Genomic DNA, 53,367 nt, shown 5'->3' with positions numbered 1-53,367 from the left:
GGAACACCGCCTCCAGCCGGAAGGCGGGCTCCTTCCAGTGGCGCTCGATCGTGGCCACCCAGGGGCCGAATCCCCATGGCTGGCCCAGCGGCGGATCCACCTCCCCCCGATGGCGGCGGCGCAGGGCCGCCAGCACAGTGCGCAGATCGAGGCGATGGCTCACCAGGTGACGCAGCAGGGGATTGGTGACCTGAGCGAAGAAGGCCCGGGTCTCCTCCAGCAGGCGGGCATCGCTGGGGCCGCCGTCCGGATCCTGGGGCCGCATTGACTGGGAGAGGATGCTGATGGCCAGGTCAAGGCTGCGACGGTCACCGTCCTCCAGCAGAGTGAGCCGTCGCTCCAGCTTCAGCCGGGAGATCGCCGGAGAGCGGGCCTCGAACAGGCCGCCGAGGGGCGGCAGGCTGGCCATCAGGGTGGTGTACCGGGGGGTCATTTCACGACGCCCTCCAGCAGGGCCCGGAAGCGGGGCTGCAGATGCTCCAGGATGGACTCGGCCACGGCTCTGTCGGTGAGATCCAGCACCACGTCACGATCCTCCAGCCGCAGACGCATCCCCGCCCCGCCGTCGCGGGCCACGCCGAAACTGATCCCATCCCGCAGCATGGAGCGGGAAATCAGCTGAACGAAGTGGGTGAGCACTCCCTTCTCGAGTTCCTCGGGGTTCTGGCTGAGTTCGGTCAGGCCGGCCACATGGCGGGGCAGCAGCACCTCCATCTGCTCGGAGCGGTCCGCCTCCGGCCGCACCCGGCCCACCACCTCCAGGATCATCTTTTCCAGAATCTCCTGTTTCTGCTGCTCCTCCCCCACCAGCTGCCGCACCTCACCGCGGAAGCGCTCCATCAGGCGGGTCTTCATGGCCAGCACCGCATCCCGCAGAGCCAGCTCCAGGGCGTGACGGCCGGAGGTCTGCAGATTCTCGGCCTCCTGACGGGCCTCCGCCAGGATCTGGTCAGCCTGCTGCCGCGCCTGGTCCACGGTGCGCTGGGCTTCCTGCCGCGCCTCGGCCACCATCTGGTCGGCCTGGCTGCGGCCCGCCTCCACCCCCTGATCGCGCAGCCGGGCGATCAGCTGCTCCACCCCGGCGGCCACCTGAGCGGGGGTCTCCTGGCGACTGGATCCTGATCTGGGCATGGGATGACTCCTGCAGCGGTGGGGCCGGGGGAACGAGATGAAACGAACGGCGCTAGGTGGCCGGGATGCCGCCGGCGGCCACCAGGGCGAACACGAAGGCGAACACCGCGAAGCCCTCCACGATCGCCGCCGGCGCGAGGGAGAGGCCGAAGATCTCAGGCTTCGACTTCGAGCCCGCGATCGCCGAGGCACAACACAGACCCTGGTAAATGGCGGACACCAGGAACGCAACCCCGGCCAGCACGCCGATGCCGAAGAGGCCTCCGGCATTCTCCGGGCTGACCGGGCGGTTGAGAATGAACATCACCACAATGCCGTAGATCGACATCGAGGAGGGCAGGGCCGATAGACCGACGAAACGTCCATAGCCACTGTTCACCTCCATCATGGCGCCGATGGCGGCCTGGCCGGCGATGGTGCAGCCGATGGCCGCTCCCATGGCCCCGAGGGCGACCGGTGCGTAGATGCCGATCCAACCAAGCACCAGGGGGGAGAGGTGGTCGTTCAAGAAACAGGCTCCTTTTTGACGAAAGGTTGAAAGGGATACCCCTCCTCGGAAAGGCTCCAATTGAAGAATTCGATGAAGTTCAGACGCAGGCCATGCACAAATCCACTGATGATCGCCAGCACCAAATTAATGCCATGACCAAGCAGAAGAATCAGAATGGCAATCGGCAGACCCAATGGTAAGTCTGAATGATAGATTTGCGCAGCAAGTTGATTGAACGTAACCGCCAGAGATGCGCTGGCCAAGCCCAAGGCAAAGAGCCTCAGGTAGCTCATCACATCGCCGAACAGCTTGGACATATTGGTCAGTGATCCCAGACCATCAACAAGTCGCAGGATCAGATCAGCCGGATGGGCGATCGGCCGCTCGCTGCTCAGCAGAAGAATGGTGAGCAACCCACCGGCCCCCAGGCCCACGCCCACATTCCCCGCCCAGGCCGTGCCCGCTCCGAGATAAACCACAAGGCCGGCAAGGATCACCGCCATCCAGCCGATCGGTTTCGCCCTGGCCGCCACACCAGGCCCGCGGATGGCCACGATGCCGTTGGCGAGCAGCAGGTGAAGGCAGCCCACCACGAGCGAGACTTTCATCATCTCGTCGTAGTCATTCAGGTTGAGGAGCTTCAGCCGCGCCAGAGGCGATGCCGCCGGGGGCTCAATACCGAAATAGCTTCCCGCCAGCACGCCATAGAGCAGCGCGAAGCTGAGCCCCACAACCGCCACGATGCGGAAATGGCGCCCCCCCGGGCTGCGCCCCATCCCCTTCCAGAACAGGCCCACCAGAACAGCCAGCACCAGGGCATAGCCGGCATCGGCCAGGATCATGGCGAAGAAGAGGGCAAAGGAGAAAAAGACCACGATCGAAGGGTCCCAGTCGCGATAGCCAGGGGTTTCGTAGAAGGTCACCAGGTCCTGCCCTCCGCTCAGGGTGACCGGATTGGACAGGAGCGTGGGCGGTGAATCCTTCGGTTCGGGCTTCTCCGCCAGGAAGGCCAGACCGTGCTGCTGGGCGAACGCATCGAGACGGACAAGCTCGCGCCTGGGCAACCAGCCCTGGAGCTGCAGCAGGGTGCCGTCGTCCTGGGTCATGCCACTGGCCTGGGCGCGGGCCTGGGAGTCTTCGGCTCGGGCCAGGTGCCGCGACAACAGGAAGATCCAGCGGCTCAGGGCTTCATGGTCCGCCTCCACCTCCTCGAGGGCCGTGCGGGCTGCATCCAGTTGCCGCCGCACCACGGCGGTGGGCTCGGAGCCGACATGGGACCGGGGCACGGGCAGGGCCTCCGGATCAGGCTCCGAGGAGGCGATCAGGGCGAAGTAGAGGTGGCGGGGGCTTGCGTAGAGAAGCTGAAACGGCACCTCCAGGTTGGCCAGGGCCTCGCGGAACGGCTTGGCCTTCGGATGGGGCACCCGATAGAACCAGAGGCGCTGTCCGCCCAGCTGATCGAGGTCGGGCAGGGCCACATCACCCCAGGGCTCGAGCTCCCGCAGCCGGGCCTCCAGGGCCAGGAGCCGATCCTCGGCCTCCCGCTGGCGCTGCCGTGTGGCCAGGGCCTCGGCAATGAGGCGATCGAAATCAAAGTCGGCATCCACGCGGGTCTGATGGCGACGCCGCCGCACGTCGTTCAGGTAACGCAGCGCCTGCCGCGCGTCCTCGATCGGCCGGGCGGTAACGAAGGTGCCCTCTTCCGGAGGCGCCGCCAGGGAAATCAGATGCACGCAGCCGAGCCGCTGCAGCCCATCGATCAGGTCGTCCTTGTCGGCCGAGAGGCCGACAACGGTGACGCGCGCCAGCGGAACAATGCTCATCGGCCCAGCACCTTCTCCTTCTTGCGCTTGGCGATCTTGGAGTTCACCACTCCGGCCCGCTCGGCGTCGGCGAGGTAGATCGCGATCGTCTTGATCGTGCCGCGGGTGCGGGGGATCAGCACCTTGTCGAACAGGTTGAACCGCTGGGTCACCGTGCGCTCGGCCTCCCGCAGCCGCTCGAGCCGCTGCTCAGCCACCTGGAGTTCGATCCTGGTGCGCAGAGCGTCCTTGAGACACTCCACCACCCGGTCGACCCAGAAGGGCAGGGAGAGCAGGCCGTAATCCGCCACCGCCACGCTCACCCGATCCACCCGGGGCAGGCGGGTACCCATCAGGTTCTCCTCCCCCACCTGCACGTCGGTGAGACGGACGAGGCCGTCGAGCAGGATCTCCGTGTGGGCCAGCATCGGGCAGACCCTGCCCACCTCCTCCTCCAGGGAGCGGAGCCGCTCCACAAGGGCCTTCACCGACTGGCTGGCCTGATCACGCTCGGCACTGAGTTGTCGCCGCTTGAGATCGAGGGAGGGAAGAACATCGTGGTAGGTCTTCAACAGGCCCTTCTGGCGCGTCAGCGAGGCCTTGGTCAGGGAAAGCCTGCTCATGGCTTCTGCGCCTGCCTGGGGAAATACTTGTCGATGAGGGGCTGCTTCATCAGCAGCTCCTCGGGCTCGAAGCATTCCGCCATCGTCTGCCAGGCCAGATCGAGAGCAGCTTCCAGGGGAAGATCCACATTGATGTCCATGAAGCGGGTACGGAACAGGTCACCGAACTTGATCAGCTTGGTATCGAACTCGGAAAGCTCAAAGGCCATGGCCTGCTTCTGCTGCGCATCCCGGGCACCGGCGTAGAGGCGAATGGTGGTGTTCATCACCTGATTGTGATCTTCCCGCGTCACCTTGCCGATCACATTCTGCTTGAGACGTGATAGCGATCCGAAGGGATCAATCATCCCATCATGGAGGTAGAATTGGCCCTCCGTGATGTAGCCGGTGTTGTCGGGAACCGGATGGGTCACATCGTCGCCGGGCATGGTGGTGACCGTGAGCACGGTGACCGATCCACCCTGGGCGTAGTCGGCGGCTTTCTCGTAGCGACGGGCCAGCTGGGAATAGAGGTTGCCGGGATAGCCGCGGTTGGCCGGCACCTGATCCATGGCGATGCTGATCTCCTTGAGGGAATCGGCGAACGCGGTCATGTCCGTGAGCAGCACAAGCACCCGCTTGCCCTCCTCCACTGCGAAGCGTTCCGCCACCGCCAAGGCCATGTCTGGAATCAACGTGCGCTCCACCACGGGATCGGAAGCAAGATTCACGAACATCACCGTACGAGGGAATACACCGGCCTCCTCGAAGGTCTTGCGGAAGGAATAGTAATCGTCGAAAATCAGCCCAAGCCCGCCGAACACCACCACGTCGGCATCGGCCTGAATGCCAATCCGGGCAAGGAAGTTGTTAAAGGGCTCACCGGAAACAGAGAAGATCGGTATCTTCTGGCTTTCCACCAGGCAGTTGTAGATATCGATCATCGGCACATTGGTGCGGATCATCTTTGACGCCAGGATGCGACGCATCGGATTGACAGAAGGGCCACCAATCACAACGCGGGCATCCTCCGAAAGGCTTGGGCCACCGTCGATCGGCTCGCCCGTGCCACGGAACACCCGACCCAGAATGTTGCCTGAATAGGTGACGGTCATCGGGTGGCCGAGGAAGCGCACCTGGGAATCGGTGGAAACACCCTTGGTGCCCTGGAACACCTGCAGGGCCACCACCGTCTCCCGCAGCTCGATCACCTGGGCCAGGGATACCCTGCCATCGGCTCCCTGCACCACCGCCAGGTCGTTGAAGCGAGGGGCTGTCTCGCTGTCGTGGCCACCGGGCGGTACCTCCACTCGGATGATGTCACCGACGATCTCAAGGATCTTGGAGTAGCTGATCAGGATGCTCATCTCAGACCTGCTGAATGGAATCTGGGCGCATGGTGGATGGTGATCCCGTCAATGAGAGTGTAGACCTGAAAGCGCCCAATGAGAGCAACCATTCTGTTCTCTTAAGGAATGCAGACAGGCCGTCAGCATGTGGTGAACATGTGGAAGCCTAGGGAACCTCTGATCAAGACATCTTAATCCGAGCAATCTAGCCTCATTCTCGCCAATGAGACGATGCTGAGCAGATTTGACCCACTTTCCGCTCAGAGCAGTCCTTGAAAAGACTTCAGGTAGTTTCCACCATGCATTTTGGCTTAATTTCTGGATGAATGTCGACCTTTAAGACACACTAAACCCTTGCACTACGCAGAATCAGGTATTCGCTCCCGTACCATCCAGAGATTTGCCAGGGCAAAGAGCAGCTTCAGCTTGAGGTCGCTCTTGCAGATACCTATGCAGAAGACCTTCCGGAAGCCAAACTGACATTTTATGATTCGAAAGGGATGCTCAACTTTGGTGCAAAAGTGGGCTTTCGCCGTCTCAATCAGATCCAGAAGCCTGCCCTCTGGTGTCTCTGGAAGCACTCTGCGCAGGCCGGGCTTCATGGCAATCCTGAACTCAGCCTCGCAGTTCTGGAAGTCGTTTCGCTTCTCGTAGCCAACGGCTTCCCCGCAGCGGTTGCCGATGTGGCCTGCATCGCCGTAGATGAGGCGTTCATCCCCATGGAGCCGCTCAGCTGCTGTGTTCAGCTCATGAACATTGGCCGCGGTGCTCTCAAGCGAGTGGACCAGGCCAGATGCGGCATCAACGCCGATATGGCAAAGCATTCCATAGGCGAAGCCTTCTGCGCAGCAGTGGAACCACTGCTCGCCCTTGGCCACCGAGTGCATTTCAGGATCTCTCTCCTTAGCCTTGTTCTAGTGGCTCCGCCACGCTCGGCCTGCGGCCTCGGTAAGGGTGGAGCTGGGGGCATTGATGATCGTGGCATCAAGGATCGTGCCTTCCCATGGCCTCCGGCCGACTTCGTCTACAGCATCACTCCCCTCTCGCTCAGCATCTGGTTCACACCCTCGAGGATCTGCTCGGCGATCCGGTGCTCTTCCAGCAGATGGCGAAAGTTGAGAATCGTCGTCTCATCAGGGATCCTCCCTTCCATCGTCTCGATCCCTGCGAAGCGGCGGAAGCAGGGCGTATCGATCAGCATCACCTCCAAAGGAATCGGCGGACGGCCTCCTTTGCTGGACGGCTTGTGATACACGGGCTCAATCAAGGCCAGAAACGCCTCCCAGGGAACCGTGATCTCCATCTCATCCAAGAAGCGCTGGCGACGCGTCCCCCTTTTGACGTAGATCTGCTCGTAGTCCGTGAAGCCCAGCTGGAGAGGGGCGGCCATCCGTTCCAGCCTCAGTCTTGGATCTGGATTGATTTTAGCGGGTTTTTCAGGGGTTCCTTAGTGGGTTTTTCTGGGGTTCCCAAGGCTTTGGAAGGACAATCATTCCTCCACCTATGGCAGCTCATGGATATCCTGGAACGGCAAAGTGAGGCCTGGAAACTGTTGCCTTCAGTCACCACGGGCCCGCATTCCGAGAATGCGCTCCATGGACAGCATGCCTATGTCCAGCAATTCTTTCACACCACAGAAGACACTCCGAATGGACTTCTGAATTCAACCCGTTGATCGTGTTGTCACGACGCCAAGACGATCATGACGAAGATAAATGCTGGAACCTCCCAGTTGGTGCCGATACCCAATGGCTCGTCTGCCAGTCAGTTGATCCCGGAGCTGCCCTCCCCTCCGCCACTGTGTTCTGAATGGTGATCGCGCTGCCATGCTTCGGCAACAGCACGATCGATCTGTGAACCGCGAGCCCGGCCATCTCAGCAGCCCCCTCAGCCCAGAGCAACTGCGGGAGCTGATGCCCGCCCTGGCCAACAAGACTTACTTCAACTACGGCGGCCAGGGCCCCCTGCCCAACGCCTCGCTTGAGGCAATCACGGCCAGTTGGCGGACCATCCAGGAGCTTGGGCCCTTCACCGCCGACATCTGGCCGTGGCTTGAGGGGGAAGTGAGGAGTTTGCGGGGGGCACTGGCCGCGCTCTGCGGGGTGCCGCCGGAGCGCCTGGCCCTCACCGAGAACGTCACCAGTGGCTGTGTACTGCCCCTGTGGGGCCTGCCCTGGCAGGCGGGCGATGAGCTGCTGATCAGCGATTGTGAGCATCCGGGCGTGGTGGCGGCCTGCCGGGAGCTGGCCCGCCGCGAAGGGCTCAGCATCTCCACCCTGGCGGTGAAAGGGCTGCGGGGCGATCTGGCCAGTACCAATGCCTCGGTGCTGGAGGCCCTAGGGGCCAGCCTCACCCCCCGCACCCGCCTGGTGGTGCTCTCCCACCTGCTCTGGAACACCGGCCAGTTGATGCCGATCAAGGCCGTGGCCCACCGGCTGAAGCAGCACCCCAGGCGGCCATGGCTGCTGGTGGACGCGGCCCAGTCTGTGGGGAGCCTGCCGCTGGCGGAGCACGAGGCGGATACTGGCGGCGCTGGTGCGGCGGCCGTGGCCGACATCTATGCCTTCACCGGCCACAAGTGGTGCTGCGGCCCCGAGGGGCTGGGCGGAGTGGCGCTCTCGGAGCGGCTGCTGGCTGAGGCACAGCCCACCATGGGCGGCTGGCGCAGCCTTGCCCAGGAAAATGATCAAGGAAGCGCCTGGCATCAAGATGCCAGGCGCTTTGAGGTGGCCACATCCTGCGTGCCCCTGCTGGCCGGGCTGCGCCGGTCGCTGGAGCTGCTGGAGGCGGTGGCCCCGGCACCGGAGCGGCTGGAGCTGATTCAGAAGCGCAGCCAGCAGCTCTGGCATGGCCTGAGTCAGCTGCCGGGTGTGCACCCCCTCCTGGAGGTTCCACCTCCGGCTGGCTTGGTGAGCTTCGTGGTGGAGGGAGCCGCTCCAGGGGATCTGGTGAGCCAGCTGGGAGAGCGAGCCATCTGGCTGCGCACCCTCGACGATCCCCATTGCCTCAGGGCCTGCACCCACATCACCACCACGGGAGCGGAGCTGGAGGTGCTTCTTGCGACCCTGGCCGAACTCACCAGGCCCACCTAGGAGCCTGTGAGCTCAGTCCTTCGGACCATCCAGCAGGTTGCGCTGCACCCAGCCGGCCAGCAGGGCGCCGACGATCGGCGCCAGCCAGAACAGCCACAGCTGACCCATGGCATCGCCGCCTGCCCAGAACGCCACGCCAGTGCTGCGGGCCGGGTTGACCGAGGTGTTGGTGATCGGGATGCTGATCAGGTGAATCAGCACCAGGCTGAGGCCGATCGGCACGCCGGCCAGGTCCTTGATCGCATCCTTGTGGGTGACCCCCAGGATGATGAGCAGGAAGATGAAGGTGAGAACCACCTCGATCACCAGAGCTGACACCAGGCCGTAACCACCGGGGGAGTGGGCCCCGAAACCGTTGGTGGCGAGGGGGTTGCTACCCGTCAGCTCGAAGCCGGGACGACCACCGGCGATGCCCAGAAGGAGGCCCCCAGCAATCAGCCCCCCCAGCACTTGGGCGGCGATGTAAGGAAGCAGCTGCGAACCAGGATGGCGGCCGCTGGCCCAGAGGCCGAACGTAACCGCTGGATTGATGTGGCAACCGGAGATGTGGCCGATGGCGTAAGCCATGGTCAACAAGGTGAGGCCGAAAGCCAGCGAAACCCCAAGGAAACCGAGCCCAAGGGGATTGGCCCCGGCTTGGTCGTAAGGAAACACAGCGGCCAGGACAGCACTGCCGCAACCTCCGAACACCAACCAAAAGGTGCCGATCATCTCAGCGAGGAATTTCCTCGACATGGGCACGGGGGAAGACATGGAATCGCTAATTGAAGAACTCAACGTGGGGCAAGATACTCGACAGACTGATATCCATCAGCGAATTCCCCCTGATATCAATGGTTCTGTCACGCCCAGTTAGGCTCAGCTGAGCCGCGCCCGCAGGGCCTTCTCCGCCTCTTCCCGGTCGTCGAAGTGGACCTTGGTGGTGCCCAGGATCTGGTAATCCTCATGGCCCTTGCCGGCGATCAGCACCAGATCGCTCGGGCCCGCCATGGCGACGGCCGCCGCGATCGCCGCAGCCCGATCCACCTCCACCGTCAGGTCGGTGCCGGATGGAATGCCGGCCACCACGTCGTCGAGGATGCGCTGGGGATCCTCGGTTCGGGGGTTGTCGGAGGTCACCACCACCCGGTCGGCCAGGCGCGCGGCGATCGCGGCCATCTGGGGGCGCTTGCCCCGGTCGCGGTCACCGCCGCAGCCGAACACGCACACCAGCTGGCCCCTGGCGAAAGGACGGCAGGCCGCCAGCGCATTTTCAAGACCATCGGGAGTGTGGGCGTAGTCGACCAGCACCGCTGGCAGCTCAGCGGCCTCTGGGAGCATCACCCGCTCCATCCGTCCGGGAACGCCCCGGAAACTGGGGATGGCCTCCAGCAGCTGGGCCAGCGGCAGGCCCTGCTGCTGCAGCACCCCCACCGCCTGCAGCAGGTTCATCAGATTGAAGCGGCCCACCAGCGGAGAGCGGAACGCCCCGCACCCCAGGGGTGTGATCAGGGTGCCGCTCACCCCATCGGCGGCGAAGACCAGGTCGTCCAGGCGCAGCTCGGGCAGATCCTCGGGACCCACTTCAGCGGCCGCCACAGCCAGGGAACTGCGCCAGAGCCGCTCCCCCAATTGCCCCGAGAGCCGCTCGGCCAGCCGGGCGCCCCAGGGATCGTCGATGTTGACCACCGCGGAGCCATCCAGCAGCTCCGAGGAGAACAACCTCGCCTTGGCCTCCAAGTAGGCCTCCATCGAGGGGTGGTAGTCGAGGTGGTCCTGGGTGAGGTTGGTGAACACCGCCCCGGCGAAGTGACAGCCAGCCACCCGGCGCTGGTCGAGGGCGTGGGAACTCACCTCCATGGCCGCCAGCTGAGCTCCGGCCTCCACCGCCCGGGCCAGCTGACCCTGCAGCACATCGGCGAAGGCTGTGGTGTGCGACGCCGTGACGCTGTGTCCCGGCCAGCGGTTGATCAAGGTGCCGAACAGGGCCGTGGACTTGCCGCAGCCGGCGCTGAGGTGCTCGATCAGGTGGGTGGTGGTGGTCTTGCCGTTGGTGCCGGTCACGCCGATCAGGGCCAGGCGCCGGCTGGGGTCATGCCAGAACGAGGCCGCCAGCCGGCCGGCCCATTCCGCCACGGGGTCCTCCAGCACCAGGACCGGATCGGCCGGCCCCGGCGGGCACTGGGCCGCCGCCGCCGGCCCGATCAACGCCGCCGCCGCCCCCCGCTCCAGGGCGGCGGGCCAGAAGCTGCCCCCATCCACCTGGCTCCCGGGCAGGCCGATGAACAGGGTGCCGGCGGCCACGCGGCGGGAATCACAACTCAGGCCGGTGACCACGGCATCAGGCAACTGGGCAGGAATCGCCACAGCGCAGTCCTGCAGAAGGGAATGAAGCAGCTGGGGCATCGGGAGGTGATCCCCTGGGGCGGGGACTGGCATTTTTGAGTTCGCGCAGTTTTAGGCGCTTGGAGGCGGGCCGGGCAGCTCGGCCAGACACTTCCACAGCCAGCGCTGGAGGCCATCGCCCCCCAGCCGCGGCCCCACCCGCGGCAACAGCTGCGGCCGCCCCTGCCGCAGCACCGCCAGCAGCGGTACCTCCAGCCCATAGCGGGCCTGTAGCTCGGGATCGTGATCCACATTCACCACCTGCAGCGGTGGAGGTGGCACGAGGGCCCGCAGGCGTTCTTCCAGGCCCTCGCACAGGCAACAGCCATCGCGGCTGTAGAGCAGCAGCTCTGGCAGGGGGGGGGCGGGCAGGTTCACTCGGGCACCGGATCGCAACCGCAGGGGGTGAAGGGGTGGCAGCGCAGCAGGCGCCTCAGGGTGAGCCAGCCCCCCCGCCAGGGGCCATGGCGCTGGATCGCCTCAAGGCCATAGGCGCTGCAGCTAGGAATGAACCGGCAGCGGGGACCGAGAACGGGCGAGATCCAGCGGCGGTAGCCGGAGATCAGCGCGAGCAGGGCCACCTGCAACCCCTGGCTGAGGGCGGAGAAGCCAACGGATAAGATCGACAACTGTCGTTGCACGACCGGGTGCCTGGAGAATGCCTCCAGCATGCTCCCCGGAAGGCCTGGCCCACGGTCAGCCTGCGCGCTTCGTTCCAGAACCCCGTCCTCTGTTCCTGTCTGCATGTCTCGCTACCGCGGCCCTCGCCTGAGGATCACGCGGCGCTTGGGAGACCTTCCCGGTCTCACCCGTAAGTCCGCCAAGCGGGCTTATCCCCCCGGTCAGCACGGCCAAGCCCGTCGCAAGCGCTCCGAATACGCCATCCGTCTCGAAGAGAAGCAGAAACTTCGCTTCAACTACGGCATCTCCGAGCGCCAGCTCGTGCGCTACGTGAAGAAAGCGCGCGCCCAGGAGGGTTCCACTGGAACCAACCTGCTGAAGCTGCTGGAGAACCGCCTCGACAACATCTGCTTCCGCCTCGGCTTCGGCCCCACGGTGCCCGGTGCCCGCCAGCTGGTGAACCACGGCCACATCACGGTGAACGGCCGTGTGGTCGATGTGCCCAGCTACCAGTGCCGTGCCGGCGACGTGATCGTGGTGCGTGAGCGCAAGGCCAGCCGCCAGCTTGCCGAAGGCAATCTGGAGTTCCCGGGTCTGGCCAACATCCCCCCCAACCTCGAGCTCGACAAGAACAAGTTCACCGCCAAGGTGAACGGCCGGATCGAGCGCGAGTGGGTGGCCCTCGAGATCAACGAACTGCTGGTGGTTGAGTTCTACAGCCGCAAGGTCTGATCTCGCCCACCCCAATCCCCGTCTGGAGCCTTCGCACCCTGTGCAGGCTCCAGACGGGTTTTTTCTTCGCAGCCGCCGGGCAGGGGATGGTGCCCCTCTGCTCGGGGGCACTGGAGTTCAGCCGCCGATCAGGGCTTCCAGCGCGGCGGTCACATCAGCCTCGCGCATCAGGGCTTCACCCACCAGCACCGCATCGGCGCCGGCCCCCATCACCCGATCGAGATCATCGCGGCTGCTCAGCCCCGATTCGCTCACCAGCAGCGCTCCCTTCTGCCGCAGGCGATCGCCGTAGCGGGCCATCAGCTCCGCTGTGGTGGCCAGATCGGTGTGGAAGCTGGTGAGATCGCGGTTGTTGATGCCGATCATCTCCACGCCCTCAAGCGCCAGCGCCCGCTCCATCTCAGCGGCGTCATGCACCTCCAGCAGTACCGCCAGGCCAAGGGCGTGGGCCACCCTGAGCAGGTAGATGAGGTCCTGGTCGGAGAGGATGGCGGCAATCAGCAGAGCGGCATCGGCCCCGGCGGCGCGGGCCTGATACAGCTGGTAGGGCGTGAGGATGAAGTCCTTGCAGAGCAGCGGCAGCTCCACCGCCTGGCGCACGTCAACCAGCACCTCGAAGCCCCCCTGGAAGAAGGCCTTGTCGGTGAGCACCGAGAGGCAGCTGGCGCCGCCGGTCTGGTAGCCGAGGGCGATAGCCACAGGATCGAAATCCTCACGGATCACGCCCTTGCTGGGGCTGGCCTTCTTCACCTCGGCGATCACGGCCGGCTTGCGGCAACTGGCCCGCAGGGAGGCCACGAAGTCGCGGCAGGAGGGGAGTTCCGCCACCTGCTGCTTGAGTTTCTCAAGGGGCACACGCTCGCGCGAAGCGGTCACCTCCCGGTCCTTCTCCCAGACGATCTCCTCGAGGATGTGGCGCGGAGCCGCCTCCTCATGGGGAATGCCGAATTGCATGTGGGCCACCCGCACGGGGGGATTGGGCGGGCGACGACGGATCTCCAAGGGCTGACGGCAACGAATGCTGGACTCAGATCGTAGAAGCGGTGGACGCCGAGATCTCCTGCGACAGTCCTGCCTGGTGGACCGTCAGACCAGGGCGGTCAGACCAGGGCCGCGGCCGCCTGCTTGTAGGCCACCTCGACCACTTCGCTCAGGGTGGGGTGGGTGTGCACCTCGTTGGCCAGCTCGCGCACGCTCTGGCGCCGGGCCACGGCATTGGCGATCTCCTGGATCAAGTCGGCAGCATGCAGACCGTAGATGTGGGCCCCCAGCACCTCACCGCTGGAGCGGTTGAACAGCAGTTTCATCAGACCGTCGCTTTCGAGCTCCGCCAGCGCCTTGGAATTGGCCTTGAAGTAGCTGCGCACCAGGCCCAGCTCGAAGCCATCGGCGGCGGCGAGCTCCTTGGCGTCGGCTTCGCTCAAGCCCACGGAACTGATCTCGGGATGGGTGAAAGTGGCCGCCGGAATCGAGCGGTAATCGATCAGGCGCTGGTGGCCCAGGATGTTGTCCACAGCCACGCTCCCCTGAGCGGCAGCGGTGTGGGCCAGCATCATCTTGCCGGTCACATCGCCCACGGCCCAGAGGTGCGGCACGGGGTTGCCATCCACCAGCACCCGCATGGCCTCATCCACCGGAATGAAGCCGCGGTTGGTCGTCACACCGACGCTCTCGAGGTTGAGGTACTTGCTCACGGGCACCCGGCCTGTGGCCACCAGCACCGCATCCACCTCCAGGGTCTCCACCGGCTCGCGGCTGGCCATCTCCACCAGCTCGATCCGCACCGGCGATCCCGGGGTCACCGTCTTGGCCAGCACTCCGGAGCGGGCGTCGATGTCGCGACCGTCGATCAGCTTGCGCGCGGCGATCTTGGCGATGTCGGGATCGAAGGTGGGCATCACCCGATCGAGGGCCTCGATCATCGTGACCTCACAGCCGAGGGCCGTATAGACATCGGCGAATTCCAGGCCGATGTAGCCACTGCCGATGATCGCGATCCAGCGGGGCAGCCACTCCAGGCTGATGGCCTCGTCGCTGGTGAAGACGGTGCGGCCGTCGGTTTCGATTCCGGGCGGTACGAAGGGATCGGAGCCGGTGGCGATGATCACGTCGCGGGCGGAATACACCCGCTCGATGCCGCTGGCTTCGCGCACCGCCACCCGCTGGGGGCCCTCCAGCCTGCCCTTGCCCCGCAGGATCGTGGCGCCGGCACGCTCCAGCGTCTTGGTGAGGTTGGTGCGGATCGTGGCCACCAGCTGGTTGGCGTGGTCGGCGATCTTCTGGCGCTCGAAGCGCACCGGAGCTGCGTGGATGCCGAAGCCGCGCAGGTGCTCGGCGTCGGCCAGCTCGCGCACGCGGCCGCTGGCGGCCAGCAGGGCCTTGGAGGGCACGCAGCCCCGGTTCACGCAGGTGCCGCCCATGTCACGCGACTCCACGATTGCTGTGCGCAGGCCATGGTCGGCGGCGTGCTTGGCGGCGTCGAAGCCGCCATAACCGGCACCGATCACGATCAGATCGAAGTCAAAGCTGGCTGCACTGGCGTCGCTCACCTGGGCTGCTGCGGTTGTTGCCCCGCATTCTCCCCCGTCAGCTGACGCCAGCGCTCCAGCAGCAGCGGCGCGGCGGCCACCGCCACGTTCAGCGATTCCACCGCCCCGCTGTGGGGAATGGTGACCTGGTGGCTGCTGGCCGCCAGCAACTCCGGCGCCAGCCCGGCCCCCTCGTTGCCGAGCAGCAGCACCGTGGGGAGGGTCCAGTCGAGCTGCCAGTAGGGAATTCCACCGGCCACCACCGAGGCCACCACCTGAACACCGCCTGTGCGGGCGGACTCCAGGCGGGGCAGCAGCTGCTCGAGCCGGCGGCAGGGCAGGGCCAGGGCCGCGCCGGCGGACGCGCGCAGCACCTTGGGCTGAAAGGGGTCGGCCCCCTCCGAGTGCCAGAGCTCCTCCACCCCCGCCGCCAGGGCGGTGCGCATCAAGGTGCCGAGGTTGCCGGGATCCTGGAGGCGATCGAGCGCCAGCACGAAATCAACACGCTCGCAAGCCGGCGGCTCCGGCCACGGCAGTGTCAGCACCACCCCATCGGGATGGGCGGTGGTGGCCACTGCCTCCAGGACGGGCTCAGCGACCGGTTGCAGCAAGGCAGCCATGCGCGGGTGGCCCTCCAGAAGGGAGCGGTGACGCTCGATCCAGCCGGGGCTGGCCAGCACCTGACTGGGCCGCAGGCCCAGGCGCAAGGCCTCCTCCAGCAGATGGGTGCCCTCCAGCAGCAGCAGGCCCTGCTCACGGCGGCCACGGGGCTGGTGAAGAGCGCGAAACCGGCCCACCAGCGGATTACGGCGGCTGGTGATCAGCTCACGAGCCTGGGGGACCCAGGGGGACCCATCGCTGGCCTCAGAACGACTGACGGCGGCGCACATGCATGGGGTCCTTGATCAGGATCCCGGACTCTTCAAGATCGACACCCCGGATCGAGGCCACTTCACCCTCGATGCCCTCGCTGCTGAGGTTTTCCACCAACCGGCTCACCACGATGTCTTCGATGGTGGATTCATCCATGCCATCGGGGGTGAGACTCTCGAGAAACTTGCCGATCTTCTTGGCAACAACCTCAGAAGAATTCGTGATCTTAATGACAATCATGGGTGAGGCTGCACCACGGCTAGAAGCACTGGCCCCGGCAGGGGGGAGATGAGGGCGTGGGCTGGGCTGGGGAAAAGTGCGGATGGGGAGACTTGAACTCCCACGACATTGCTGCCACTAGTACCTGAAACTAGCGCGTCTACCAATTCCGCCACATCCGCTGGCGTGCCGCCGAAGCGACCGAGAAACCTTAAATCACGGAGGGCCGCACAGACCAGTGACACGACAGCCCAGACCCCGCGCTGGAGGCGATCAGGCAGACTTGCAACCAACCATGACAGTTCCTTGGGCGGACGCCTAGACGGTCGCCGGCTTGGTTGTCAAGATTCCGGAACCAAAAGTCGGCCCGAACGCCATGACCCTGACCGTCGCACCGACGCCCACCTCCCTGCTTGCCCCCCAGCTGGAGATCATGGGTGGACGACGGCTCTCCGGTGAGGTTCGGGTCAGCGGTGCCAAGAACTCCGCCCTGGTGCTGATGGCGGCTTGTCTGCTCAGCCGCGACACCCTGCGCCTGACCAACGTGCCCCCCCTGACGGACATCGCCGGGATGGGAGAGATCCTCACCGCGCTTGGTGTTCGCGTCAAACGAGGTCTCGACTGGGTGGAGCTCGACGCCAGCCACCTGAGCCAGTCGACTCCTCCTTATGAACTGGTGAACAGTCTGCGGGCGAGCTTCTTCTGCATCGGCCCCCTGCTCGCCCGGCTCGGCATGGCCAAGGTCCCCCTGCCGGGCGGCTGCAAGATCGGCTCCAGGCCCGTCAGCGAGCATGTCAAAGGCCTCAAGACCCTCGGTGCCCAGGTGAGCATTGAGCATGGAGTGGTTTCGGCCGCCGTGCCGGGCCGCAGCCTGCGCCTCACGGGTGACCGCATCCACCTGGAATGCCCCAGCGTCGGTGCCACCGAAACCCTGATGATGGCCGCCGCCCTGGCTGAGGGGGAAACGGTGATCGAGAACGCTGCCCTTGAGCCTGAGGTGGTGGATCTGGCCGGCCTGCTCAACGCCATGGGCGGCCGAGTCCAGGGCGCCGGCACTCCCACGATCGTCATCGATGGCGTCGATCGCCTGCACGGAGCCGATTACGCCGTGATCCCCGACCGCATTGAAGCCGGCACCTTCCTCCTGGCCGCCGCCATCACCCGTTCCGCCCTGCGCGTCACCCCGGTGATCCCCGATCACCTCGGCGCCGTACTCAACAAACTGGTGGATGTGGGCTGCGAGCTGATTCCCGACGGCGAGGGCATGACCCTGCGCGCCGAACACATCCAGGCCGTCGACCTGCGCACCCAACCCTTCCCCGGCTTCCCCACCGATCTGCAAGCCCCGTTCATGAGCGTGCTGGCCACCGCGCGGGGCACCAGCATGGTGGTGGAGAACATCTTCGAGAACCGCCTCCAGCACGTGGCTGAACTGCAGCGCATGGGCGCCGACATCCGCATGCAGGGCAACACCGCCCTGGTGGAGGGGGTGGCCCGTCTCAGCGGAGCTCCCGTGCAAGGCACCGACCTGCGCGCCTCGGCCGCGATGGTGCTGGCCGGCCTGGCCGCTGATGGCATCACCACCGTTCAGGGACTGGAGTTCCTTGATCGGGGCTACGCCGATTTCGAAGGCAAGCTCAACGCCGTCGGCGCCTCGATCCGGCGCCTGGAGTCCTGAGCTTTCTCCTGCCCGCGTAAAGTGGCCCCTGCGGGAGCGTGCCGGAATTGGTAGACGGACTCGACTCAAAATCGAGCGCCCTCGGGCATGTGGGTTCAAGTCCCACCGCTCCCATCACCCTGCCTCGGGCCAGCAGCCAGCCCCCTCCACAGCCCCAGGCACCGCTGGCGGTGGCTCACACCCCGGTTTCGGCGGTGATGGACACCTATGCCCGCCTGCCTCTCGAGCTCGTCAAAGGCCGGGGGGTGTGGGTCCGTGACCAGCACGGGCGTCGCTACCTCGACTGCGTGGCCGGGATCGCCACCTGCACTCTCGGCCACAGCGACAGAGTGATGCGGCGGGCCCTGGGCAAACAGCTGGGCCGTCTGCAGCACGTCTCCAACCTCTACAAGATCCCCGAGCAGGAGGAACTGGCCCGCTGGATCGTTGGGCGCAGCTGCGCCGACCGCGTCTTCTTCTGCAATTCCGGCGCCGAAGCCAATGAGGCCGCCATCAAGCTGGCCCGCAAGCACGGCCATCAGGTGCGTGGGATCGAGCGGCCGCTGATCCTCACAGCCCAGGCCAGTTTCCATGGCCGAACCCTGGCGACCGTGAGCGCCACCGGTCAACCCAAATACCACAAAGGCTTCGAGCCGATGGTGGAGGGATTCCACTTTTTTCCCTACAACGACACCGCCGCCTTCGAAGCTCTGCTCAGCCGCAGCGAAGCCGACGGTCCACGTGTGGCGGCCGTGATGCTGGAGCCCCTGCAGGGGGAGGGGGGCGTCAACCCCGGCGATCCGGCCTTCTTCCAGCGGGTGCGCCAGCTCTGCGATCAGCACCGCATCCTGCTGATCTTCGACGAGGTCCAGATCGGCATGGGCCGCAGCGGCTGTCTCTGGGGCTACGAAAAACTGGGCGTCGAGCCCGATGCCTTCACCACGGCCAAGGGGCTGGGCGGGGGCTTCCCGATCGGCGCCCTGGCGGTGAAGCAGGCCTTCGATCACTTCCGTCCCGGCGACCACGCCAGCACCTTCGGGGGCAACCCCCTGGCCTGCCGCGCCGCCCTGACCGTGGCCCAGGAGCTGGAGCGGCGGCTTCTGGTGCCCCACGTGCAGCGCATGGGCGAGCTGCTGCAGCAGTTGCTGGCTGAGCTGGTGAGCCGCCACCCCCAGCTTCTGGAGGGGGTGCGCGGCTGGGGCCTGCTCCAAGGCCTGGTGCTCAGGCCGGAAGCCCCCACCGCCCCGCAGATCGTGCAGTCGGCGCTTGAGAAGGGCTTACTGGTGGTGCCCGCCGGGCCAAGGGTGGTGCGGCTGGTGCCGCCCCTGGTGATTCAGCCCCGCCAGCTCCGCCAGGCCGTGGCGCTGCTGGAGCAAGCCCTGCTGGCGATCAGCGCGGGCACCTGAATCGAGGCGGCCACTGACTGCCTTCAATCCGGTGCCAGCCATCGATTCGTTCGCCGATCTGATCGAGCCGTTCAGCCGCCGCGGTGTTGACCTGGGACTGGAGCGGATGCGCAGGGCCCTGGCGGAGCTGGGCCATCCCGAGCGCCGCTTCGCAGCGGTGCAGGTGGCGGGCACCAACGGCAAGGGATCGATCTGCACCCTGGTGCACGCAGCCCTGCTGGCCAGTGGCCTGCAGGCCGGGCTCTACACCTCTCCCCACCTGGTGAGCTGGTGCGAGCGGATCCAGCTGGGGGACCAACCGATCACCGCCCCGGAGCTGCGCCGGCTGCTGAGCGATCTGCAGCCCCTGGCCCGGCGCCACGATCTCACCCCCTTCGAGCTGGTGACCCTGGCGGCCTTTCAGGCCTTCGCCGAGGCAGGCCTCGATCTGGTGGTGCTGGAGGTGGGCCTGGGGGGACGGCTGGATGCCACCACCGTCCATCCCGAGCGCCAGGTGCTGGGCTTCGCCGCCATCGGCATGGACCATGCCGAAGTGCTCGGCTCCAGCATCGCGGCCATCGCCGCTGAAAAAGCGGGGATCTTCAGCCGCGGCAGCCTGGCGGTGAGCGGCCCTCAGCACCCCGAGGCCGCTTCCGTGCTGCGCCGGCGCGCCGTCGAGAGCGGGAGCAGCTTGCGCTGGGTCGACCCGCTCGCCACAGCCGAGGGGGATCTGGTGGCCGGGCATCTGCGCTGGCGCAGCGGCCTGCCCGGACTGGTGCAGCGCCACAACGCAGCCGTGGCCCTCGGCCTGGTGCAAGCCCTGCGCCAACGGGGCTGGACGATCCCCGATCAGGCCATCGTTGAGGGGTTCAAGGCAGCCCGCTGGCCGGCGCGGCTGCAACCGGTGCTCTGGCGGGGTCAACCCCTGCTGCTGGATGGGGCCCACAACCTGCCTGCAGCCGAAGCCCTGCGCCAGGAACTTGATCAGGGCGAGGCCAACGAGCGCGAACGCTGCTGGGTGCTGGGGGTGCTGGCCAACAAGCCCGCGCCAGCCATGGTCCGGGCCCTGCTGGCCCCATCCGATCGGGCCTGGCTGGTGCCGGTGCCTGAGCATCCCTGCTGGAGCCTGGAGGCGCTGCTGGCGGAGGCGCCCGCGCTGGCCGGACGCCTTTGGGCGAGCCCCTCGCTGGCGGAGGCCCTCAGCGCCGCTACGGCCAGTGCCGACGGAGGGGTGGTGGTCGTGGCGGGATCGCTCTACCTGATCGGTGCCCTGATCGGTTCAGGCGCCCTCCAGCAATCGGGGTGATCCGGGGGAGAGTGGAGGCAGCATCCCGCCGCAGCGCCATGACCCCTGCCACGCACCCGATCCAGCCCCAGGAAGGCCACGACCAGGCCCCCCAGCAACACCGTCGCGGCTGGCCCGGAGCCCTGACCGTCGCACTACTGGCCCTGCTGGCGGCCTCGCTGCTGGGCTCCCCCTGGAGCCCTCCCGCCCTCGCCCTCGACACCAGTGCAGGGGTGGGCTTGCAGGATCGCGCCCTGTTTCAGGACAGGGTCGATTACACCCTCACCAACCAGGACGGCAAGGACTTCAGCGGTCAGCAGCTGGCCAACACCTCCTTCGCCGGGGTGATGGCCCGGGATGCCGATTTCAGTGGCGCGGATCTGCACGGATCGATCCTCACCCAGGCCGCTTTCCTGCGCTCCGATTTCAGCGGAGCCGACCTCTCCGATGCCCTGATGGACCGGGCCGACTTCAGCGGCACCGACCTGAGCGGAGCCCTGCTTCGGGGTGTGATCGCCGCCGGCAGCAGCTTCAGCGGCGCCGTGATCGATGACGCCGACTTCAGCGACGCCCTGCTGGATCGCTCCGATCAGCGCGCCCTTTGCCGCCGGGCCCAGGGCACCAATCCCACCACGGGCGTGAGCACCCGCCTCAGCCTCGACTGCCCTTAGGCCATTCAGCGTTCACCCCAGCCCCGCAACTTGCCGGGGTTGAGCAGACCCGCAGGGTCGTAGGCCTGTTTGGCCGCCACCTGGTCGGCGTCGATCACTCCCAGGCCCCCATCTTCCACCGTGAGCACGTGGGGGTTGAACAGGAAGGCCCCCAGCTGCCGGGCCTGCTCCATCAGCTCCAGCAGAGCCTCCCTGCCGCGCCAGCGCACCAGGGGGAGGCCCGCCAGCCGCTGGCAGCCCTGCTGGCGCACGGCCTCAAGGTGCCAGAGCAGATCATCCCCCCAGCGTTGCTTGAGGGCTTCGAGCGCCGGGGTCTCCGGTTGAGGCAGGAGCATCTGCAGATAGGTCCAACCGGGGTCATGGGCCCGCATGTGCAGGGTGGTGTGGTTCCAGCAGAGTTCCCGCAGGGGCACGCCGCGGCTGCCCTGCTCCGGCGCCTGCCAGACCAGCCGCCCACCCATGGCCGCCAGCAGCGGCTCCAGGGCCGGCAGGGCGTCGGGTGCCGCCAGCAGCAGCAGGCGATGCCCATCGGCCGGTGGACAGATGGCCGGGCCGTGCCCCCCCGGACAGGGCAGACGCCGGGCCACCGCGTCCTCCAGCAGGCAGAGGCCATTGAGCAGCAGGGCGGTGGCGGGCAGGGTACGGATCGCCGCGACCGCTGCAGTCCAGCTGCTGAAATCGATCACCACCTGCTGCCAGGGCACCGCTGCGGCCGTGGCCATGGTCACGGCGGTGAGGATGCCGTTGCTGCCGTAGGCGTGGTTGAGGGGGGCGCTGGCGCTGGCATCGAGCTGCAGCAACCGGGGCTCAGGCTCCACCGTGACCACTTCCAGCCCCAGCAGATGGCCGGGGTCGCGCAGGAAGCCCCAGCGCACCGAGCCGATACCGCCTGAGCCTCCGGCGATGAATCCCCCCAGGCTGGCGCTGCGGCGAGTGCTCGGGGTGAGGCGCAACTCCCGCCCATGGGGGGCGAGTTGCTGCTCCAGGTCGGCCAGCAGGCAGCCCGCCTCGGCGGTCAGCACCCCGGTGAGGGGATCCAGCTGCCGCACCTGGTTGAGGCCGCTGAGGTCGAGTACCACCCCCCCCGCCAGAGGGACACACTGGCCATAGTTTCCGGTGCCGCTTCCCCGCAGCGTGAGCGGCACCCCATGACGGGCGCAGGCTCCCGCCACCAGCCGCACCTGCTCGGTGCGGCTGGCCTTGACCACCAGTTGGGCCAGCCTGTCCTGCAGCAGGGGGGTCAGCACCGGGGAGTAGCTGAAGAAATCCCTGGAGAGGCGCTCCAGCTCAGGTCCGGTGCGGATCAGGGCCATCCCTGCGCCGGCTTCACCAGCCGTGGCGGCGGAGGCGGTCCTAACAGCGGCCATTGAACTCAGCTCGGCCACCAGAGCCTCAAGCTGGGCGTCCGTGGCGGGCGCTGGCAGATCGTTCGGCAGCTGGGTGGCGACGGCCAGGGCAGGGGGCCGGGTGGCTGGATCGAGGGGCAAAGCAGCGGTTGCAGCGAACGGCAGGCGGAGGCTCGCGCCTCCTTCCGGTCTACTCAGCCCCGCTGGGCATAGCCGCGGCCATCGCCTCCAGCCGTGCCGCCAGCTCCGGGCCCGCCGGCGCGGGCAGCCACTGGCCAGCGCGCAGCACCCTCCGCTGGGGAGAGCGGGCCAGCAGCTCACTCCAGCTGCCGGCGGCGAGCACCACCAGATCGGCAGGCGCCCCGGTGCGCAGCACCCCATCCCACTCCAGACCCATCAGCCGGGAGGCGGCGGTGGTGAAGGGGGCCAGCCCCTGCCGTTGCCAGGGGGCCAGGTGGGCCGCCGGCAGGCAGAAGCGCAGCAGTTCCAGTGGATCGAAATCCCCGCCCGGATACCAGGGATCCTGAACGTTGTCGCCCCCCACAGCCACCGTGACACCAGCGCGCTGCAGCTGGCGGATCGGGGCCATGGGCCGGGTGGCTGGGGTGTCTCCAGCGCGGTGTCCCAACAGCCAGAGGTTGGTGGGGGGCAGGGCCACCACCGTCAGGGAGGCCTCCGCCATGGCGTCGGCGAGCCGGCTCAAGCGGGGAGCCCTCAACTGCGACATCGAGCAGCTGTGGCTGCAGGTGACCGGCACGCCGATGCGGTGCCGCCGCACCAGCCTGGCCACCAGGGCCACCCCCGCACCGCCCCCCTCGCCACTCTCATCGACGTGCAGATCCACCGAAGCTCCGAGGCTGTCGGCCAGCTGCAACAGGGCCAGCAGCCCCTCACCATCGGCACGGCTGGGGGCCAGGGGGGCACCCAGCACCCCCCCCAGCAGTACCGATCCGCGCGGACCGCTGCTGACGAGCCGGCGGGCCAGGGCCCCTCCCGCCGCCGTGCCCCAGTGCCGCACCGGCACCAGAGCCACCAGCTGCAGCGCCAGCCGCGGCGCCCAGCGGCGTTGCAGCAGCAGCAGTCCCTCCCATCCCGGCTCGGCGCCTGGGCCGAGGCTGTCAATGTGGCTGCGCACGGCCCTCAGGCCATAGCGCCAGGCCCGCTCCAGGGCGCGCTCACCCCGCTCCAGCACCTGCTCGAGGCTGCGTTCCTGGTGCTCCGCCTGGTTGGCCGCCAGGGCCCCCTGCATGGTGCCCGCCGGGTTCGGGTGGCGCTCCCAGCTGAAGGCCTTGTCGAGGTGGGCATGGGTCTCCACCAGAGGGGTGAGCGCCAACGGCAGCAGCTCCCCATCGCCTTGGGGGTGAGTCTCGATCGCCGTGATCCGCCCATCCTGATGGCTCAGACGCACGGCCACCAGGCCGCCCGCATCCGCCGGGGGCAGGTCGCGGCAGCGGGGGTCGATCAGGGCGCGCGGCAGCAGCAGCGGCGGCAGCGACTCAGCCGCGCTCACCACGGCGCACGATCGGCGGTGGCGCTGTCAGGGTCGTTGTCGCTGGAGGTTCTCAGGATCCTGAAGTGCCCCGCAGCCGCCACCGTGAGCACCCGGTAGAGGGGGAGCTCAAGAAACGGCAGCACCGAAGGGCCTCCAATCTCGGTGCGGTAGAGGCTGAACAGTCCGAAGTTCTGCCGCCGGGTGTTGCGACGGGCCAGGTCACCGAGAACCTTGTGCTGGCTGCGGACCAGATCAGGGCAGTTCTGGATCGCCAGTTTCAGGGGCATCGGCAGGCGATGAGCGCAGACCTCCTCCACCGCCAGTTCAGCCAGCTGATCACCGGCGAAGCTCTCGAACTCCTCGGGTCCAGGGTTGGTGAAGGCCAGGGCAACCCCGGTGACCCCTCCACCCACGGCCAGAGCAGAGCACCAGCGGGCGAGGCGAAGTGAAGAGGCTGGCCGCAAGGGGAGGGTGCAAGGCTGCTTGATACATTGGCAAAGACCACGGCGGGCGTCGCCAAGTGGTTAAGGCAGCGGCTTGTGGTGCCGCCATCCGGGGGTTCGAATCCCCTCGCTCGCCCTGATTGAGGCCAGCAGTCGATCGGCTGCTGGTTCATTCCTCACGGGATCCGCGCAGGGAAGTCCCAGCGCGTCACTGATGGCGGCACAGGCCATGGCAGCGCTGTCCTCTGACAACCCTGCGGTGTTCAGGGCCACGGCCTGCACCCGTGGGGACGGCGTGCCATGGGGCCTTCCCAGGGCCGCCAGCCCCTCCAGCACACTGATCAGCTCCGCCAGGGGCGGGATGCCCACCTGGGGATGCTTGTTCACATGGCTCTGGCCGGCCCGGTGGACCAGCACCAGTGCCGTGGGCTGGCTGCCGCGAATCAGGGGCAGGGTGGCTGAGGAGCCGGGGTGGCAGAGGGAACCCTGGCCCTCCACGAACAGCAGGCTCTCCTCCGTGCAGGCCGTCTCTGAAGCCACCTCCAACAGGGCACGCTCCACCGCACCGGCGGCGTAATCGACGCGGACCGCATCCAGGGGAACACCCTTGCCGCTGATCAGGATGCCAGCCTGGCCGGTGCCGACGAAACGGGCATCCAGCCCGGCCCGCCTGGCGGCCGAAGTGAACTCCAGGCAGGCACTCATCTTGCCCACGGCCATGTCGGTTCCCACCGCGAGAACCCGCTCGCCAGGCAGCGCTGCCGCCCGGGCCGCGGCCACCTCCAGACCAGGAGGCTCCTGGCGCAGATCCCAGATCCACTGCCCAGGCCCCCGCAGGGCTGCCAGCTCCGGATCGGACGCCAGGGGGGTGTGCAGACCGCTGGCCAGGTGCAGCCCGGCTCGCAGGGCCGCCGCCAGATCGGCCTTCAGCTCCGGCGGCAGCTGCCCTCCGGATGGAGCCAGCCCCACCACCGCCACCGCTGGCCTGTAAGCCAGGGCAGCGTTGAGGTCGGCCACGATCGGCACCCGCCGGGGGATCCCGGTGATGGGCTCCAGTTCAGCGCCGGCATGGGCCGGATCCACCACGGCCACCACCGGACCCTGCCGGTAGCGCAACATCGCCAGGCCCGTCTTGCCGGAAAGGTTGTCGAGGCCGCCGTGGAGCAGCAGCACCACCGGCGCATCGGCGCTCAGCACGGGGCACTCGCCGCGGTGGGGCCAGAGAGCTCGATCACCCCAAGGCCCGGACGGTTGGAGGGCAGCAGGCAGTCGGCCTGAAGCTCAGGGCCTTCAAAGGGGTCGTCGATCAGGTTCAGGTGACTGTCGAGGTCGGGCCAGCGCACCAGTGGCAGCAACTGGGAGGCGGCGCCATTGAGCAGAGCGCTGTCGGAGTAGCAGCCCAGCATCAGATCGAGTCCAAGGCTCCGAGCGGTCTGGGCCATCAGCAGAGCCTCACTGAGACCGCCACTCTTGAGCAGCTTGATGTTCACCCCATCCACATGGGGGGCCAGGCGCAGCAGGTCGGACAGGTTCCAGCAGCTCTCATCAGCCACCAGGGGAATCGGGCAGCTCAGATCAAGGGCCGCGAAGCTGGCCGCATCGGCCTCGGGGTCGAGCTGGGCGGGCAGCGGCTGCTCCACCAGCACCACCCCCTGCTCCGCCAGCCAGGGGATCAGCTGCTGGGCTGTAACCAGATCCCAGCCGCCGTTGGCATCCACCTGCAGCTCACTGACCATGCCGGCAGCATCGGCCCGTTCCTGCAGCCTCTGCACCACCGCCAGCACCAGGGCCCGGTCATGGCCTGGGCCATCAGGGCTGCCCAGCTTCAGCTTCACCCGCTGGGGCCAGCAGCCCAGGCGGTCCTGCCAGCGATCCAGCCGGGCCAGCACCTGCCCCACTCCAGCCAGGCCGAGGGTGACGCTGGTGGGGCTGCAGGCGGCCCGATCCAGGCCCCAGAGACGCCAGAGGGACTGGCCCAGCTTCTGGCCCCACCAGTCGTGCAGGGCCAGATCGATGGCGCAACGGGCCGGTGGCGACAGTGGGGACAGCCAGGGATCAAGGGCTTGAAAGGCCGGCAGTTCCGCGGCGAGGGCGAGCCCCTCGGCGGAGGCGAAGCGCGGCAGCAGGGCCTCCAGCTCCGCGGCGACCGCTTCGGTGGCGTAGGCCCGGTGACCGGTTTCGAAACCGCCGGCTTCGCCACGCCCCACCAGCCCCTCGTGCTCCAACTCGACCACCAGCCGCCGCACCGACGCCGTGGTGCCCCGGCTGATCGCCAGGGGCACCGCCTTGGTGAGCGCGATCCAGCGAAGGCGTGCCTGCATCCCACAAGTTTCGGCCATGGTCGAAACTTGTGGGATGAGCGCGACCACCACAACAGCGAGTGCCACAGCAGCGGCCCCAGCCCAGGCCGGGCAGCGCGGCAGCTACTGGATCACCACCTTCGGCTGCCAGATGAACAAGGCCGATTCCGAGCGCATGGCCGGAATCCTCGAAGGCATGGGCTATCAGCCCGGGAGCGATGAGCACAGTGCCGATCTGGTGCTCTACAACACCTGCACGATCCGCGACAACGCCGAGCAGAAGGTCTACAGCTACCTGGGGCGTCAGGCCCAGCGCAAACGGACCAATCCCCACCTCACCCTGGTGGTGGCGGGCTGCGTGGCCCAGCAGGAGGGGGAATCCCTGCTGAGGCGAGTTCCCGAGCTCGACCTGGTGATGGGGCCCCAGCATGCCAACCGGCTGGACACCCTGCTGGAGCAGGTGGCCAGCGGCCAGCAGGTGGTGGCCACTGGCGAGCATCACATCCTCGAGGACATCACCACAGCCCGTCGCGATTCCCAGGTGTGCGCCTGGGTGAATGTGATCTACGGCTGCAACGAGCGCTGCACCTACTGTGTGGTGCCCTCGGTGCGCGGCAAGGAACAGAGCCGCAGCCCCGGGGCCATCCGCCTGGAGATGGAAGGGTTGGCGGAGCGGGGATTCAAGGAGATCACCTTGCTGGGGCAGAACATCGATGCCTACGGCCGCGACCTGCCCGGCATCACTCCCCAGGGCCGCCGCCAGCACACCCTCACCGACCTGCTTCACCACGTCCACGACGTGGCGGGAATCGAGCGGATCCGCTTCGCCACCAGCCATCCCCGCTACTTCACCGAGCGCCTGATCGATGCCTGCGCCGAGTTGCCCAAGCTCTGCGAGCACTTCCACATCCCCTTCCAGAGCGGTGATGACGACGTGCTCAAAGCGATGGCGCGCGGCTACACCGTGGATCGCTACCGGCGCATCCTCGAGCGCATCCGGGAGCGCATGCCCGATGCGGCGATCAGCGCCGATGTGATCGTGGCCTTCCCAGGCGAAAGCGACGCTCAGTACCGCCGCACCCTGGCGTTGATCGAGGCGATCGGCTTCGACCAGGTGAACACCGCCGCCTACTCGCCCAGACCCAACACTCCCGCCGCTGACTGGCCCGATCAACTGCCGGAGGCCGTGAAGGTGGAGCGGCTGCAGGAGCTCAACGCCCTGGTGGAGCGCACGGCGCGCCAGCGCAGCGAGCGCTACCTGGGGCGCATCGAGCAGGTACTGGTGGAAGGCACGAACCCCAGAGACCCCGGCCAGCGCATGGGACGCACCCGCACCAACCGGCTGACCTTCTTCCCGGACCTGGCCCCATCCCGCAGCCCCGCTGAGCTCGAAGGCGGCATCATTCAGCCGGGGGATCTTGTGAACGTGCGTATTGAGAAAGTGCGCGCTTTCTCCCTCACCGGCGTGGCGTTGGGCTGAGACGCGGCGGCGCTGATACGTTTGGCGCCGATCCGGACCCAGCCGACCCCATGCCCAGCTCCCCCCGCTGCGTTGGCCTGGTGTTCGGGGGGGCATCGGATGAGCACGCCGTCTCGATCCGCTCGGCCATCACCGTGGTGGGCGGCCTCAGGGAAGGGGAGAACCTTTTGCGCTACCGGGTTCGGCCGTTCTACATCGATCGCCGTGGCCGCTGGTGGGGCCCCGAGCTGGCCGAGGCCGTGCTCTCCAGCGCTGAGCCAGCCCCCGACGAGCAGCTGAACGAGACCGCCGCCGATCAGCCCCTGGGGGGCGCTGGCTTCCAGGGCCTTCCCCCCGAGGCCGCTGGCGTTGACGTGTGGTTTCCGGTGCTGCATGGGCCCAACGGCGAGGACGGCACCATCCAGGGGCTGTTCGCCCTGATGCAGGTGCCCTTCGTGGGCTCTGGCGTGCTCGGCTCGGCCCTGGGCATGGACAAGCAGGCCATGAAGGCAGCATTTGCCGCCGCAGGTCTGCCGCAGGTGCCCTATGCGGCCGTTCAGGCGGCAGACCTGCGCCATGACCCTGAGGGGCTTCTGCAGCGCCTGGAGCGTGATCTGGGCTACCCCTGCTTCGTCAAACCGGCCAACATGGGCTCGTCGGTGGGCATCAGCAAGGCCAGCGACCGCAGCTCTCTGCTGCAGGGGCTGGAACTGGCCGCTGCCCTGGATCCGCGCCTGGTGGTGGAGCAGGGGGTGACGGCCAGGGAACTGGAGTGCGCCGTGCTCGGCCAGGGGGCGGCTGCCGGGGGCGGCCTGAAGGCCTCGGTGGTGGGGGAGATCCGCTTCTCCGCCGACTGGTATGACTACGAGACGAAGTACACCGCGGGGCTGAGCTCCACGGTGATTCCCGCTGAGCTGCCCGAGGCCGTGAGCGAAAGGCTGCGTGCCATGGCGCTTCAGGCCTGCGCCGCCGTGGCGACTGAGGGGCTGGCCCGGGTGGATTTCTTCTACGACGAAGCAGCGCAGCGGCTCTGGCTGAACGAGATCAACACTCTTCCCGGCTTCACCAGCCAGAGCATGTACCCGATGCTGTGGGCAGCCAGCGGCGTACCGCTGGTGGATCTCGTGCACCAGCTGGTGGAGAGCGCGGGAGAATGGGACCGTGGATCATCTCAAGAGGACCCGGCGGAATGAGTCACGGCTTGCTCTGGCTGCCCCTGCTGGTGGTCTTCGTGCTGCTCACGGCCCTCGGCTGGCTGGAGCGGCGTCGTCAACGGCTGTTCCGTGACTGGGCTGCGGGCTCGGAACTCTCGAAACTCGATGGCTGCGGCGCGGCACGGCTCGCCGATGGGGTCCTGACCTGGAGCACCTTCGAAGCCGGGGTGCTCAAACCCCAGGGATCCTTCGTCATCAGCAAACTGGAATTGTTGGAGCTGATGTCCCTGGGATCGGGTGATGCACCCCTCACCGACGAAAGCCAGGGCAGCTGCCGGGTGCGGCTGGTGGGCGATGGCCAGCAAAAAGACCTGCCTTTCTCCGATGCCGAACGGGCCCGGCGCTGGATGGATGAACTGATGGCCCGGTCCCGTTGTGAGCTGTGAGCCCCGTTTCCCAAGCACCAGGAGTTGAACGAAGGCGTCAGCTGCGGCTGCAGCGCCGTCAGGAACGCCTGCGCAACGTCTGGCGGCTCGTGGTGTTCTCGGCGGCCGCAGCGGGCCTTGGCTATGGACTGCTGCGTCAGGGCTGGACCCTGAACGGTCCGTCCCAGGTGGAAGTGAGCGGCAGCGAACGCGTGAGCCGTGAGCAGGCGATCGCCGCCGCCGAGCTGCGCTTCCCCATGCCCCTGCTGACCCTCGATCCCCGGCTGCTGCGCTCCGAACTCCTGGACGCCCTGCCAGTGGAGCAGGTGACCGTGCAGCGACTGATCCTCCCGCCCCGCCTGCGCATCGAGCTGGTGGATCGCCAGGTGGTGGCGCGGGCGGAGCGGCGCACAGCCAAGGGGAATGAGCAGGGCTATGTCGACCGACTGGGCAACTGGATCAGCAGCAGCCAGCAGGCCATGGGATCCAGCGACAGCCAGCCCGAAACGGCGATCCGGGTGCAGGGATGGCAGGCCCGCTTCAAGCCCACCATCGTCAAGCTGATCAACCGCCGCGACGACCTGGGCAGCCCACTCAAGACGATCCGCTTTGAGCCCGATGGCACCCTCTGGCTGACCACCGGCACTCTGGGGGAGGTGAAACTGGGTGGGCCTGACGGCGACCTCGCTCGCCGCCTGGATGTCTTGCGTTACCTGTCCGGGGAACTGCCGAAGCAGGTCCAGGGCCAGGGGGTGCGCTCCATCGACCTGAGCGACCCGGACCAACCCGAACTGGGGCTGCCAGCTCCCGCAGTCAATTCCGCCAATCCGAAACAAGCAGGGCAAGGCGTGGACTGATGCCGTTCAGGCCGCAGACTCCCTAATGGCCCGCAAACCCGCACAGCACCATTGCGAGAAAACCGATTTCACGCAAAAGTGCCGCATCGCACAGGATTTTTCCAGCCCGCCGACGACATAATGCTGCCCGAGATGAGTGTTAACGGTTCCCAGGGCGACCACCCCACCGCAGGACAACACCCCATCCCACCTGACGCTTTACTCGGAACCCCATTGACCTCCTCGCCCTCCAGCAACGGCATTGTTCCCAGCCAGAGCGCCAGGATCGAAGTGATCGGCGTAGGTGGTGGCGGCAGCAATGCGGTCAACCGGATGATCGCCTCGGATCTCGAAGGGGTGGGCTACGGGGTGCTCAACACCGACGCCCAGGCCCTGCTGCAATCGGCCGCCCAGCGTCGGGTGCAGCTCGGCCAGAAGCTCACCCGGGGACTTGGGGCTGGCGGCAACCCCATGATCGGCCAGAAGGCGGCCGAGGAATCCCGCAACGAGCTTCAGGAAGCCCTTGAAGGGGCGGACCTGGTGTTCATCGCCGCTGGTATGGGTGGAGGTACCGGCACCGGAGCTGCACCCATTTTGGCCGAGGTGGCCAAGGAATGCGGCGCCCTCACCGTCGGCATCGTCACCAAGCCCTTCGGCTTCGAGGGGCGCAAGCGCATGAAGCAGGCCGAGGAAGGTATCGCCCGGCTGGCGGAGCATGTCGACACCCTGATCGTGATCCCCAACGACCGCCTGCGGGACGCCATCTCCGGCGCACCCTTGCAGGAGGCCTTCCGCGCCGCCGACGATGTGCTGCGTCAGGGCGTCAAGGGCATCAGCGACATCATCACCCGTCCTGGCCTGGTCAACGTCGACTTCGCCGATGTGCGCTCGGTGATGACCCTGGCGGGCACGGCCCTCCTGGGTATCGGAGTGGGCTCCGGTCGCTCACGGGCCGTGGAAGCAGCCCAGGCCGCCATCAGCAGCCCCCTGCTCGAAGCGGCCCGGATCGATGGGGCCAAGGGCTGCGTGATCAACATCAGCGGCGGCAAGGACATGACCCTCGAGGACATGACCACGGCCTCCGAAGTGATCTACGACGTGGTTGATCCCGACGCCAACATCATCGTGGGCGCGGTCGTCGACGAGAAGCTCGAAGGCGAGATCCACGTGACCGTGATCGCCACCGGCTTCGAGGCAGGCAGCACCTACCGCACCGAGCGCCCCCGAGCGACCTTCGCCGCCAGCCCCGAGCTCACCCACACCGAAGCCGAGGCTGACCAGCGCGGCGCCAAGATTCCTCCCTTCCTGCTCAACCGCCAGAGCCGCTCCAGCGACAGCTGAAAAGCGACCACTGATTCAAGGGGGTGACCCGGAGTCCACGCCTGCCTGGAGCATCCCGTGTGGCTGCTCCCTTCCGGTCCTGACCAGATTTGGGCGTCCGGGCCGCGTGGGTCCGAGTCGAGATGATGTTAGCAATGGAAGCCCGAGAGGTTCCTGCCTGTGCCCCTGAGACCCGGTGATCTGGTGGCCCGCAAGCAGGCTGGGGTGGCGATCCTGATGCTCACCGCCTGGGATGCGCTCTCGGCGGCGCTGGTCGAGGAGGCCGGTGCCGAAGTGGTCCTCGTGGGCGACTCCCTGGCGATGGTGGTGCTCGGCCACGCCACCACCCTGCCGGTGACCCTGGCGGAGATGATCGGCCACACCCAGGCCGTGGCCCGAGGTCTGCGCCGGCCCCAGGGCCAGCAACCGCTGCTGATCTGCGATCTGCCCTTCCTGAGCTACCAGTGCGGCAGTGATCAGGCCGTGGCCGCCGCCGGCCGGGTGCTCAAGGAAAGTGCGGCGGCCGCCGTGAAGCTGGAAGGCGGTGAGCCGGAAACCGTGGCCGTGGTCGACCGGCTGGTGCGCAGTGGGATCCCGGTGATGGGGCATCTCGGCCTGACCCCCCAGTCGGTTCACCGGCTGGGCTACCGGCGCCAGGCCAGGGATCCGATCAGCCAGGAACGCCTGCGGCGCCAGGCCCTGGATCTGGAGGCCGCCGGCTGCTTCGCCCTGGTGCTGGAACACGTGCCGGCGGATCTGGCCGGCAGCCTGCGGCGCCAGCTGGCCATTCCCGTGATCGGCATCGGCGCCGGCGATGACTGCGACGGCCAGGTGCGGGTCACGGCCGACCTGCTGGGCCTGACCCCGAGCCAACCGCCCTTCAGCCCGCCGCTGCTGGCGGGGCGCCAGCTCTGCGTGGAGGCCCTCAGGGGCTGGCTGCAATCGGCGACTCCGCCAGTTGCGTCTCGGGAGGTTGATGGGCTTCCCACCAGGCCAGAAGCTCCCTCAGCACCGCATTGCTGAGGGCCAGTCCCTGCGGATCCGCCAGCCGCCAGCGCCGGCCCTCCACCAGCAGCAGCCCCCGCTCGCGCCAGGGGGCCATCCAGCCCAGCAGCGACGCGCGATCAGCCATGCTCAGGCCCGCGGCCTTGGCGAGCCGCTCCAGGTTCACCCCTTCGCGCCGGCGCAGACCCACCATCAGCCACTCATCGAACGGCGGCTGCCCCGCCGCCGTGCTGGCCGCTCCGGTCTGCAGCCAGGCGGCATAGGCCTCCCGGGTGCGGGGCCTGGCCAGGCGCTGGCCGTAGGGGGCCGACGTGGCCCCGAGGCCGAAACCCCACCAACCGGCCCCGCTCCAGTAGACGCGGTTGTGGCGGGAGGCGTGCCCAGGCAGGGCGTAATTGGAGATCTCGTAGCGGCCGTAGCCGGCGCTCCGCAGCTGCTCCCCGGTGAGGTCCATCAGGTCGGCCCCCAGATCCGGATCCGGCAGGGGCAGCTGCCCGCGCTGCTGCAGGCGCTCGAACACAGTGCCGGGTTCCACGATCAGGTCGTAGACGGAGAGATGGGGTGGCTCCAGCTCGAGGGCCTGCTGCAGCTGCTGCCGCCAGTGGGGCAGATCCTGCTCGGGAAGCCCCTGAATCAGATCCAGACTCCAACTGGCCAGATCAGCGGCGGCCTGGGCCTGGCGCAGCCAGGCGGCGGCCTGGAGCAGGTGTCGACGGCGATGGCGACGGCCCAGGCGCTCCAGCACCGCGTCATCGAAGCTCTGCCCCCCCAGGCTTACCCGGTTGATGCCCAGCGCCAGCATCCCCTCCAACCGCGGGCGATCAAAGCTGGCCGGATCCATCTCCAGGGTGATCTCAGCTCCAGGGGAGAAGCCGAAGCGCTGGCGCAGGCCATCCAGCAGCTCCCCCATCTGCTCTGGGGTGAGCAGCGAGGGGGTGCCGCCACCGATGTACACAGTGGAGAGAGGGGCCGGGTTCGGGGAAGCGGCGATCTCGGCCTGCAATAGCGGCAGATAGGCAGCGATCGAGGCGGAATGGGCACCGTCGGCGTGGTCCCCCAGCGGCACCACCGCGAAGTCGCAGTAGAAGCAACGGCGGTGGCAGAAGGGGATGTGGAGGTAGGCGGCGCGGGGTGCGGTCACGGCCTGGAATGGGGTTGGGTGCGGTCGCCTTCAGGATTCGCCACATGTCCGTAGGCAAATGTACGGATACCTTTCCCGGTCAAATGGGGCGGGATCAGCCATGCTGCGGTTTCCCGGCCCTGGGCAGCCCACAACAGGCACATGGTGGACCCGCTCATCCTGCTGCTGTTCCTGATCTCCGGCGCAGCCACCGGCTGGCTGGGGGTGGATCTGCTGCCGGAGAATCTGCTGATCGAGGTGACCAACCTCGATGGCCTGCGCTGGGTGCTCGGAGGCTTCGGGGCCTTCTTCGGGCTGCTGGCCGGGTTCTTCTTCCAGCTGCTGCGGCGCCGCCTGATGCGCCAGGTGCGCTCGATGCCCACCGACCTTCTGGTGAGCCGCGCCGTGGGGCTGATCCTGGGGCTGCTGGTGGCCAACCTGCTGCTGGCACCGATCCTGCTGCTGCCGCTGCCCTGGGAAGTGATTTTCGTGAAGCCGCTGGCGGCGGTGCTGAGCAACGTGTTCTTCGGGGTGCTGGGCTACAACCTCGCCGAGGTGCACGGGCGCACGCTGCTGCGGCTGTTCAACCCTTCCAGCACCGAGGCGCTGCTGGTGGCCGATGGGGTGCTGCAACCGGCCACCGCCAAGATCCTCGACACCAGCGTGATCATCGACGGACGCATCCGCGGACTGCTGGAGTCGGGCTTGCTGGAGGGTCAGGTGATCGTGGCCCAGGCCGTGATCGATGAATTGCAGCAGCTGGCCGATTCGGGCAATGCCGAGAAGCGGGGGAAGGGCCGGCGCGGCCTGAACCTGCTGGCCGCCCTGCGCGAGACCTACGGCCGCCGCCTGGTGGTGAACAGCACCCGCTACGAGGGCAACGGCGCCGACGACAAGCTGCTCAAGCTCACCGCCGACACCGGCGGCACCCTGCTCACAGCCGATTACAACCTGGCCAAGGTGGCCGAGGTGCAGGATCTCAGGGTGATGAACCTGAGCGCCCTGGTGATCGCCCTGCGACCCGAGGTGCAGCCCGGCGACGCCCTGCAGCTCAAGATCGTGCGCGAGGGCAAGGAGGCCAACCAGGGGGTGGGCTACCTGGAGGACGGCACGATGGTGGTGGTGGAATCCGCCAGGGCGCGCATCGGCCAGCGCCTGCCCGTGACCGTGACCGGAGCTCTGCAGACCCCAGCCGGGCGCATGGTCTTCGCCCGCTGCGACCAGGAGGGGCCGAAACAGCCCGCTGCCATCCAGCAGCCGACGGGCCCCCGCTAGGCTCCCCTTCAGGCCCTGTAGAGCGTTTTCAGATGTCGGTGTCGGCCCCTTACTACGGCGATTCCGCCGTGATGCGCACACCGCCGCCCGATCTGCCGTCGCTGCTGCTCAAGGAGCGGATCGTCTACCTCGGCCTGCCCCTCTTCTCCGATGACGACGCCAAGCGTCAGATGGGGATCGATGTGACTCAGCTGATCATTGCTCAGCTTCTCTTTCTCGAGTTCGACAATCCCGAGAAACCGATCTTCTTCTACATCAACTCCACCGGTACCAGCTGGTACTCCGGCGATGCCATCGGCTTCGAAACCGAGGCCTTCGCCATCTGCGACACGATCCGCTACGTGAAACCGCCGGTGCACACCATCTGCATCGGCCAGGCCATGGGTACCGCCGCGATGATCCTCTCGGCGGGAGCCAAGGGCCACCGGGCCGCCTTGCCCCACGCCTCGATCGTGCTGCACCAGCCCCGCTCCGGTGCCCGCGGCCAGGCCAGCGACATCCAGATCCGCGCCCAGGAAGTGCTGCACAACAAGCGCGTGATGCTGGAGATGCTCTCCCACAACACCGGCCGCAGTGTCGAGCAGCTCTCGAAGGATTCCGACCGCATGACCTACCTCACGCCGCGGGAGGCCCTGGAATACGGCCTGATCGACCGGATCCTCACCAGCCAGAAGCCGCTGCCGGTGCCCCTGGCCGGCTCGGTCTGAACCAGGCCCGCTGAGCTCGCTGAGCAGAGCCTGCCCCCCGCTCGTCTTTCACTCCGTCACCACCCCGTTCCGCACCCACCGCCATGCCCATCGGCACCCCCAGCGTTCCCTATCGCCTGCCCGGCAGCCAGTACGAGCGCTGGGTCGACATCTACACCCGCCTCGGCGTGGAGCGGATCCTCTTCCTTGGCCAGGAGGTCAACGACGGCATCGCCAACAGCCTGGTGGCCCAGATGCTGTACCTGGATTCCGAGGACAGCAGCAAGCCGATCTACCTCTACATCAATTCCCCGGGGGGATCGGTCACCGCCGGGCTGGCGATCTACGACACGATCCAGTACGTCAAATCGGATGTGGTGACCATCTGCGTGGGCCTGGCGGCCAGCATGGGCGCCTTCCTGCTGGCGGCGGGCACCAAGGGCAAGCGTCTGGCCCTGCCACACGCGCGGATCATGATCCACCAGCCCCTGGGCGGCACCAGCCAGCGCCAGGCCAGCGACATCGAGATCGAGGCCCGCGAGATCCTGCGCATCAAGGACATGCTCAACCAGAGCCTGGCCGACATGTGCGGTCAGAGCCTTGAGAAGGTGACCAAGGACACCGACCGCGACTACTTCCTCAGTGCGGCCGAGGCCAAGGACTACGGCCTGATCGATCGGGTGATCTCCCACCCCAGCGAAGCCTGAGCGGCCAGGCACGACCCTAAAGTCGCTGTTTGCCCTGCCCGATTCGCCGGATGGCCCAGCTTTTCTACGACTCCGACGCCGATCTGAGCCTGCTCGACGGCAAGACGGTGGCCATCATCGGCTACGGCTCCCAGGGCCACGCCCATGCTCTGAACCTCAAGGACAGCGGCGTGAACGTGGTGGTGGGCCTCTACGAGGGCAGCCGTTCGGCTGACAAGGCCAGGGCCGATGGCCTTGAAGTGCTGAGCGTGGCCGAGGCCGCCGAGCGCGCCGACTGGATCATGGTGCTCCTGCCCGATGAAACCCAGAAGGCCGTCTACGACGCCGAAATCGCGCCGCACCTCAAGCCCGGCAAGGTGCTGAGCTTCGCCCATGGCTTCAACATCCGCTTCGGGCTGATTCAGCCCCCCGCCGACGTGGATGTGGTGATGATCGCCCCCAAGGGGCCTGGCCACACCGTGCGCTGGGAATACCAGAACGGCCAGGGGGTGCCGGCCCTGTTCGCCATCCACCAGGACGCCAGCGGCAACGCCCGCGCCTTGGCCATGGCCTATGCCAAGGCCATCGGCGGCACCCGCGCCGGCATCCTGGAAACCAACTTCAAAGAGGAAACCGAAACCGACCTCTTCGGTGAGCAGGCCGTGCTCTGCGGCGGCCTCAGCGAGCTGGTGAAGGCTGGCTTCGAAACCCTGGTGGATGCGGGCTACCAGCCTGAACTCGCCTACTTCGAATGCCTGCACGAAGTGAAGCTGATCGTGGATCTGATGGTGAAGGGCGGCCTCACCGCCATGCGCGATTCGATCTCCAACACCGCTGAGTACGGCGATTATGTGAGCGGTCCACGTCTGATCACCGCCGACACCAAGGCCGAGATGAAGCGCATCCTCGCCGACATCCAGGACGGCACCTTCGCCCGCAATTTCGTGGCCGAATGCGAGGCCGGCAAGCCGGAGATGATCAAGGCTCGTCACCGCGATGCGGCCCATCCGGTCGAGCAGGTGGGCGTGGGCCTGCGCTCCATGTTCAGCTGGCTGAAGGCCTCCTGAAGCCGGATCACCCCGGTGGCTCAAACGTGGGCCCCAGGTTGAATCTGCCCGTGCTGGCCTGGGGCAGTGCCCAGGCCAGCACAAGCCTCACCCTCGCTGCAGCAACCTGGATGGTGATCGGCCTGAGCTCCTCACCTCTGGTGAACAGCCTGCTGCCTGCCCTGGTCACCCTGCCGGCGCTGCTGCCCCTGATCCGTCGCCCCCTGGCCGGGGTGATGCTGCTGATCGCGACCCGCTGGCTGCCGGGCTGGGGTTCATTGCTGATATTCCTGCCGATGGGCGGCCTGGCCCAGGCCAGCGATCTGGCCCAGGTGAGGGGCCTGTTTCACCTGGGCGATGAACCCCTGCGCTGGCAGACCCTGGCGCGATCGGGGGCCATCGGCGCCCTTCTTGGCAGCCTGGCCATGGGGCTGTCACCAAGGACGCTGTGATGGCGTTGGTGGCGCCAATCCAGCTCTGGCTGCTGATGCTGCTGGCCGGCGCCTTGGATCGCGTAGTGGGCGATCCGATCAGCTGGCCCCATCCGGTGCAGGCGATGGGCTGGGCGATCCAGCGGCTGCGCTCCCCCGGGGAGCGCTGGGCCGGAGATCACCCCCGCCGGTTGCGCCTGGTGGGACTGGGCCTCACCGCCGTGGTGGTGAGCGTCAGCGGCCTGGCCGGCTGGACCATTGAACAACTGGCGCTGGGCTCCGCCTCACCCCTGTCCCTGCCGGCCCCCGTGGCCTGGCTCGGGTTGCCGGTGCTGCTGGTGGCCCTGGCCAGTGCCCTGGCCGCCGGCAGCCTGGAGAAGGCCGTGCGGACGGTGCTGGCCCCGATCAGCGGTCCGCCGCCGCCAGTAGCCGAGGAGGAGGATCAGCTGAAACAGGCGCGCCGACACCTGGCCTGGATCGTGGGCCGGGATGTGGAGGGCCTCAGCCGGGCAGAGCTGATGCGCGCGGCGGCCGAGACCGCCGCAGAGAATGCCGTCGATGGCCTCTTCGGCCCCCTGTTCTGGATGCTGGCCGGCGCCGGGCTCTGGACGGCCCTGGGGGTGGCTGATGGGGCTCCAGGCCCCCTGAGCCTGGCCTGGATGTACAAGGCCTCCAGCACCCTCGATTCGATGCTCGGCTACCGGCGCGGCCGCCTGCGCTGGCTGGGCACCGCCGGAGCCCGGCTCGATGACCTGCTCACCTGGCTGCCCGCCCGGGTGGTGGCGTTCACGCTGCCGGCCGCAGCCGGCCGGTTTGCTCAGAGCCTTCAGCTGGGGCGGGAGGCTCTCCGCCAGGGGCGGGGCGATCCCTCCCCCAACGCCGGGGTGTCGATGGCGGCCTTTGCGCTGGCGGCCCGGGTTCAGCTGGGGGGCGTGAACCACTACGGCGGAGTGGCCAGGCCCAAACCGATCCTCGGCCGGGGCTTCCCGAAGGCCGATCCCACAGCCGTGGACCTGATCCTGACGCTGAGCGCCCGCCTCGAGGCCCTTTGGCTGGCCCTGAGCCTGCCCCTGCTGATTGCTCTGAGTCAGGTGCGCGGGCTGGCTGGCTGAGGCGCAGGGCTGTCAGTAGGCGCCGCGATCACGCGGATAGAGGATCACCCCAACCGTGCGCAGGATGATCGCCAGATCCAGCAGGACAGTGCGGCGGCGGGCGTAGCTGACATCGAGCCGGACCCGGGCGTCGTAGCTGAGGTTATTGCGCCCTGACACCTGCCAGAGGCCCGTGAGGCCAGGACGCACCGCCAGCACTTCATCCATCTGGCGGCCGTAGCGCTCCAGTTCGTCCCAGACGATCGGCCGCGGGCCGACCACGCTCATCTGGCCCTTGAGCACGTTGATGAACTGGGGCAGCTCATCGAGACTGGAGCGGCGCAGGAAAACACCGATCGGGGTGATCCGCGGGTCGGCCTTGAGCTTGAAGTCTTTTTTGAACTCCGCCTTGAGTTCGGGAGACTGCTCCAGCAGGGTCTTGAGGATGCGGTCAGCGTCCTTGCGCATCGTGCGGAACTTGATGCAGCCGAAGCCCTTGTAGCCCCGGCCGATCCTGCGCTGAACGTAAAAGACCGGCCCGGGCGAGCTGAGCTTCACCAGCACCGCCAGCAGCAGCAGCAGGGGACTGCCCAGGGCCAGCACCGCCAGGGAGAACACGATGTCGCCGCTGCGCTTGAACACGCGGGAGCGCTTCGACTGTGCCCGGATCAACTGCTCGGCCGTGGGCACCGCCGTGGTCATCGAATCAGCAACCACGAGCTGGGGAACCAGGTGCAGAGGCCGGGCGACGGGGCCGGCGGCTTCATAGGCACTGAGCGACGTTCCGGACATCAACGCCCCCAAGGTGAGGGAACTCTAAAAATTGATTGGTCAACTCACCAGCCCTCGCGGTCACTCACCCCAGAGGCACAGCGCCGCAGGCGCCGCTGATGCCCCTGCCAGCGGCGCTCCAGAACCGCCTGCAACCGCTGGCGGAAGCGCTCCGGCGAGAAGCGCTCGGCCCACTGGCGTTGGCGCTCCGCCGGCAGGCGGTGCCACAACTGTCCCTGCTCGAAATGCTCCAGTGCCTGGACCAGGGCCGTGGCGCTCTGCTGCTCGAACAGCAGGCCGGTGGGATGGGGGGCCTCGGCGGTCAGGCAGCGGACGGTGTCGAGCAGCCCCCCCTGACCGAGGCCGATCACTGGAGCGCCCGCGGCCATGGCCTCCACCGGGGCGATGCCGAAATCCTCCAGACCGGCGTAGAGGTAGGCCCGGCAACGGCCCATCAGATCCGTCACCCGCTCGGCCGAACAGGCCCCCAGCAGCGTCACGGTGGGGCCGGCCAGGGCCTGCAGTCGAGCCCGCTCCGGACCGTCGCCCACCACCAGCAGGGGCAGCCCCAGGCGATTGCAGGCCTCGATCACCAGGTCCACCCGCTTGTAGGGCACCAGGCGGCAGAGGGAGAGGTAAAAATCGTCCCGGGGCTGGTCCCAGCGAAAGCGGTCGACCGCCACCGGCGGATGCAGCACCTGGCTGGAGCGGCGCCAGCAGCGCCAGATCCGCCGTGCCGTGAAGCGCGAGTTGGCCAGCAGATGGTCGACCCGGGCACTGCTGCTCACATCCCACTGGCGTAGCTGATGCAGCTGCCAGCGAACCAACGGGCCCAGGGGGCCTCTGGCGATGGCGGAACCGGCCAGGTAGGCCTGCATCTGGTCCCAGGCGTAGCGGACCGGTGTGTGCACATAACTGATGTGGAGCTGGTCGGGGCCGGTGAGCACCCCCTTGGCCACCAGGTGGTTGCTGCTGAGCACCAGGGGATAGCCGGCCAGATCCAGCTGCTCGATCGCCAGGGGCAGCAGCGGCAGGTACTGCTGCACATGGCTCACCCCCCAGGGCAGGCGCTGGATGAAGGTGGTCTGGATGCGCCGGCCCTCCAGCCAGCCGCCCGACCGGGAACTCTCGCCATCCACCAGGGCAAAGAGGCTGGCGGCGGGGCGGCCCTCGCCAAGCAGCCGATCGATCTGCTGCACCACCAGTTCAGACCCACCAACCGAGCGGGGCGTGAACCACTCATGCACGAGGGCGATCCGGCTGGGAAGTCCTGACATGGCGGCACGGTAGGGCCCCGAGCCTGGGCGATCACATCACGAAAACTCTCAGCTGATTGCGTGCCCAGGCCTGGATCTGGATGCTGAACTGAGCCCAGCCAGCCATGCCAATCCGCGACCTGCTTGAAGATGCCCTCGAGGAGCCCTCGATCGGGCTCACCCCATGCTTCAGCTGGCATGCCACCCCCGTGGGAATCGCTGCCCTCTGGCGTGCTGGAGCGGCACCATCCATTCCCCCGTACGAGACCGCCCTCAAGGAAGGGCTCGCCGTGGGGCTGGATCTCAGCCGTGAGGAACGGGAGTTCCATCAGTTGCGCATGGGGCTGGTGCTTCTGTTCCATTCCTGATGCACCCGAACCGATGAGTGAGCCCCCCGGCAACACCGCCCCAGCGCCGGGAGCGGTGTCGATCTGGCAGCTCAAACCCTGGTGGTGCCAGCCCTGGTCAATCCTGCTCACCGGGGTGCTCCTGATCGCCGGCAGCTGGTTCTGGCTCGGCCGTTGGTGGTTTACCGTTCCATTCGCCACAGGGGTGCTGCTGTGGTGGTGGCTGTTCCTGGTGCTGATGCCCCGTCAGCTGAGCGACCTGTCAGGACCGGATGACATCGGTTGAAATGCAACCGATCCAACAGCGTCAGCGCCAGCCTTTCCTTTGGATGATGTTCACAGCACGATGCAGAGGGCGTTCGCCATTCCGTTCCTTCCCACCCACGAGTCGCCATGAGTTACGAACCTGGTACCAGTGAATGCCGGTTGCTGATCGACAGCAAGGACCAGATCGAAGCGGTCCTGGCCAACCTCGCCAAGCTCGAGAACACCGATCACATCCGCATGCAGTTGTTGGCGGTCTACAACCAGCTGGAGGGCCTCCACGACCTCAGGCGGACCAAGCCAGCCGCTGCGTTCCCCGGCAGGGATGGAAGCGCCTGAGGAACCCATCCAGCTCGATCGGTCCGCAGCGCCGCCGCCAGCCCTGCTGAGCCATCGGGTGCCGCCAGGCAGTGATCCGAAGCGCCCAGCGCCCCTGAGGCCTGTACACGATCAGATAGCGATAGCGGCAGTCGCGGCGAAACTCCGGTGACCCCAGGGGTTCAGCCTGGAGATGGCAGCGCAGGAATCCGGCCAACAGACCGCCGGGACCGTTGCCATCAGCCTGGCAGGCCTCAAGGGCAGCGCCCAGCCTCAGGGCCGCCCCGGCCGGATCCCCCTGACGGGGAAGGTAGAGATGAACAGGTCCCCAGCCGGGAAAACCCAGGAAGGAATACACCGCGGGGATGTCCATGGCAACGGCTCGAGAAGGTCCGCTTCCTCAATGCCCCCGCTGTCCCATCGAGCGCTGGGGCGGCCGCTGCCTGGGGGGCGTGCTGCTGCTGGCGCTGCTGGGCGCTGCCGGGCTGGCCCTGGCCCAGCAGCGCAGCGGCAACGCCCTCGGCCTGGCCTCCCTCCTGCGGGTGGGTGAACCGATCGTCGCGGCCGACCAACGCTTGTTGCAGCTGGGCTGGCAGCCCGCTGCGGCCGCCAGAGCCGATGACCTTGACCAGGAGCTCTCCGGCAGCCGCCTGGCCAGCCTCAGTGGCTGCTCCGGCACGGGGCTGGGCTATTGCCGCTTCGATTACCGCAGGGGCAGGACCAGGCTTGCGGTGATCACCGTACCGTCCGCGGCAGGCAACCATGGCGGGCCGCAAGTGCTGCGCTGGGTGGATGAAGCCAGCGGCCAGCGCTGGGGGCTGTGTCAGAGCGACTCCTCCGGGGAGCTGGCCCCCTGCGGCCCCGAGAGGCCTGAGGACTGAGCCGGGTGCTCAATGGCAGCCGAGCCGATAGGTTTGACCCCTTGCCGCCGCCACAGGCCGATGGGTTTGGAGAACAAGCAACGCCCCCCCTGGCTGAACTGGCTGTTTCTGCTGATCTTTCTCTGGAGCAGCTGGCAACTGGCGGGGTTCTGGTTCGATCGCCTGCACTGATCAGCCCTACTGATCGTCGAGGGCCTGGCTGAGACGCGAGAGCAGCGTGCGGCGGGCCACCTCCGGGCTGAGGCCCTGGTCGCTGGCTTCCTTCACCCAGTCCTGGGCGGCCTGGATCAGGGCCTCCAGGCCTAGCGCTCCCGAGCGCAGGGCCTGAAAGGAGGCCATCAGGTCCTGATCGAGAGCCTGGGAAGGATCCCCACAGACGATGTACTGGCGGCCATCACTGCCCGTGTAGAGCAGGCTGCCCTCGGGCCCCCGCAGGGGAGCCGTGGCAGGAACGGTCAGGGAAGAGTCCGGACCAAGGGCCGGGTCATCGTCGGAGCGGGTCATGGCCAGGGGGCAATGGAGCGGTAGGGGCTGTGGATTCAGGGATAGGCGTTGGGAACGAAGAACTGCTCATTCATCGGTGGGCGATTATAATCACCGACGGTCTTACGAGGTGGAAGTTCGATCGGAGCGGGCGTCATGTCCTCGTAGGGGATCTTGGAGAGCAGATGGCGGATGCAATTGAGGCGGGCCCGGCGCTTGTCATCGGCCTCAACGGTGAACCAGGGCGCTTCTGGGATGTTGGTGTGGGCGAACATCTGGTCCTTGGCCTTCGAGAACTCCACCCAGCGGTCGCGCGACTCCAGATCCATCGGTGAGAGCTTCCAGCGGCGGGCTGGATCATCCAGCCTGGAGCGGAAGCGGACTTCCTGCTCCTCGTCGCTGACCGAGAACCAGTATTTGAGCAGAACGATGCCGGAGCGCACCAACATGCGCTCGAACTGGGGGGCCGATTGCATGAACTCCTCCACCTGCTCGTCGGTGCAGAAGCCCATCACCCTCTCCACGCCGGCACGGTTGTACCAGCTGCGATCGAACATGACGATCTCACCGGCAGCTGGGAAGTGCTCCACATAGCGCTGGAAATACCACTGGGTGCGCTGCTGATCCGAGGGCGTACCCAGGGCAACGACGTTGCAGCCGCGTGGATTGAGCGGTTCGGTGATGCGCTTGATCGCACCGCCCTTGCCCGCTGCATCGCGGCCCTCGAAGAGAATGATCAGGCGAAAGCCGACATGTTTCACCCAGTACTGCATCTTCACCAGCTCGACCTGGAGTTTCTCCAGTTCTTTCTCGTAAAACTTGCGGCTGAGTTTGACAATTTTATCTTCGGGGGGAGCTCCCAGATCGTCTTCACTCTCCCCTACCAAATGGGAAGGGTGGTAGCGATCTTGCTGGCCGTTGGGAGGGTAAGGAGAATGGGAACTGGCCACAAAGGACTCCAGGCTGGACTCCGCATGGCTGCCCTTTTTGGCCTTGGACTTGCCTTTGCCTTTGCCTTTCCCCATCAAGCTCAGCTCCGAACCCCCAACAATGCCTCCTGTCTAGAGGCATTCTCGTGAACAGGGGATGGGTTAAAGACAGATTGTTGAGGCCCTGACACGGCCATCGGCCAGGGAATGGCCACTCAGGCTCACGCAGAACGTCCCGGGAGCCTCCTGCGGCGAGAGATCCACCAGGGGCTCAGCCCCCAGCCGCAATTCACCGCCATGGGTGCGGGCCACCCTCTGGGCGATCGCCAGACCCAGACCGCAATGACCGTGGCCGCTGCGGGCCTCATCAAGCCGCTGGAAGGGCATCAGCGCCTGGGAGCGCTGATCCTCCGCGATGCCTTGCCCTTGATCCCACACCTGCAGCTCGAAGCCGTCCTGTTGCCAGGCCCGAAGCACCAGCCGCACGGGCGGCTGCCCATAACTGAGGGCATTGTCGATCAGGTTGGCCACGGCGCGGCCCAGGGCGATCGGCTGAACCGTGGCCGTGACCGGGGCCAGATCCAGCTCCACCGGCTGGCCGTCGTAACGGGCCGCCAGCTCCGCCAGCAGCTCCGCCAGGGGCACGCTCACCGCCGCCTCCCCTCCCCCGCCGCCGGCGAAGAGCAGGAACTGGCCCGTGATCCGCTCAAGGTCGTCGAGATCCGCGCCGGCCCGGGCGCTGGCGGAGGCATCCCCAAGCAGCGACAGGCGCAGCCGCAGACGCGTGAGCGGTGTCTTGAGGTCGTGGGCGATACCGGCGAGCATCGTGGCCCGCTCCTGCTCACTGTCCTCCAGGCGCTGGAGCATGGCATTGAAGCGCTGGGCCAGGCGGCGCACCTCGGGAGCGCCCCGCTGGGGCATCGGCTCCGGCTGTGCGTCAAGGCCCACCCGCGCCAGGGCTCGCTCCAACTGCTGCAGCGGCCGCTGCACCTCCAGCAGCAGGAACAGAGCCCCGGCCATCACACTGCCGCTCGCCAGAGAGAGCGTCACCAGCAACGGATCGGGCGGCCAGCCGAAACGGGGCCGAATGGGGGCATAGAGCCAGACCGGCTCCAGGGGCGAAGCCAGCTCGATCCAGACACCGCGGGCCGCGCCGTGGTTCGGCACCACCTCGGGGCAGCGGGGCAGCCGGCGGCACAGCTCCAGCTGCAGCTGATCGGCTTGCCGCTCGAGGCGTACATCATCCCCCTGACCAAGCAGACCCCAGCGCCGGGGAGGGCGCGGCGGCTGACCCACTCCCAGCTGCAGGCCGCTGAGCTGGGAGACGGTGGCCGGCGGAAAACGCTCCAGCGCCAGCTCCGAGAGCCTCAGGTTCAGGGCCACCTGGGGGCCCATCTGGGCGATCTGGGCCTGGCCGATCCGACTGCCCAGCAGGGCCTGAAGCAACATCAGGCTGAGGGCCCATCCCCCAAGAAAGAACCCCCCGAGACGCAACGACAGGGCAGCGGAGCGGATCGAGGGGGCCATGGCTCAGCGGTTGCGGGGCTGGCCGTCGGGAACGAAGACGTAGCCATAGCCCCAGACCGTCTGGAGATAGCGCGGCCGGCTCGGGTCAGGCTCCACCAGCCGCCTCACCCGCGACACCTGCACATCCATGCTGCGGGTGTCGGTGTCGCTGGCGGGGCCACGGGCCAGCTCGATCAGGCGCTCCCGCGAGAGGGGACGGTGCGGGTGCTGCACGAAGGCGGCCAGCAGGCTGAATTCACCGCTGGTGATCGTCACCGGCTGATTCTGCCGCTCCAGGGTGCGGGCGGAGAGATCCAGCACGTTGTCGCCGAAGTGCACCAGCTCGCCATCGGCGAGGGGGGTGCCGGCCGGCATGGTGCCGCGGCGGCGCAGCACTGCTTCGATGCGGGCCATCAGCTCCCGTGGCAGGAATGGCTTGGCCAGGTAGTCATCGGCGCCCTGCTCCAGGCCGATGATCCGGTCGACCGCCTCGCCGCGGGCCGTGAGCATCACCACGGGCAGATCGTCGCTGGAATCACGCAGGCGCCGCAGCAGGGTGAGGCCGTCGTCACCGGGCAGCATCAGATCGAGCACCACCAGATCGGGGCGTTGGAACTCCAGCCGGGCCATCAGTTGGCGACCGTCTGTGAGGCAGCGCACCTCATAGCCCTGGTCGGTGAGGTAGGTGCCCAGCAACTGGCGCAGTTCGGGGTCGTCATCGACCACCCAGATCGTGTGGGTTCGGCTCAAGGCGGGGGCCGCAGCTGGCACGACTGTATGGAGTGGAACCCATCGCGCCCAGGGGCCTCCCCCCCGGCTCGCCTTGCCAAAGGTGACTGCCCGGCCCTGCAGACAGCTCCGGTCATGGCTTGACCCCAGCAGCCGCGGCCGCAGGGGCTGACCCGGCCCGCCGATCTCCATAAGGTGATCGCCATGGCGACCCCCACCAGCTCCAGGAGAAGACTCAAGCTGTCTGCCGGCAATGGCCCGCTGCGGCCTCTGCTGGTGGTAGCCGCCCTGCTGCTCAGCCTGGCGGGACCAGGGCTCGCCCAGGACAACCGGTCGCTGCAGCTGTACCACCAGCGGATGCAGGCCTGGTTCGAGCAGCTGGACCGCAACCGCGATGGCAGGCTGACCCCCCAGGAAAGCCGCGGCCAGCCCTATCTGGAAACGAATTTCCGGCGGCTGGATCAGGAAGGCCGGGGCTACCTGCTGCCCACCGACCTGAGTCCCCGTCAGAAGGTCTTCCTGGGAGTGCGGCTGCGCACGATGTTCGCCCAGGCCGACCGCAATGGCGATGGCCGGCTCAGCCGCCAGGAGGCGCGGTCCTTCCCCTGGCTGAACCGGCGGTTCTCGGAAATTGACCTGAATCGCGATGGAGCCGTCAGCCTTCAGGAGGTTTGGGAGTCGAGGAAGTCGCTGGCTCCCCGGCCCTGAGCACAGCGCCCCTGCGCTCAGCGCTCGGGACGATCCGGCGCACGGATGCGCACCACCGACCACACCAGTCGGGCCAAACCCGCCGGCAGCGCCAGCACCCCGCCCAGCCCCGGCATCGCCAGGCGCAGCAGGCGGTACACCCCGTTGATCAGCAACAGCAGCGCCGCGATCGCCAGGCCCAGCAGCAGCAGCAGCCCAGAGGCCTGCAGCAGGCCCACCAGCAGACTGATCAGACCATTGCCGATCTCGCTGAGCCCGCGGATCAGAGCGCTGATCACCTTGCTGAGCACCAGCAGCGAATCCAACCGGCTGGGGAGCTGCATCAGCAGCAGCAGCACCCCGATTCCAGCCGCCCCGTTCAGCAGGGCCATCACGGCCTCCCGCCAGGGGGATCCACTCCGTCGCTGGCGCGAGAACACCTTGCGGGGCAACTGGCTCTTGCGGCCCGGATCCGGCAGGTGCGTCTTCATGGCGGCGGCCTCTCAATCGAGCGTGTAGCCCGCACCACGCATCCAGCGCTCGAATTCCAGCAGCACCAGTTCATTGGGGCAATCCACCAGGCTGAGGCCCGCCACAGTGCAATCCCCCTGGCCGCCGTGGTGAAGCGAAAGGTGAAAGTCCTTGCCACTGAGGCCACAGACCTCGGGATCACTGCGCACAACCACATCCAGGGAGGCCCCCAGCCGATTCACCCGTCGGCGCAGTTCAGACCAGCTGGTGGTCATGGCTTCGTCGTCATCGCAGCAGGACCATGGAGCGCAGAATCATCGGCAACCCAAGCAACGCCAGGGGGCTCTCCCTTTGAGTGTGGCCACAGGTTCCTGTTCGTCAATGGGGCAGGCACTTAGCGGGGAGGGGTGAGCGGGGAGGTGGGGGTGGCCGCGGGGCTGGCGGCCGGGGTGGCCGTGCGCCGCGGCAGGGGCACCATCAGGCCAAGGGCGGCGGTGATCGCCAGGGCGGCCAGACCGGCAGCGGGGGCGGCCAGGCGCTGACGCAGGGGCACGCGCTCAAGGATTTCGCGGCGGTGCAGGGGGCGATCGGGGGGCAGGCTGAACCCCAACTGCACGCGGGGATCGAGGCGGAGCTGATCCAGGCAGCGCACCAAGTCAGCAAGCTCGGCGTCATCGAAGCTGAGCTCAAGGGGCTGGGTGTCGGGCTGGCTGCTGTGCAGGCGCAAGCGGTGGGCCAGGCGGTTGCGCAGGCCGGCCCTGGAGGAGGAGATGGGCTCCATCTGCACAGGATCCGTCGCCGCCCCCATCGGCTGCGGCACGGAACTCACGAGATGACGTGCGTAGGGCAGCACCACGGCCAGCAGGGACTGGAGGTGATCGCGTTTGCCCTCCAGGGTGGGATGACCGGCCAGATCCAGCTCCCAGGCCGAGAGGATACCGATCACCTCCGGTCCGTGGCCGGCGGAGAGGTCAGGGAGTCCATCGATGCGCAGGCGGCAGCTGGTCTGCTCGTAGCGGTAACTGAGTTTCATGCCGCAGCATCCATCAAGCTGGCTTTGAGACGGTCGAAACCGCCCCGGCCGGAGCCGAAGGCCAGTCCCTGCACCAGCTGACGCTGCAGCCGGGGACCCTCCTGGGGATCCAGCAACTTCTGCACGCCTCCACGGCGGGGATTGAGACGTTCGCGCACCAGTTCATCGAGCCGGGTGCGGAACAGCTGCCAGCGCTGCTGGGTGACCGGTTCAGGTTCAGAGGCCGAGAGCAGCTGCCGCAGCATCGGGTAGAGCCGCTCGGCCATGGCACAGAGCAGGCTGATCAGGGCGTCGGTTTCAGGTTCGCTGAGTTCGCCCCGGCGGCAAGCCAGCCTCAACGGGTTGTAGCAGCGCCGCTTCCACAGCTCCACACGATTGGGGAAGAGGGAGCCGAAGCCGAGCTGGCTGGCCATCCAGACCATGGCTTCGCCACCGTTGAGATCGAGGGCCTCGACGCTGAGCAGCATCAGGTCGAGCCGCTCCAGCCCCCGGCGCGAGAGGCGGGCAGCAGGCCGTGGCGGTGGGGGCTGCTCCACGGCGGCTTCCGCGGTTGGAGCGGTGATTGTGACGTCGGCCATGGCTGCGATGATGCCAGCGCCCGCGCCGATCCGTCACCCGATCGCTTCTCCATGGCCCTGAGCACCACAGTCCCCGAGTTGGGCGAGCCCATTGATCTGCGGGGACTGGTCAGGGATGTGCCCGATTTCCCCAAGCCCGGCATCCTCTTCCGCGACCTCACTCCGCTGATGCGTGACCCCCGGGGCTGGAAGGAAGTGGTGCGCCTGTTGGCGGGGGTTTGCGCGCAGCTGCGCCCGGATCTGATCGTGGGCATCGAATCCCGGGGCTTCATCGTGGGCACGGCCCTGGCCACGACCGTGGAGATCGGCTTCGTGCCGGTGCGCAAGCCCGGCAAGCTGCCCGGCCAGGTGCGCGCCGTGGACTACGCCCTGGAATACGGCCACGACCGCCTCGAGATCCAGCACGACGCTCTGGCGGGCGGGCCGCGGGTGTTGATCGTCGACGACCTGCTGGCCACGGGCGGCACCGCCGCGGCCTGTGCCCAGCTGGTGACCGAGGCCGGCGGCGACCTCTGCGGCTTTGGCTTCGTGGCGGAGCTGGCGGACCTCGGCGGGCGCTCGCGCCTGCCAGGAGACCATCCAGTGGAGTCCCTGATCGTCTACGCCTGAGATCAGGCCTGCTGGTCCTGCCAGGCCAGCACCTGATCGAACTGATCGAGGCTGATCAGCCCGAAGCGCCAGAGGATCACTGGCAGCGGAGCCTGCTCCTGATCGGCCTGGCGGATCCCCAGCGCCAGCGCGTTCTCGCTCAGGCCCTGCTCATGGCGCAGGTAACGCACCAGGGCGGAGGAGGGAATCGGCTGGGGGGAGGTGCTGATCACCATCGGATCATTGGAGCTCTCGGGCTCACGCGGGCCGGAGCCGTGCTGCCCTCACTCTGACCAGCGGGCGGCAAGGCGGCAAGGGCCCAGGGTCATCGCCTTGAGGCTGAGGTGCCTCAGGGCGCTGGAGCGGCGCATCAGGCCGAGAGCCAGCCGGCGACCCCTCAGCAGCAGCGGCTGCCGGTTGGAGAAGATCCGCACCAGCAGGTCGGTGCTGAGCAGGGTGATCAGCACATCGGCCCAGCGGCGGCGGCCATAGGCCCCGGCCACCGCGGCAGGCGACAGTCCTCCTGCCGCCGCCCGCAGGGCCTGCCGCTGCAGTTCCTCCACATCCCGCCAGCAGAGATTCATCCCCTGGCCGCCCACCGGATGGCAACGATGGGCCGCCTCACCCACCAGGGCCAGCGAACCGCGGTGGAAGCGGCGGACGAGCTCGAGAGCCACCGGGAAGGCCCGGGGAGTGTCGAGCAGGGCCTCGGGCTGAAGGCTGTCCGGAAGCGCGCTGGCGAGGGCATCGAGAAAGGCCACGGGATCGAGCGCTTCCAGCCGTCGCAGGCGCTCAGCCGGAGCGCTCCAGACCAGCTGGGCGGTGCCGTCGCCAAGGGGCAGCACGGCGAATGGACCCTCGCGGCGAAAGAGTTCCCAGGCCTGATCGGGGGCCGAGCCGCGCAAGCGCACCTGGGCGGTGAGACAGCCCTGGCGGTAGGGGAGGCTCCAGCGCCTGATCCCCGCCGACTCCCGGGTGGGCGAGGCGCTGCCATCGGCGGCAACCAGAAGATCGGGCGGATCGAGGGAGTCGGCCACAGGGACTCCAGCCTCGCCAAGGCTCAGGCTGATGCCGGGATGGGCTTCAAGCTGCTCCAGCAGCCGTTGCATCAGCGGCTGATGCTGCAGGATCCAGCCCACAGCCGCTGCCTCGTCGGAGCGGCCCACACCGAACCCCACCTCGGCCGGGCCGAAGCCGATCGCTCGTCCTGCCTCCAGATCACAGAGCCGCAGCGAGCGAAAAGGAACCGCCACATCCGCCAGCTGCGGCCAGAGCCCCAGGCGCTGCAGAAAGAGGCGACTGGAGTGGCTGAGGGCATAGGCGCGGTGGCGTGCCTGAAGCTGAGCGCCGCTGAGCGGATCCATCAGCTGCACCCGCCAGCCCGCCTGCGCCAGAGCCAGGGCCGTCAAGGCACCGGTGGGCCCCCCACCGAGTACGCGGGCCCGGAGCAGGGTCGACCGCTCAGTGATCGGCGGACAAGGTGGGGCCAGCACAGGGGCCAGGGCAAAGGCGCTCATGGGCTTCAGTGGCGGCCACAACAAAGCCGCAACAGAAAGTCTGCTGCGGCCAGTGGTTGAGTGCGGTGGCAGGACTCAGCCGATGCCGAGCAGGCCGCGGGTGAAGGCCTCGCCGCCCAGGGCGAATTCAGTGGCCAGGAGGGCAATGAAGCCAAGCATGGCCATGCGGCCGTTGAGCTTCTCGGCGCGCTCGTGGAAACCCCAGCCGCTCTCGGGGCTCACCACTTCCATGCGGGGCTCGGTGGCGAAGGCATTGAGGCGGCCGCCGTCTTCGGTGGTGACGGTGGCGCCGCGGATGGTGGCGCGCTCGCTGGCGGTCACAGGAGCCGAGTTGGGGGCGGTGGCGGTGGCTTGAGCCATGGAAATCTCCATTTCGATGAACTCAATGTAACACATTGTTGCGGAACGTAAACACCTGTTGGCTGAAGCGGCCCGCTTCAGCGCAGGCGCCGCAGGCACAGCTCCTCGAAAGCCGGCCGTAGCAGGTAGGGGTACTCGCCCACCCAGACCTTGAGCTGCGGGATCCAGGCGTCGCTCATGGCATCGATCCGGGAGAAATCAGGACGCTCGCTCAGCACCAGACCGCGGACGACCATGCCGCGGCGGATCGTCTGATGCTTCTTCTCCATCGGGAAGCGCACCGAGCCCAGGTAGCCGTCGTCGTCTTCCAGCTCCAGCGAGAGCCAGGTGCGCCGGTTCTCCACCAGCTCCAGCCGACCGCGCTGATCCGCCTGCTCCTTGCGCTGCTCCACCAGCTCCTTGGTGAACAGATCCCCCACCCGCGCCTCGTAGAGCGCCGCCCGGGGGTAGCGGCGCAGGGTGGCGTTCTTGCGGCCCGCCTCCAGGATCGGGCCCCAGAGCACGTAGAGCAGCAGCACAAAGCCCGCCACCAGCCAGAGCGAACCGAAGCGGTAGGAGAACTGGCTCTGGGCGATCAGCAGCGAGATCACCCCGCCGATCACCGAGATCAGCACCCGCTGCAGGATCTTCTGGGGATTGCCGCTGCAGAAACTGAACTGGGGACCGCTGGCCACCGCCGGAATCAGTCGCTGCAGTTCACCGGGTTTGAGGGGAATCAGCATGGCGTCAGAGCAGGCGCTCGAGCCCGTAGACCAGGCCCTGCAGCTGGCGCACCCGGCGCAGGGTGAGCAGCACGCCGGGCATGTAGGCGGAGCGCTCAATCGTGTCGTGACGCAGGGTGTAGGTCTCCCCCGGGGCGCCGAACATCACCTCCTGGTGGGCCACCAACCCGGGCAGCCGCAGCGAGTGCAGCCGCAGGCCGCTCTCCCGCTGACCGCCGCGGCAGCCCGCCAGCGTTTCGTGCTCCTCCACCTGGGGCGCATTGAAGGTTTTGCCCAGCTCCTCGATCAGCTCGGCGGTCTTGAGACAGGTGCCGCTGGGGGCATCCGCCTTGCGGTTGTGGTGGAGTTCGGTGAGCTCGGCGAAGTCGTAGAAGCGGGCGGCGGCGGCGGCGGCCTGCTGCAGCAGCACCATGCCCACGGAGAAATTGGGAATCACGGCACCGCCGATGCCGGCCTTTTCGGCGAACACCGCCAGCTCACCCAGTTGCTCGGGGCTCAGGCCGGTGGTGCCGATCACCGGATGGACGCCATAGGCGATCGCGGCGCGGGTGTGCTCGTGGACCACCGAGGGGTGGGTGAAATCCACCAGCACAGCCCCGGCTCCGGGACCATCGCCCCGCACCGCCTGGCTGGCCTGGCAGAGGCAGCCTTCGAAATCGGCGGTGATCGCCACCTCCAGCTCCCCCAGGCCCAGCTCCAGACCCACGTCGGCCCCCTCCTTGCCAGGGGTGGTGTCGATCGCGCCGATCAGGCGGCAATCCCCCGCCGTGGTCACGGCTTTGACCACCTCGGCCCCCATGCGGCCCAGGGCACCGGCCACCACCACCGGGATCGAAGCAGGGAGCGCGTCGGTGGGGGTCATGGGCCGGGCGTGATCTCTGCGTGGGGGGAGCCTATGGCGTCGATTCCGGCCCCGGCGGCGCTCCTGTAACGCCTTGGGGCGCAAAGTCACGCGGCTTGAGGAGCTTTCGTAGGCTCCTTCACATTGCTCAACTCCGGCGCCGATGTTCA

The 53,367-nt window shown here is 67.5% G+C and carries 60 protein-coding genes, 3 tRNA genes, 1 other RNA gene and 2 pseudogenes (2 of these 66 running past the window's edge); 27 read left to right on the top strand and 39 right to left on the bottom strand.

Annotation, left to right across the window (positions count from 1 at the left end; genetic code table 11):
* From WH5701_RS02090 to WH5701_RS02060, 7 genes and pseudogenes are all read right to left on the bottom strand, one after another.
* Nucleotides 1–433, bottom strand: the 5' portion of a protein-coding gene (locus WH5701_RS02090; RefSeq protein ID WP_006170238.1) for a DUF2764 family protein. The gene continues 263 nt to the left of window position 1, outside the view; only the first 433 of its 696 coding nucleotides appear in the window; the start codon lies at nt 431–433; the stop codon falls past the left edge of the window.
* The gene (locus WH5701_RS02085) at nt 430–1,131 is read right to left on the bottom strand and encodes an ATP synthase subunit A (RefSeq protein WP_037979418.1); all 702 of its coding nucleotides are present in this window, start codon (nt 1,129–1,131) and stop codon (nt 430–432) included. Before WH5701_RS02085 ends, WH5701_RS02090 begins: the two co-directional genes overlap by 4 nt.
* Nucleotides 1,132–1,183: 52 nt before the next feature.
* Nucleotides 1,184–1,639 (bottom strand): ATP synthase subunit C, encoded by a 456-nt coding sequence (locus WH5701_RS02080; RefSeq protein ID WP_006170236.1) that lies wholly within the window; start codon nt 1,637–1,639, stop codon nt 1,184–1,186.
* Nucleotides 1,636–3,444, bottom strand: coding sequence for a V-type ATP synthase subunit I (locus WH5701_RS02075; RefSeq protein ID WP_006170235.1), 1,809 nt, complete (start codon nt 3,442–3,444; stop codon nt 1,636–1,638). Before WH5701_RS02075 ends, WH5701_RS02080 begins: the two co-directional genes overlap by 4 nt.
* Entirely contained in the window at nt 3,441–4,046 is a 606-nt protein-coding gene (locus tag WH5701_RS02070) for a V-type ATP synthase subunit D (protein ID WP_006170234.1), read from the bottom strand. Before WH5701_RS02070 ends, WH5701_RS02075 begins: the two co-directional genes overlap by 4 nt.
* Nucleotides 4,043–5,392: a V-type ATP synthase subunit B gene (locus WH5701_RS02065; protein ID WP_006170233.1), complete on the bottom strand. Its 1,350-nt coding sequence runs from the start codon at nt 5,390–5,392 to the stop codon at nt 4,043–4,045. Before WH5701_RS02065 ends, WH5701_RS02070 begins: the two co-directional genes overlap by 4 nt.
* A gap of 341 nt (nt 5,393–5,733) precedes the next feature.
* Nucleotides 5,734–6,764: pseudogene (locus WH5701_RS02060) on the bottom strand (IS5 family transposase).
* Nucleotides 6,765–7,287: 523 nt separating this feature from the next.
* Here WH5701_RS02060 and WH5701_RS02055 point away from each other — a divergent pair.
* On the top strand, nt 7,288–8,466 hold the full coding sequence (locus WH5701_RS02055) for an aminotransferase class V-fold PLP-dependent enzyme (protein WP_037980057.1): 1,179 nt from the start codon (nt 7,288–7,290) through the stop codon (nt 8,464–8,466).
* A 12-nt stretch (nt 8,467–8,478) separates the two neighbouring features.
* On the opposite strand, the gene aqpZ is transcribed toward WH5701_RS02055, so the two are convergent.
* The 4 genes from aqpZ to yidD all read right to left on the bottom strand — a co-directional run bounded on the left by aqpZ (nt 8,479) and on the right by yidD (nt 11,501).
* On the bottom strand, nt 8,479–9,201 hold the full coding sequence (gene aqpZ / locus WH5701_RS02050; protein WP_006170229.1) for an aquaporin Z: 723 nt from the start codon (nt 9,199–9,201) through the stop codon (nt 8,479–8,481).
* Nucleotides 9,202–9,324: 123 nt separating this feature from the next.
* Nucleotides 9,325–10,851: a UDP-N-acetylmuramoyl-L-alanyl-D-glutamate--2,6-diaminopimelate ligase gene (locus WH5701_RS02045; protein WP_006170228.1), complete on the bottom strand. Its 1,527-nt coding sequence runs from the start codon at nt 10,849–10,851 to the stop codon at nt 9,325–9,327.
* A gap of 51 nt (nt 10,852–10,902) precedes the next feature.
* Nucleotides 10,903–11,208: a glutaredoxin family protein gene (locus tag WH5701_RS02040; RefSeq protein ID WP_006170227.1), complete on the bottom strand. Its 306-nt coding sequence runs from the start codon at nt 11,206–11,208 to the stop codon at nt 10,903–10,905.
* Nucleotides 11,205–11,501 carry a membrane protein insertion efficiency factor YidD gene (gene yidD / locus WH5701_RS02035; protein WP_050751364.1) on the bottom strand — a complete coding sequence of 99 codons (297 nt, stop codon included), beginning with the start codon at nt 11,499–11,501 and terminating at the stop codon, nt 11,205–11,207. Before yidD ends, WH5701_RS02040 begins: the two co-directional genes overlap by 4 nt.
* Before the next feature lie 73 nt (nt 11,502–11,574).
* On the opposite strand from yidD, the gene rpsD reads away from it, so the two are divergent.
* Nucleotides 11,575–12,183: a 30S ribosomal protein S4 gene (rpsD, locus tag WH5701_RS02030; RefSeq protein ID WP_006170225.1), complete on the top strand. Its 609-nt coding sequence runs from the start codon at nt 11,575–11,577 to the stop codon at nt 12,181–12,183.
* Nucleotides 12,184–12,300: 117 nt separating this feature from the next.
* On the opposite strand, the gene trpC is transcribed toward rpsD, so the two are convergent.
* The 5 genes from trpC to WH5701_RS02005 form a co-directional block, all read right to left on the bottom strand.
* Nucleotides 12,301–13,185, bottom strand: a complete 885-nt coding sequence (gene trpC, locus WH5701_RS02025) for an indole-3-glycerol phosphate synthase TrpC (protein WP_037979414.1) — start codon at nt 13,183–13,185, stop codon at nt 12,301–12,303.
* A 98-nt stretch (nt 13,186–13,283) separates the two neighbouring features.
* Nucleotides 13,284–14,732 carry a dihydrolipoyl dehydrogenase gene (lpdA, locus tag WH5701_RS02020; RefSeq protein WP_006170223.1) on the bottom strand — a complete coding sequence of 483 codons (1,449 nt, stop codon included), beginning with the start codon at nt 14,730–14,732 and terminating at the stop codon, nt 13,284–13,286.
* Nucleotides 14,729–15,601, bottom strand: coding sequence for an RNA methyltransferase (locus tag WH5701_RS02015; protein ID WP_006170222.1), 873 nt, complete (start codon nt 15,599–15,601; stop codon nt 14,729–14,731). Before WH5701_RS02015 ends, lpdA begins: the two co-directional genes overlap by 4 nt.
* Nucleotides 15,576–15,824 (bottom strand): hypothetical protein, encoded by a 249-nt coding sequence (locus WH5701_RS02010; protein ID WP_006170221.1) that lies wholly within the window; start codon nt 15,822–15,824, stop codon nt 15,576–15,578. The genes WH5701_RS02015 and WH5701_RS02010 overlap by 26 nt, the downstream gene beginning before the upstream one ends.
* Before the next feature lie 77 nt (nt 15,825–15,901).
* Nucleotides 15,902–15,985 (bottom strand) — tRNA-Leu (locus WH5701_RS02005).
* A gap of 194 nt (nt 15,986–16,179) precedes the next feature.
* Here WH5701_RS02005 and murA point away from each other — a divergent pair.
* The 5 genes from murA to WH5701_RS01980 all read left to right on the top strand — a co-directional run bounded on the left by murA (nt 16,180) and on the right by WH5701_RS01980 (nt 20,801).
* Complete coding sequence (gene murA, locus WH5701_RS02000; protein ID WP_006170220.1) at nt 16,180–17,481, top strand: UDP-N-acetylglucosamine 1-carboxyvinyltransferase; 1,302 nt, start codon at nt 16,180–16,182, stop codon at nt 17,479–17,481.
* 32 nt (nt 17,482–17,513) lie between these two features.
* Nucleotides 17,514–17,595 (top strand) — tRNA-Leu (locus WH5701_RS01995).
* An 83-nt stretch (nt 17,596–17,678) separates the two neighbouring features.
* Nucleotides 17,679–18,866 (top strand): aspartate aminotransferase family protein, encoded by a 1,188-nt coding sequence (locus tag WH5701_RS16545; RefSeq protein WP_071934253.1) that lies wholly within the window; start codon nt 17,679–17,681, stop codon nt 18,864–18,866.
* A gap of 31 nt (nt 18,867–18,897) precedes the next feature.
* Entirely contained in the window at nt 18,898–20,151 is a 1,254-nt protein-coding gene (locus tag WH5701_RS01985; protein WP_006170218.1) for a folylpolyglutamate synthase/dihydrofolate synthase family protein, read from the top strand.
* 38 nt (nt 20,152–20,189) lie between these two features.
* Nucleotides 20,190–20,801, top strand: coding sequence for a pentapeptide repeat-containing protein (locus WH5701_RS01980; RefSeq protein WP_006170217.1), 612 nt, complete (start codon nt 20,190–20,192; stop codon nt 20,799–20,801).
* A 5-nt stretch (nt 20,802–20,806) separates the two neighbouring features.
* Here the strand turns inward: WH5701_RS01980 and WH5701_RS01975 are convergent, their stop codons facing one another.
* The 3 genes from WH5701_RS01975 to WH5701_RS01965 are packed head-to-tail and all read right to left on the bottom strand — an operon-like array spanning nt 20,807 to nt 24,103.
* Nucleotides 20,807–22,288 carry an FAD-binding oxidoreductase gene (locus WH5701_RS01975; RefSeq protein ID WP_006170216.1) on the bottom strand — a complete coding sequence of 494 codons (1,482 nt, stop codon included), beginning with the start codon at nt 22,286–22,288 and terminating at the stop codon, nt 20,807–20,809.
* Nucleotides 22,289–22,337: 49 nt separating this feature from the next.
* Nucleotides 22,338–23,660: an amidohydrolase family protein gene (locus WH5701_RS01970; protein ID WP_006170215.1), complete on the bottom strand. Its 1,323-nt coding sequence runs from the start codon at nt 23,658–23,660 to the stop codon at nt 22,338–22,340.
* The gene (locus WH5701_RS01965) at nt 23,654–24,103 is read right to left on the bottom strand and encodes a DUF4359 domain-containing protein (protein ID WP_156776494.1); all 450 of its coding nucleotides are present in this window, start codon (nt 24,101–24,103) and stop codon (nt 23,654–23,656) included. Before WH5701_RS01965 ends, WH5701_RS01970 begins: the two co-directional genes overlap by 7 nt.
* Before the next feature lie 42 nt (nt 24,104–24,145).
* Between WH5701_RS01965 and WH5701_RS01960 the strand changes: the two genes are divergently transcribed.
* Nucleotides 24,146–24,218 (top strand) — tRNA-His (locus WH5701_RS01960).
* Between the two features lie 92 nt (nt 24,219–24,310).
* Here the strand turns inward: WH5701_RS01960 and WH5701_RS16540 are convergent.
* Both WH5701_RS16540 and WH5701_RS01945 read right to left on the bottom strand, forming a co-directional pair.
* A pseudogene (locus WH5701_RS16540) lies at nt 24,311–25,201 on the bottom strand (DUF1611 domain-containing protein); the annotation flags it as partial.
* 71 nt (nt 25,202–25,272) lie between these two features.
* Nucleotides 25,273–26,403 carry a dipeptide epimerase gene (locus tag WH5701_RS01945; RefSeq protein ID WP_006170212.1) on the bottom strand — a complete coding sequence of 377 codons (1,131 nt, stop codon included), beginning with the start codon at nt 26,401–26,403 and terminating at the stop codon, nt 25,273–25,275.
* 34 nt (nt 26,404–26,437) lie between these two features.
* Here WH5701_RS01945 and miaB point away from each other — a divergent pair, with 34 nt between their 5' ends.
* The 5 genes from miaB to ftsZ all read left to right on the top strand — a co-directional run bounded on the left by miaB (nt 26,438) and on the right by ftsZ (nt 31,597).
* Entirely contained in the window at nt 26,438–27,862 is a 1,425-nt protein-coding gene (gene miaB, locus WH5701_RS01940) for a tRNA (N6-isopentenyl adenosine(37)-C2)-methylthiotransferase MiaB (RefSeq protein ID WP_006170211.1), read from the top strand.
* A gap of 50 nt (nt 27,863–27,912) precedes the next feature.
* Nucleotides 27,913–29,034, top strand: a complete 1,122-nt coding sequence (locus WH5701_RS01935) for a D-alanine--D-alanine ligase family protein (protein ID WP_006170210.1) — start codon at nt 27,913–27,915, stop codon at nt 29,032–29,034.
* Nucleotides 29,031–29,441: a hypothetical protein gene (locus tag WH5701_RS01930; RefSeq protein WP_006170209.1), complete on the top strand. Its 411-nt coding sequence runs from the start codon at nt 29,031–29,033 to the stop codon at nt 29,439–29,441. The genes WH5701_RS01935 and WH5701_RS01930 overlap by 4 nt, the downstream gene beginning before the upstream one ends.
* On the top strand, nt 29,438–30,277 hold the full coding sequence (locus WH5701_RS01925; protein ID WP_006170208.1) for a cell division protein FtsQ/DivIB: 840 nt from the start codon (nt 29,438–29,440) through the stop codon (nt 30,275–30,277). Before WH5701_RS01930 ends, WH5701_RS01925 begins: the two co-directional genes overlap by 4 nt.
* 213 nt (nt 30,278–30,490) lie before the next feature.
* A complete protein-coding gene (gene ftsZ, locus WH5701_RS01920; protein ID WP_006170207.1) occupies nt 30,491–31,597 on the top strand; it encodes a cell division protein FtsZ in 1,107 nt (368 codons plus the stop codon).
* A 22-nt stretch (nt 31,598–31,619) separates the two neighbouring features.
* Here the strand turns inward: ftsZ and ffs are convergent.
* Nucleotides 31,620–31,716: signal recognition particle sRNA small type (gene ffs / locus WH5701_RS16535), an RNA gene on the bottom strand.
* Nucleotides 31,717–31,762: 46 nt separating this feature from the next.
* Here ffs and panB point away from each other — a divergent pair.
* Nucleotides 31,763–32,599, top strand: a complete 837-nt coding sequence (gene panB / locus WH5701_RS01915) for a 3-methyl-2-oxobutanoate hydroxymethyltransferase (RefSeq protein WP_037980045.1) — start codon at nt 31,763–31,765, stop codon at nt 32,597–32,599.
* Here the strand turns inward: panB and hemW are convergent.
* Nucleotides 32,502–33,722, bottom strand: coding sequence for a radical SAM family heme chaperone HemW (hemW, locus tag WH5701_RS01910; protein ID WP_006170205.1), 1,221 nt, complete (start codon nt 33,720–33,722; stop codon nt 32,502–32,504). The genes panB and hemW overlap by 98 nt on opposite strands.
* Nucleotides 33,723–33,863: 141 nt before the next feature.
* Between hemW and WH5701_RS01905 the strand changes: the two genes are divergently transcribed.
* The 6 genes from WH5701_RS01905 to WH5701_RS01880 all read left to right on the top strand — a co-directional run bounded on the left by WH5701_RS01905 (nt 33,864) and on the right by WH5701_RS01880 (nt 38,937).
* A complete protein-coding gene (locus WH5701_RS01905) occupies nt 33,864–34,976 on the top strand; it encodes a PIN/TRAM domain-containing protein (protein WP_006170204.1) in 1,113 nt (370 codons plus the stop codon).
* Nucleotides 34,977–35,008: 32 nt separating this feature from the next.
* A complete protein-coding gene (locus WH5701_RS01900; RefSeq protein WP_006170203.1) occupies nt 35,009–35,683 on the top strand; it encodes an ATP-dependent Clp protease proteolytic subunit in 675 nt (224 codons plus the stop codon).
* Nucleotides 35,684–35,766: 83 nt separating this feature from the next.
* Nucleotides 35,767–36,369: an ATP-dependent Clp protease proteolytic subunit gene (locus WH5701_RS01895; RefSeq protein ID WP_006170202.1), complete on the top strand. Its 603-nt coding sequence runs from the start codon at nt 35,767–35,769 to the stop codon at nt 36,367–36,369.
* 50 nt (nt 36,370–36,419) lie between these two features.
* Entirely contained in the window at nt 36,420–37,415 is a 996-nt protein-coding gene (ilvC, locus tag WH5701_RS01890) for a ketol-acid reductoisomerase (RefSeq protein WP_006170201.1), read from the top strand.
* A gap of 38 nt (nt 37,416–37,453) precedes the next feature.
* A complete protein-coding gene (locus WH5701_RS01885; protein ID WP_006170200.1) occupies nt 37,454–37,846 on the top strand; it encodes a hypothetical protein in 393 nt (130 codons plus the stop codon).
* Nucleotides 37,846–38,937 (top strand): CobD/CbiB family cobalamin biosynthesis protein, encoded by a 1,092-nt coding sequence (locus WH5701_RS01880; protein WP_300974572.1) that lies wholly within the window; start codon nt 37,846–37,848, stop codon nt 38,935–38,937. Before WH5701_RS01885 ends, WH5701_RS01880 begins: the two co-directional genes overlap by 1 nt.
* A gap of 12 nt (nt 38,938–38,949) precedes the next feature.
* Here WH5701_RS01880 and WH5701_RS01875 read toward each other — a convergent pair whose 3' ends face one another.
* The gene (locus WH5701_RS01875) at nt 38,950–39,618 is read right to left on the bottom strand and encodes a sugar transferase (RefSeq protein WP_232201830.1); all 669 of its coding nucleotides are present in this window, start codon (nt 39,616–39,618) and stop codon (nt 38,950–38,952) included.
* Between the two features lie 134 nt (nt 39,619–39,752).
* Entirely contained in the window at nt 39,753–40,964 is a 1,212-nt protein-coding gene (locus WH5701_RS01870) for a glycosyltransferase (protein WP_006170197.1), read from the bottom strand.
* A gap of 104 nt (nt 40,965–41,068) precedes the next feature.
* On the opposite strand from WH5701_RS01870, the gene WH5701_RS01865 reads away from it, so the two are divergent.
* The 3 genes from WH5701_RS01865 (at nt 41,069) to WH5701_RS18300 (ending at nt 41,893) form a co-directional block, all read left to right on the top strand.
* Nucleotides 41,069–41,311 carry a hypothetical protein gene (locus tag WH5701_RS01865; protein ID WP_006170195.1) on the top strand — a complete coding sequence of 81 codons (243 nt, stop codon included), beginning with the start codon at nt 41,069–41,071 and terminating at the stop codon, nt 41,309–41,311.
* 13 nt (nt 41,312–41,324) lie between these two features.
* Nucleotides 41,325–41,576: a DUF6737 family protein gene (locus WH5701_RS01860; RefSeq protein WP_006170194.1), complete on the top strand. Its 252-nt coding sequence runs from the start codon at nt 41,325–41,327 to the stop codon at nt 41,574–41,576.
* Between the two features lie 107 nt (nt 41,577–41,683).
* Nucleotides 41,684–41,893 carry a hypothetical protein gene (locus WH5701_RS18300; protein WP_006170193.1) on the top strand — a complete coding sequence of 70 codons (210 nt, stop codon included), beginning with the start codon at nt 41,684–41,686 and terminating at the stop codon, nt 41,891–41,893.
* Here the strand turns inward: WH5701_RS18300 and WH5701_RS01850 are convergent.
* Entirely contained in the window at nt 41,841–42,245 is a 405-nt protein-coding gene (locus WH5701_RS01850) for a hypothetical protein (RefSeq protein WP_037979396.1), read from the bottom strand. The two genes, WH5701_RS18300 and WH5701_RS01850, sit on opposite strands and share 53 nt — an antisense overlap.
* On the opposite strand from WH5701_RS01850, the gene WH5701_RS17920 reads away from it, so the two are divergent.
* The gene (locus WH5701_RS17920; protein WP_198005115.1) at nt 42,244–42,753 is read left to right on the top strand and encodes a hypothetical protein; all 510 of its coding nucleotides are present in this window, start codon (nt 42,244–42,246) and stop codon (nt 42,751–42,753) included. The genes WH5701_RS01850 and WH5701_RS17920 overlap by 2 nt on opposite strands.
* Nucleotides 42,754–42,930: 177 nt before the next feature.
* Here the strand turns inward: WH5701_RS17920 and WH5701_RS01835 are convergent, their stop codons facing one another.
* The 4 genes from WH5701_RS01835 to WH5701_RS01820 form a co-directional block, all read right to left on the bottom strand.
* The gene (locus tag WH5701_RS01835) at nt 42,931–43,257 is read right to left on the bottom strand and encodes a hypothetical protein (protein ID WP_006170189.1); all 327 of its coding nucleotides are present in this window, start codon (nt 43,255–43,257) and stop codon (nt 42,931–42,933) included.
* 35 nt (nt 43,258–43,292) lie between these two features.
* Nucleotides 43,293–44,261, bottom strand: coding sequence for a polyphosphate kinase 2 (gene ppk2 / locus WH5701_RS01830; RefSeq protein ID WP_006170188.1), 969 nt, complete (start codon nt 44,259–44,261; stop codon nt 43,293–43,295).
* Nucleotides 44,262–44,327: 66 nt separating this feature from the next.
* Nucleotides 44,328–45,692 (bottom strand): ATP-binding protein, encoded by a 1,365-nt coding sequence (locus tag WH5701_RS01825; RefSeq protein ID WP_006170187.1) that lies wholly within the window; start codon nt 45,690–45,692, stop codon nt 44,328–44,330.
* 3 nt (nt 45,693–45,695) lie between these two features.
* Nucleotides 45,696–46,421, bottom strand: a complete 726-nt coding sequence (locus tag WH5701_RS01820) for a response regulator (RefSeq protein ID WP_037980032.1) — start codon at nt 46,419–46,421, stop codon at nt 45,696–45,698.
* A gap of 183 nt (nt 46,422–46,604) precedes the next feature.
* On the opposite strand from WH5701_RS01820, the gene WH5701_RS01815 reads away from it, so the two are divergent.
* Nucleotides 46,605–47,108, top strand: a complete 504-nt coding sequence (locus tag WH5701_RS01815; protein ID WP_083781864.1) for an EF-hand domain-containing protein — start codon at nt 46,605–46,607, stop codon at nt 47,106–47,108.
* Nucleotides 47,109–47,125: 17 nt separating this feature from the next.
* Here WH5701_RS01815 and WH5701_RS17915 read toward each other — a convergent pair whose 3' ends face one another.
* The 4 genes from WH5701_RS17915 to WH5701_RS01795 all read right to left on the bottom strand — a co-directional run bounded on the left by WH5701_RS17915 (nt 47,126) and on the right by WH5701_RS01795 (nt 49,169).
* A complete protein-coding gene (locus WH5701_RS17915; protein ID WP_006170184.1) occupies nt 47,126–47,578 on the bottom strand; it encodes a hypothetical protein in 453 nt (150 codons plus the stop codon).
* 12 nt (nt 47,579–47,590) lie between these two features.
* A complete protein-coding gene (locus tag WH5701_RS01805; protein WP_006170183.1) occupies nt 47,591–47,833 on the bottom strand; it encodes a hypothetical protein in 243 nt (80 codons plus the stop codon).
* A 119-nt stretch (nt 47,834–47,952) separates the two neighbouring features.
* Nucleotides 47,953–48,591 (bottom strand): DUF4335 domain-containing protein, encoded by a 639-nt coding sequence (locus WH5701_RS01800; protein ID WP_006170182.1) that lies wholly within the window; start codon nt 48,589–48,591, stop codon nt 47,953–47,955.
* Nucleotides 48,588–49,169 (bottom strand): DUF3038 domain-containing protein, encoded by a 582-nt coding sequence (locus WH5701_RS01795; RefSeq protein WP_006170181.1) that lies wholly within the window; start codon nt 49,167–49,169, stop codon nt 48,588–48,590. Before WH5701_RS01795 ends, WH5701_RS01800 begins: the two co-directional genes overlap by 4 nt.
* 51 nt (nt 49,170–49,220) lie before the next feature.
* On the opposite strand from WH5701_RS01795, the gene WH5701_RS01790 reads away from it, so the two are divergent.
* Nucleotides 49,221–49,778, top strand: a complete 558-nt coding sequence (locus WH5701_RS01790) for an adenine phosphoribosyltransferase (RefSeq protein WP_006170180.1) — start codon at nt 49,221–49,223, stop codon at nt 49,776–49,778.
* Nucleotides 49,779–49,780: 2 nt separating this feature from the next.
* On the opposite strand, the gene WH5701_RS01785 is transcribed toward WH5701_RS01790, so the two are convergent.
* From WH5701_RS01785 to dapB, 5 genes are all read right to left on the bottom strand, one after another.
* Nucleotides 49,781–49,993, bottom strand: coding sequence for a DUF2949 domain-containing protein (locus WH5701_RS01785; protein WP_006170179.1), 213 nt, complete (start codon nt 49,991–49,993; stop codon nt 49,781–49,783).
* Between the two features lie 48 nt (nt 49,994–50,041).
* Complete coding sequence (locus WH5701_RS01780) at nt 50,042–51,274, bottom strand: FAD-dependent monooxygenase (protein WP_006170178.1); 1,233 nt, start codon at nt 51,272–51,274, stop codon at nt 50,042–50,044.
* A gap of 75 nt (nt 51,275–51,349) precedes the next feature.
* Nucleotides 51,350–51,634, bottom strand: a complete 285-nt coding sequence (locus WH5701_RS01775; RefSeq protein ID WP_050751416.1) for a hypothetical protein — start codon at nt 51,632–51,634, stop codon at nt 51,350–51,352.
* Nucleotides 51,635–51,711: 77 nt separating this feature from the next.
* Nucleotides 51,712–52,356 (bottom strand): hypothetical protein, encoded by a 645-nt coding sequence (locus WH5701_RS01770; RefSeq protein ID WP_006170176.1) that lies wholly within the window; start codon nt 52,354–52,356, stop codon nt 51,712–51,714.
* Nucleotides 52,357–52,360: 4 nt separating this feature from the next.
* Complete coding sequence (gene dapB / locus WH5701_RS01765; protein WP_006170175.1) at nt 52,361–53,218, bottom strand: 4-hydroxy-tetrahydrodipicolinate reductase; 858 nt, start codon at nt 53,216–53,218, stop codon at nt 52,361–52,363.
* Between the two features lie 142 nt (nt 53,219–53,360).
* Between dapB and WH5701_RS01760 the strand changes: the two genes are divergently transcribed.
* Nucleotides 53,361–53,367: the start of a magnesium chelatase subunit H gene (locus WH5701_RS01760; protein WP_006170174.1), read on the top strand. The gene runs 4,016 nt beyond the window's last position; only the first 7 of its 4,023 coding nucleotides appear in the window; its start codon is at nt 53,361–53,363; its stop codon lies beyond the right edge, outside the window.

Origin of the sequence: Synechococcus sp. WH 5701, assembly GCF_000153045.1 — a bacterium.
Classification (GTDB): Bacteria; Cyanobacteriota; Cyanobacteriia; order PCC-6307; family Cyanobiaceae; genus Regnicoccus_A; species Regnicoccus_A antarcticus.
Note: the sequence above shows the minus strand (reverse complement) of the source record. Positions and strands in the feature narration are given on the sequence as shown.

Coding starts and splice junctions, on each gene's coding strand:
- WH5701_RS01825 (WP_006170187.1), bottom strand. CDS start 45,692: ATGGCCCCCTCGATCCGCTCCGCTGCCCTGTCGTTGCGTCTCGGGGGG.
- WH5701_RS01800 (WP_006170182.1), bottom strand. CDS start 48,591: ATGAAACTCAGTTACCGCTACGAGCAGACCAGCTGCCGCCTGCGCATC.
- WH5701_RS17915 (WP_006170184.1), bottom strand. CDS start 47,578: ATGAAGACGCACCTGCCGGATCCGGGCCGCAAGAGCCAGTTGCCCCGC.
- rpsD (WP_006170225.1), top strand. CDS start 11,575: ATGTCTCGCTACCGCGGCCCTCGCCTGAGGATCACGCGGCGCTTGGGA.
- WH5701_RS01785 (WP_006170179.1), bottom strand. CDS start 49,993: ATGGTGATCAGCACCTCCCCCCAGCCGATTCCCTCCTCCGCCCTGGTG.
- WH5701_RS01770 (WP_006170176.1), bottom strand. CDS start 52,356: ATGCTGATTCCCCTCAAACCCGGTGAACTGCAGCGACTGATTCCGGCG.
- yidD (WP_050751364.1), bottom strand. CDS start 11,501: ATGCTGGAGGCATTCTCCAGGCACCCGGTCGTGCAACGACAGTTGTCG.
- ppk2 (WP_006170188.1), bottom strand. CDS start 44,261: ATGGGGAAAGGCAAAGGCAAAGGCAAGTCCAAGGCCAAAAAGGGCAGC.
- WH5701_RS01980 (WP_006170217.1), top strand. CDS start 20,190: ATGACCCCTGCCACGCACCCGATCCAGCCCCAGGAAGGCCACGACCAG.
- WH5701_RS17920 (WP_198005115.1), top strand. CDS start 42,244: ATGGCAACGGCTCGAGAAGGTCCGCTTCCTCAATGCCCCCGCTGTCCC.
- WH5701_RS16545 (WP_071934253.1), top strand. CDS start 17,679: ATGGACACCTATGCCCGCCTGCCTCTCGAGCTCGTCAAAGGCCGGGGG.
- WH5701_RS02085 (WP_037979418.1), bottom strand. CDS start 1,131: ATGCCCAGATCAGGATCCAGTCGCCAGGAGACCCCCGCTCAGGTGGCC.
- WH5701_RS02015 (WP_006170222.1), bottom strand. CDS start 15,601: ATGTGCGCCGCCGTCAGTCGTTCTGAGGCCAGCGATGGGTCCCCCTGG.
- aqpZ (WP_006170229.1), bottom strand. CDS start 9,201: ATGTCGAGGAAATTCCTCGCTGAGATGATCGGCACCTTTTGGTTGGTG.
- WH5701_RS02010 (WP_006170221.1), bottom strand. CDS start 15,824: ATGATTGTCATTAAGATCACGAATTCTTCTGAGGTTGTTGCCAAGAAG.
- WH5701_RS01945 (WP_006170212.1), bottom strand. CDS start 26,403: ATGCAGGCACGCCTTCGCTGGATCGCGCTCACCAAGGCGGTGCCCCTG.
- miaB (WP_006170211.1), top strand. CDS start 26,438: ATGAGCGCGACCACCACAACAGCGAGTGCCACAGCAGCGGCCCCAGCC.
- WH5701_RS01880 (WP_300974572.1), top strand. CDS start 37,846: ATGGCGTTGGTGGCGCCAATCCAGCTCTGGCTGCTGATGCTGCTGGCC.
- WH5701_RS02075 (WP_006170235.1), bottom strand. CDS start 3,444: ATGAGCATTGTTCCGCTGGCGCGCGTCACCGTTGTCGGCCTCTCGGCC.
- WH5701_RS01895 (WP_006170202.1), top strand. CDS start 35,767: ATGCCCATCGGCACCCCCAGCGTTCCCTATCGCCTGCCCGGCAGCCAG.
- WH5701_RS01780 (WP_006170178.1), bottom strand. CDS start 51,274: ATGAGCGCCTTTGCCCTGGCCCCTGTGCTGGCCCCACCTTGTCCGCCG.
- WH5701_RS02070 (WP_006170234.1), bottom strand. CDS start 4,046: ATGAGCAGGCTTTCCCTGACCAAGGCCTCGCTGACGCGCCAGAAGGGC.
- WH5701_RS01790 (WP_006170180.1), top strand. CDS start 49,221: ATGGCCCTGAGCACCACAGTCCCCGAGTTGGGCGAGCCCATTGATCTG.
- WH5701_RS01775 (WP_050751416.1), bottom strand. CDS start 51,634: ATGGCTCAAGCCACCGCCACCGCCCCCAACTCGGCTCCTGTGACCGCC.
- WH5701_RS01905 (WP_006170204.1), top strand. CDS start 33,864: ATGGTGGACCCGCTCATCCTGCTGCTGTTCCTGATCTCCGGCGCAGCC.
- WH5701_RS01870 (WP_006170197.1), bottom strand. CDS start 40,964: ATGTCAGGACTTCCCAGCCGGATCGCCCTCGTGCATGAGTGGTTCACG.
- WH5701_RS01850 (WP_037979396.1), bottom strand. CDS start 42,245: ATGGACATCCCCGCGGTGTATTCCTTCCTGGGTTTTCCCGGCTGGGGA.
- WH5701_RS02055 (WP_037980057.1), top strand. CDS start 7,288: ATGCCCGCCCTGGCCAACAAGACTTACTTCAACTACGGCGGCCAGGGC.
- WH5701_RS18300 (WP_006170193.1), top strand. CDS start 41,684: ATGAGTTACGAACCTGGTACCAGTGAATGCCGGTTGCTGATCGACAGC.
- murA (WP_006170220.1), top strand. CDS start 16,180: ATGACCCTGACCGTCGCACCGACGCCCACCTCCCTGCTTGCCCCCCAG.
- WH5701_RS01835 (WP_006170189.1), bottom strand. CDS start 43,257: ATGACCCGCTCCGACGATGACCCGGCCCTTGGTCCGGACTCTTCCCTG.
- WH5701_RS02065 (WP_006170233.1), bottom strand. CDS start 5,392: ATGAGCATCCTGATCAGCTACTCCAAGATCCTTGAGATCGTCGGTGAC.
- WH5701_RS01815 (WP_083781864.1), top strand. CDS start 46,605: ATGGCGACCCCCACCAGCTCCAGGAGAAGACTCAAGCTGTCTGCCGGC.
- WH5701_RS01900 (WP_006170203.1), top strand. CDS start 35,009: ATGTCGGTGTCGGCCCCTTACTACGGCGATTCCGCCGTGATGCGCACA.
- ilvC (WP_006170201.1), top strand. CDS start 36,420: ATGGCCCAGCTTTTCTACGACTCCGACGCCGATCTGAGCCTGCTCGAC.
- dapB (WP_006170175.1), bottom strand. CDS start 53,218: ATGACCCCCACCGACGCGCTCCCTGCTTCGATCCCGGTGGTGGTGGCC.
- WH5701_RS01865 (WP_006170195.1), top strand. CDS start 41,069: ATGCCAATCCGCGACCTGCTTGAAGATGCCCTCGAGGAGCCCTCGATC.
- WH5701_RS01930 (WP_006170209.1), top strand. CDS start 29,031: ATGAGTCACGGCTTGCTCTGGCTGCCCCTGCTGGTGGTCTTCGTGCTG.
- WH5701_RS01805 (WP_006170183.1), bottom strand. CDS start 47,833: ATGACCACCAGCTGGTCTGAACTGCGCCGACGGGTGAATCGGCTGGGG.
- WH5701_RS01860 (WP_006170194.1), top strand. CDS start 41,325: ATGAGTGAGCCCCCCGGCAACACCGCCCCAGCGCCGGGAGCGGTGTCG.
- WH5701_RS01935 (WP_006170210.1), top strand. CDS start 27,913: ATGCCCAGCTCCCCCCGCTGCGTTGGCCTGGTGTTCGGGGGGGCATCG.
- WH5701_RS02045 (WP_006170228.1), bottom strand. CDS start 10,851: ATGCCCCAGCTGCTTCATTCCCTTCTGCAGGACTGCGCTGTGGCGATT.
- WH5701_RS01795 (WP_006170181.1), bottom strand. CDS start 49,169: ATGGCCGACGTCACAATCACCGCTCCAACCGCGGAAGCCGCCGTGGAG.
- WH5701_RS01875 (WP_232201830.1), bottom strand. CDS start 39,618: ATGACCACGGCGGTGCCCACGGCCGAGCAGTTGATCCGGGCACAGTCG.